Here is a 57,671-nt window from a genome sequence, read left to right as displayed (position 1 = left end):
CGCACCGTCCCACTTTTCCTATACTGTTTCGTACAAAATAGTCCCAGTCTTCGTCAAGTCATAGCCACCAATCGCAGCCAGTTTTTCTTTGAACGAGGCTGAGTTTAGTGTTTCCACTATGAGTCCGCGCAGCTGTTCATTTTCCGGTGTTTTGATCAACACCAAGTCATACTGCTCTTGAATCAATGGAATGAAGTCCACGTTGATTAATCGGGCGGTTTTTTCGATTCCAACTCCTACATCTGCTTGACCAGATGCGATGCGTGTCGCTACGGCCATATGATTTAGTTCCTCGTCGTCATAACCGATGATAGAACGAGTGGTGATTCCTACGAGACGTAGTTGCTCATCCAGCAAAACTCGAGCCCCTGAGCCTTTCTCACGGTTTACAAGGCGGACACCTGACTGTCCAAGGTCTGACCAATCTTGTAGATTCTTCGGGTTATCTTTTTGTACATACAGCCCAGCCTTCCTACCGAGCAAGTTTATTACCATATAAGAGCGTCCAGTAAGTAGACGTTTAATATATGGCACATTATATTCACCAGTTTCTCCGTCAAATAAATGAGTACTGACAATGTCGGCTTGTCCTTGATACATCTTGATCAAACTGTTCAAGCTGCCAGAGAAGGAGCGCAGTGGTCGAAAGAGTCCGGATTCTTCTATGTGACTGGCCATGATGTCTAAGCTCAAATCCTGTCCACTAATGATGATTTGCTTGTCAGTTACAGATTCTGACGCCGTGGCTTGTGGAATCATCGACTTCGAAGACACCGGCGTCGATTCACCGCCGCTTTTCAGTCGTTCTTTATACGCTGTCAAATCTACAGCATCCACACGCATTTGACGTCCCACGCGATAGGCCCGAATTTCTCCTTTTTTAATAATATCATACACTGTTAATTTCGAGACTTTCAATAATTGGGCGATTTCATCGGTGGTATAGGAAATATCATGTTCTAGATTTGTCATGTCTCAACCCTCCAACAATAGTACATCTATCTTCTAACAACTCATCACCAATTGCAAAATTGACAAGTTTTACAATGCATACTATGATAATTTTAAACATAACTAGTTATGTTTAGGTATATCTAGTTATACTTTATAAAGCAGCAGGGGGTAGTATATAATGAGACGATTCTTACTTTCTACATTGTCTATTCTACTCACGATATTTCTGATAGGATGTTCAAATGCGAATGAAACTGAAAAAGCAGGCGCTGTAGATCAGGAAAACCCCGAAGTTGAACTAGTAGTTTCTGCTGCGGCAAGCTTGACAGATGCCTTGGTAGAGTTAAAAGGGCCTTTTGAAGAAGCGCATGATGGTATTACCGTAACATACAATTTTGGAAGCTCAGGAAAATTAGCAACGACTATTGAAAATGGTGCCCCGTCTGACGTATTCTTGTCTGCCAGTTCAAAAGATATGAACGACATGGAAGATAAAGATTTAATCCTCAATGAGTCAAGAAAAAGTTTCGCAAAAAATGCACTCGTATTAATTACACAAAAAGATTCCGATAGTGCGATTTCTTCATTTGAAGACTTGAATACAGCGACCCTTGATCATGTCGCAGTGGGCGAGCCGGGATCGGTTCCGGTTGGTCGCTATACGAAGGAAACATTTGATAGCTTGGGTCTATGGGAACCTTTGCAGGACAAATTAGTTCTTAGCTCAGACGTACGGCAAGTGCTGACACATGTGGAAATGGGTAACGCAGATTATGGTGTCGTGTATTCAAGTGATGCATTCGTTTCAAATGATGTGAAAGTATTGGCAGAAGCTGAAGCCGACTGGCATGAGCCGATTGTATACCCTGGTGCTGTCGTTGCTGAATCTAAATATCAGGAAGCCGCGCAGCAATTCCTTGATTATTTGACTGGTGACGTAGGAAAAGAAACGTTGCAGAAGTTCGGATTTAAGTAAATGAAAGGAGGGGAGAAGTGTGCTAGATATGGATTACTCCCCTTTATTATTATCTTTGAAAGTAGCTGCTATCTCCACTTTCGTTGTGTTTGTAGCAGGTGTATTCATTGCGTACGTGCTTGCGAAGCGTGATTTTTTTGGAAAAAGCATAGTGGAAGCCTTATTTTTATTGCCGCTTGTGTTACCACCGACCGTTGTCGGCTTCGGTTTACTCATTTTATTCGGTAAAAAGGGCTGGATCGGCAGTTGGTTGCTTGAATGGTTCGATTTTCAGATTGTTTTTACATGGATTGGCGCTGTTATCGCTTCAATTGTCGTGTCATTTCCGTTAATGTATCAAAGTGCAGCGGCCGCATTTGAAAGTTTTGATGAACGATTATCAAATGCTGCGCGTACAATGGGTGCTTCTGAATGGCGCGTATTCTGGTCCATTGTATTTCCACTCGCTTGGCCTGGATTACTGGCAGGATTGGTGCTTTCATTCGCAAGAGGTCTTGGTGAATTTGGTGCTACGTTAATGCTTGCGGGATACATACCGGGTAGAACGGACACGATTCCGATGGCGATTTATTTCGCGGTAGAGTCGGGACAAATGGAAAAAGCGACGTTTTGGGTCGTCATGATCAGTATATTCGGCTTTAGTTTGATTTTATGGGTAAATTGGTGGAGCAAGCGCAATATTAGACGGTTTACTAAATCTTGAGTCGAAGGGGGATTTGACATGCTACATGTAGAAATCACTAAACAACTCGCACATTTTGAGATGAACATTCATTTTGAAATGTTCAATGAAATCATGGTGTTAGTCGGTCCATCGGGCTCAGGTAAAACAACAATTTTGGACAATATTGCAGGGCTCGCACATCCAGACCACGGCTTAATTCTTTCGAATGAATGCACATTTTTTACAACCGGTGAAAAACCGGTGCCCGCTCGTGATCGAAAGGTCGGGTATTTATTCCAAGACTATGCGTTATTTCCACATATGACAGTGGAGAAGAATATTTGGTTTGGCGTGAGAAACAGCGAACGAAAAGAAAGTCATGAAATGATTCGCCAATTGCTGGAAGTACTAGGGATTAAGCATTTGTTGCAAAAGTATCCCCACCAGATTTCAGGTGGAGAAAAACAACGTGTAGCATTGGCGAGAGCACTTGCCACACAACCTTCCGTGTTATTGCTGGATGAACCCTTATCGGCCCTTGATAAAGAAACACGGAAACAATGTCAAGATGAGCTTTTACGTTTACATAACATGTGGAAAATTCCGTTCATTATTGTGACGCATGATTACGCCGAAGCAGAACGCCTCGGCGATCGTATTATTTATCTTGAACAAGGACAAATAACGGATGAAAAGCGGAAAAGATCTGTAGTGTCAACGTATTAAAATGTAAAAAGCTTCGATTTCATAATCAGAGCTTTTTTATTTTTGTGTAATCAAAATAGAACAGCTATAATTCATAATAACCGACAGCGACAGAAATGGATGCATCAGTAGATAGGAGCTAAAATCATGGGCAAGCAATTGAATGACCGGAAAGCACAACATATTCAAATCGTGCTGGATGAACATGTGACTGGAGATGCGATCACAACAGGTTTGGAGCAGTATGAATTTCTACATAATGCCTTACCTGAATTAGCATTTGACGAAATTAATACGGAGCAAAACTTTCTACATAAATCATGTAAAACACCTTTTTTAGTTAGCTCGATGACGGGTGGTGCGGATTTTGCGGAAACGATTAACCGGAATCTCGCACTTGCTGCGGAACAAAGAGGCTGGGCACTGGCGTTAGGTTCGACGCGCGCTTTAATAGAAAGTAAAGCATTCCGTCCTTCATTTGCCTTACGAAAATACGCCCCAACAGCACCTATTATCGCGAATTTAGGTGCAGTGCAGTTAAATTATGGATTTTCTGCTGACGAATGTCGGCAAATCATCGAATATACGGATGCGGATGCGTTAGTTTTGCATGTAAATGTTTTACAAGAAGTCATCCAGCCTGAAGGAAATACGAATTTTAGTAATTTAGTATCTAAAATCGAGAAATTATGCAATGAATTATCGGTTCCGGTCGGGATTAAAGAAGTTGGATGGGGAATAGATGGGCAAATTGCCAGGAAACTTCTAGATATCGGTGTGGCATTCATTGACGTAGCCGGGGCAGGAGGGACATCTTGGAGTCAAGTGGAGAAATACCGTACAACCACAATCAAACAGCAAGCAGCGGCGGCATTTAGTGAGTGGGGAATTCGAACGTCAGATTCACTACAGATGGTCGAGCCTTATATGCGTGATAAATTACTGATTGCAAGCGGTGGACTTCATACAGGTGTCGATGCTGCAAAATGTATTGCGCTCGGTGCAGATTTTGTCGGTTTTGGTCGCGCGATTTTAGAAGAAGCTACCGAATCCGCCGAGAGCGTTTTCCAGACAATGGAAGTTCGTGAACTAGAATTACGTATGGCGATGTTTGCAACAGGTTCTGCAAATATTCAGGCGTTACAACAAACGGATCGATTACAAAAAGTGAACTCGTGAATTTACTATTTACGAGTTTCGTTAAATTAGGAGGAATAGCCAATGTGGAAATTAGTGGGCGGAAAAATGATTCAAACTACAGATGAAACGCGGATTAAATTCCGTACGAATATCAGTAAGGAAATTTTGGAGCACTTAGAGGAATTATCTGAAGAACTTGATACATATAGCAACTATTTATTAGAAAACGGCTTACAGAACGTATTAGCTGCAGGAGTTGTTGAATACGATAAGAATTTACGACCGACAGATCGAATCCAATATAAAACGACGTACGATCAAGAGTTATTGGAATCCGTTAAGAAGTTCGCAAAAGATCATAAGTTATTTATTAATGATGTCATTGAGTACAGTGTGGGACATATTGACTTTGATAACATTAAGACTAAAGATCATAAAAATCGCTTAGAAAGCTAGGGCGAGAAGGATACTTGGAGAATAGAATATGTATAGATCGTAGAACGCCCCGAACATAATATAAATTATAGGAAGTAAAGTATCAATGGGAAGTATACTTGTGATATTGAGATATTAACGATTTTTAAGGCGAATTTTACTCATGACTGATTATAATTATTTAGCATGTTCACATCAATCTTTACGTTGTTTTGATGTAAGTTTTTCATCGGTGTATATTATTTTATATGGATTTCTTGCACAAACCTTTGCCGGCCACTTTACGATGTTCACAATGCATTTTACAATCTTAACTCGACATGTCATGTATTCATTGATTGTATACTCTATGCAATGCTGTCCGTTAACTAATACATCATTATAACGTATGATAATTTTATCCATCATCCCGTACTTTTAACGTTAATCAGATTAATATCAAAAACCAATCACCCTTCTCTTCCAATTAAATTAATGCACCCAAGGCTTCCCTGCTTGATTACTATACGTGCAGTAGTTGGTGATGGTTAGATGGTATGGCGCGAGGAATATTGGGTATATAAGGATTATTCGGAACCATGTTCAATAAGAACATATTAAGCATATGGTTTCTTCATTGCTTTAAATTCGAACCCCGCATAATATATCACTTTGTGGCGCTTGTATGTTCGTACTGTAGATTTAATTGTTTGCAGACATTTACTTACTTCAATATTTTGCTTGCATCCTACTGAAATAACATCGCGTTTTGTACAATCATTGGGATGTAAATCTCCTACTTATCCAACCGATCGTTGTGCATCGTTTTTCACGCTCTGAACTCCCCCTTCCTGATTGCTGCTCGTGGGGTTTGTATAGCCTGCCAAATGATATAATGCGACGAATAGTATGATGAAGGAGGGTTATTTGGAACTAGGTTTCCTAAGAATATAAAATGAGATAGTTATTGCAATTGAACATATGAAAATGCAAAGCTCGACAAAAAATGAGCTTTGCTTAGTATAACATGATTTTAGCGTCCGTATGTTCGGTTTTTAATAATTAACTACGTATATTAGTTCAACCGACACATTTCCTTTTTCATTTAACAGTTTTGTTGCTTCAGTTAGACAAACGGCATTCCATACACTTACTGCGTTAATTAGTATGTTTAAAGCACATAATGCATTAAAGACATTAGCAGCAGGAAAGAAATGTTCTAAGAAAAACAATTTATTTCATTATGTTGTCTCCTTCTCTACCTAACTATTAAACACCATTTAACTGGCGATAGCTGCCAGCAAAGTTTGAATACTGTTCCAATCATGTAAAATGAACAGAATTCCCAAAAACTTGAATTCGGTTTAAAGAGAGTCTTTGTAATGTAGAATAATTAACCCCGTGAACCATAAAAATGGATCGCAAACTTATTTGTTTTACGATCCATTTTTTATTTATATTCTTTTTTTTGCATTGTAGCCTATACAAATTTTCAGTCCTTCGTTGTCTTCCATTACTTCATCAATTACTTATTTCAACTTATCTACTATACATTCAAATGCTTTCTAATTATGAATCAACCGAACACGATTTCACGTTCACATATTGAACAACCTTCTCCACCAATGTCTCCGCATCCTCTGCTTCAATAGTTTGCAATTGAATCTGGCAAAACGGTTTAACTCTACAGCGTAGACAGCGTCTGAAGCATCCTGTTTCATAGACCTTCACAAGTTCTGAATACTCCTTCCGCAAGGTTTCCTTTGCCTGTTCAGATGCAGTTCTGCGAAGATTGTTTTCACAAAATTTAACGGCGCGCATCAGGCTTCATCGTAATGCGTGAATTGAATATCGAGTGTGCGCAAATAGGTTTGCAAGCCGGCATCTTGAATGGGTATAATATAAGCCGCTTCGCCCGATTCGTTATGATGGGAATGCCAAAGCCCTGGCGGTGTAACGAATGCCTTGCCAGTCACCCAGTCGATGCGAATTGGATCAATGATTTCATTGGTCTTCGGATCAATTTGGTCGCCAACCAGTGTATATGTGCCAGGTGCCGCGTACGCGACAAAATCGAGCGCAACCGATTTGTGGCTATGGGGAGCCTGATTGGATCCAACCGGTACAATGCCGAGCATTGCCCACAACACATGGGTAATCGTCAAGGTTTGGTCGAACTTTTCATTGTTCAACAAAATGGAGATTCGATTTTTCAAATGCGCATCTGGAGCATTCGCTACTTCATCCAAATGTTTTTTCGCCATTTCCGCTGTGTATACTGTTGGTTTGAAACGGGTCTCTGTCGCCTTCACGCCTAAATAGTCAAGAAGAGGCGTGTCTACAATATAATAAATTGTTGTGTCCTTGGCTGCCGTGTGAAAACTGGTCAATCCGGATGGTAATGTGAGAAAATCCCCTTGTTTCCAGTCAATGGTTTCCCCATTCACTTCCGTGCGTCCGGCACCTGAAATAATATAGTAAAGTTCACTCGTCGCATTCGGTTCCGTTTGAATGGAATCCCCCGCATTGATGCGCATAAATTGCGCAAGCAGGGAAGGACTTGTCGCCAAATAATCGGTTTTCAATTCTCTACTCAGGTCTAATGTGACGATTCTCGTTTCACCAGCATCATAAAGCTCCGGACCAAATTCTTTGGCAGGTATCCGACTGATGAATCCGCTTCCAATCGGATCCGCCGCATTGGTATACTCCAAAAACTGCGCGTCCCCCGCCCAATTTTCCACTGCTTCCCCAATAGCAAATTTTCCCGCCTGTGCATTTGTTGACAATGACATCTCCTCCATTCGTTTGTTGTCTATAAGTTTAGCTTGCTAGTCATCATTCGTGAAGTATATAATTCATATAACAACAATACGTTTTTCGAATAGTTAGAAAGTTGGTGACACTCTAATGGAATTAAGACAGCTCCGCTATTTTATCGCCGTGGCGGAAGAATTAAATTTCAGCCGCGCGGCAAAACGATTACATATTACGCAACCACCATTAAGCATGCAAATTCAAAACTTGGAAAAAGAATTGGATGTTCTACTATTTACTAGAACGAATCGAAGCGTCGAATTAACGGAGGCAGGACAACAATTCTATAAGGACATCGTAAAAATTATTGATTCGCTGGAAGGTTCAATCGAAAATGTAAAACGGATTTATCTCGGAAAACTTGGGTCTTTGCACGTCGGATTCGTTGGTTCCGCAACTTATGATATTCTCCCTGCCGTTTTACGGGAATTCCGACAACAATACCCCAACGTCCAAGTGCATCTATCCGAATTATCGACGCCCGCCCAACTCAAAGCGCTGCGAGAGAATGAAATCGATGTCGGTGTCCTGAGACCGCCTGTCCTAGATGAGACACTCCACACTGAAATCGTTTCCATTGATCCTTGCGTACTCGCGGTCCCAAAACAACATCCCTTACTCGAATTAAAAGCAGTCACCCTGGACGATTTAAAACCATACCCGTTCGTATTATTATCACCCAGAACATGGCCCGGCCTCTACACCGAAATCCTTGGCCTGTGTAATCCCGTCATCCAACAAGAAGCACTCGAATTTCAAACAGTCATCGGTTTAGTTGCTGCGGGGATTGGCATCACTATTGTCCCCCAATCGACCATGAACCTGCATACACAAGAAGTCGTTTACATCGAGTCCATTCAACAGTTGCCTCTCGTCTCGATGGGCATTACGTATCGACGCAGTGACCAATCCATTCTTGTAAAAACTTTTTGTGAGATTGCGGATCGGGTTGCTCGGAATCATTGACTACGACTGAGGATAAAAAAACAACATTTTATAGAAAAGTGAAAGAGTTACAGGAAAATTAATTCTCGATTTTAAGAATCTATTCTCGGGTGGCTTCAGAAAATGTGCTTAGCGTTGTAAATCCGCATTTTCTTGACGCCACCCGAGTGCACAATAAGAAAGCCGATACTTCCTTAGCGTAGGAAACACCGGCTTTCTTTATGTTTAAAATTGCTTTATGTATGTTTTTCGCTTTTTGTTGGTAGGACCCTAATCATTGTGATGTACATTCCCTACTTATCCAATCGATCGTTGTCCATCGTTTTACACGCTTTCGAATCCCCCCCTTAGATTGCTGCTCGTGGGGTATGTATAGCCTGCCAAATAATATGATGCGACGAATAGTATAATGAAGAAGGTTTATTTGGAACCAGGTTTCTCAAGAATATGAAATGAGTTAGTTATTGCGATTGCACATATGAACATGCAAAGCTCGACAAAAAATGAGCTTTGCTTAGTATAACACTATTTTAGCGTCTGTATGTTCGGTTTTAAATAATTAATTACGTATTTTAGTTCATCTGACACGTAGTATGTCATTCTGGCTTACGTTATCCAATCTTTCATCTTTTTATAGATATTTTGTGACGGTAACGCTCCACCGCGTTCAATATTGCTTATATAGGACATTGAAATATTCAATTCTTCAGATACTTGTTTCAGTGTTAATCCACGATTGATGCGGCATTCCTTAAAATCACTACCAATGTTCTTGCAAATTTCTTCTTTAGTTTGCGTTAAGGTAAAATTGTTTGGCGACTGTATTGATTTCTTTCTCTCGATCGGCTCGTAATAGCTAACAATCTCGTCAGGTGGCGCGATGATGATCGTAGCATTCAACCAGACACGTAACCAGCCTTTCTTCGACATGCTGTCTTCATTCCATTGATTGTATTGCCAAAATGTAATTACGCCTTCTTCCTCCAATAAGTCAAGGGCTTTCTCCAGGCGGTCCCGAATACGTGAAGGCGCTTGTGAATCTATTGGGATACCAATTTTCTCGAGTAATGTACTGATTTTATGCGGCTGCAAGTAGCTCGCTTTTCGTGCCTGTGTACGCCAACGCCAGCTTACATAACGGATGAGTTTTTTCTCCCATTTCCGTTGATATGGATTGAATTCAATCGCTTGATTCGGTAATAACTTTACTTGTCTGGCAGCGCCTTGCAAGAAAGGATCAAAAACTTCCCCAATTGTCACATATAGACGTTCGGGTAGTGACTTTTCATTTAATTCGCATGGACTGCCGTCTTCATTCATAAAAATGAACGCACGTCCTTGCATCTTCTTGTTGACAGGTTTGCCTTGTTCATATACTAAAACCGACTCAAGTTCCATCCATAGTGACTGTATGATGGAAAGCGCTTTCAACACTTGGATACGTTGTTGTTTTTCATAGCCACCACGCCTCCCTGTTCCTCCGAGCTTTGGCTTCAGTCCACGGATTGTCAGTAGATCATCGAAGCGAATTTCTACGCGGTCACCTACTTGCGCCAAATACATATGACATATAGAATCCAATACGTCCACATCAACTTCCGATAACGATTCGACATCGTTACGCAGTTGAATCATACGACTTGTTGTTCGCTCCTCTTCACGCGGAAGTAGCTGCAAAGAACCTGCTAATCTTGGGCCTTGTATAGTTGCTCGTGGCCATTGATCGGGTTCGCAGACAAAGTGCTGGTTAGAAATCGCTTCCGTGATGAATTGATAGATGGCATTGCTCATGACGACAAGATTATTTGTTTTTGCTGTTGATTCGATAGGCTGATGTACAGAAATCTGCTCGCTGACTCCGAGTAATTGATTGATTTGCTCCATTGAATTTTTTTCTGATTCAAACACCGCAAGTATTTCGGAAACCATTTTTTCGATGTACACGTTGACGTCAGCGGTGAATGTATTCAGAAAACTATCGTTGGAAACGAAACATATCCTCATTTCTTCGAGAAATAATTCATTCAACGCTTCTCCGTCAAGAGCATTTAAAGTATTATAGCCATGCCTTTTAAGCATCTCACTGACGGTATGGTTCATTAAATACGTCCTGTACCACGTGCTGAATACATTCCAAGAATTCTCATCATTTAGACGAGTATGTGCATGTACCATTTTATCGTATTTAGCATGTAATTTATTTATGATTTCCCATTTGAGTGTTGGCTTATTCATAAGCAACGGTGTCAGATGACCTTCATAGGTGCTAAAAAATTTAGCGATCATGAACTCTGTCGCTTTCGAGAGCACTTCGCGTCTTGCATCCACACGAATCTTGAAAAACAAATCAATATTGTCCTCGTAGTCTTGCTGACGGACAATGAATGTCTCGTTTTTCCCCCTCGGAAAAATACGGTTGGCATCCACTTTTTTTCGTACGTTTTCAGATGGGAAATTAAGTAAGTAGTTATAGTCAAAGAAGTTGGGCTGGCGATCATGTATGATGATCACTTGGAATGGGTCGATTTTATTTGCGATGGCTTGATGATGGGTCAGTTCATAGTTCATGTCATTCAACAGTAAATCGTGATTAATCAAACAGAATCCCCTCCGATAAACCGTAAGTTCAGAATAGTATAACATGGATTTCCAAGATTCACTATTTACTTTTGGTTCAGTAGAAGGGATAGGCAGTAAAGAGTAGAACGAAAAAACAGCTTGAAAAGTTCGTTGATCAAACTTTTCAAGCTGTTTTATGAATGGTTAGTAGTTAAGATACTAACGCGCCTTGTAATTTGAGTTCTTCGATGAATAATGGAAGGACTTCGAACAAGTCGCCGACGATGCCGTAATCTGCCATTTTAAAGATATTCGCTTCTTCGTCACTGTTAATTGCGACAATCACTTTGGAGTTCGACATGCCTGCCATATGCTGGATCGCTCCTGAAATACCTACTGCGATATAGAGATCGGGCGTTACTACTTTTCCGGTTTGACCGATTTGTAGCGAGTAATCGCAGTAATCGGCATCACAAGCTCCCCTAGAAGCCCCTACAGCGCCTCCTAACAAGTCCGCCAGCTCATACAGTGTATTGAACCCTTCAGCGCTCTTAACACCCCGTCCGCCAGCGATAACGATTTTCGCTTCCGATAAATCTACGCCTTCCGTTTTCTTGCGGATCACTTCTTTGACGATCGTACGCAAGTCTTTGACATCTACTTCTTTGGCTGTGATATCGCCTTTTCGGCTAGCGTCAGGCTCCAACGCGGAAATATTATTCGGACGGATCGTGGCGAATAGCAGTCCATCGTTTTTCATCACTTTCTTTTCAAACGCTTTACCGGAGTAGATCGGTCTAGTGAAGATAGCTTGATCATCTTCTTTTTCGATTGCCACCGCATCCGAGATCAATCCAAGTTCCAAACGGCTTGCGATTTTTGGTGTCACATCTTTACCGACTGACGTATGGCCCATGATCATGCCGGATGGCTTTTCGTCTTCCATCACTTCCATGATCACCTGTCCGTAGCCTTCTGATGTATAATTGCTCAAGTTTGCATGTGAGACGGTAATGACACGATCTGCACCATAGTGAATCATTTCTTCAGCCGGTTGCTGCAAGTCTCCATCACCTAGTACCAATGCTAGAATTTCTGCATTGGCATTTAGTTGTTTTGCCGCTGCAATTGTCTCATAACTTACTTTACGAAGAACCCCTTGCTGCAATTCCCCGATTACTAGTATCTTTTCACTCATAGTAAAACTCCTTTCGTTTTGTAGATTGCTTAGATTACTTTCGCTTCACTAGACAATAAGCTGACCAGTTCTTTGACTTTTTCTCCCGTTTCGCCTACCAAAATCCGTCCTGCCTGCTTTTTAGGGGGTAAGAAAATAGAAATCGTAGCCGTCTTCGCTTCCACTTCGTCTTCATCGAGATCTAGATCATCGAGTTCAAGTTGCCCAAGCGGCTTTTTCTTTGCCTTCATGATACCTGGAAGGGACGTGTATCTTGGCTCATTCAGTCCTTGCTGGCACGTTACGAGTACCGGCATGGATACTTCGATTTTCTCGAGATCCCCTTCGACGTCTTTCTCGATTTTGGCCATTTTGTCTTCAATATCCAGCTTGACGATCGTCGTAATGAAAGGCATATTTAAACGCTCCGCAAGACGAGGTCCTACTTGTCCGCTTGCTTCGTCAATTGCCACATTCCCTGCGAGAATCAAATCCACTTCTTTTCCTTCAAAAAATGCTTCAAGAATTTTCGCGGTCGTGAATTGATCTCCTTCATCCAGGTCGTCACTCGTATTGATGAGTACCGCGTCATCTGCACCCATCGCAAGTGCCGTACGCAATTGCTTCTCTGAGTCCTCATCACCAATTGTGACAACCGTTACCGTTCCGCCGTGCTTGTCGCGTTGCTGGATCGCTTTTTCGACTGCGTATTCGTCGTACGGATTAATAATGAACTCCGCCCCGCTTTCATCAATACGACCACCTGACACGGAAATTGCTTCCTCCGTGTCGAATGTTTTTTTCAGTAAGACATAAATATTCATATAAAAGACTCCTCTCTATACTTTGCATCACAATTTATTTGATTTCTTCAGTTTGTAACGCTTTCGGCACAACGTTCGTATCGATCAAATCGTCTTCACTCGTGTGGATGCCAGGAATCGCTCGAGGAATCAACGGCAAGAAGAATAATGCAATGACGATGAAGCCCATTATTACCCACGATGTATTCACTATTGCTCCTACATTATTACCGCTTGCAGAGAAGATCGAGAAAGCAACGAGAGCTAATGATGCACCCATTCTCTGTGCAAGGTTCTCAATTACCGTATTCGTAAATGTCACGACATTCATTCGTTCCGTTGAAGCTTTGGATACGACAAGACCTTTCACTACGGGTGTTTGGAAACCTACACCGATACCGACCAGACTCATAGCAATGAACAAATACGTAAACGATGTAGTAAGTGTCACGAAATTCAACATGATGATTCCGGAAGAAAAGACAAGAATTCCCGATCCTATAATCAATCGTGCTGACAGCTTTTTCATAATTCTTCCGCTTAAATAGGCTGCGACTGATGTGCCAAGGAAAACGGCCATCTGCAGGAAACCTACCGTTGTAGCGGCTTTTCCTTGTACGCTTTGTACAAAGAATGTTAATAAGTACATCACACCCGAGTAACCAAGGAAGATGAACACCGCAATCGTCGTCGGTACCCAGAAGTTTCGATTCGCAACGTACTCTAAATCAAGCAACGGTGCTTTTTGTTTTTTCTCTACAAAGATCAAGATGATCAACGCTGTAAGGAAGACTAGCAATGATGGAATCCACATTCCAGATTTAATTCCGAAGCTGTTGATGAAGGTTGGAATCGTCAGCAAACCGAGCAATAGAGCGATGACGAAAATCAATCCGAGAACATCCAGCCTCTTACGTGCTTGTACTTTGACATGTGGAACAAAAGCAAAGAGTGCAATGCCTAAACCACCGAGAATAGCAGTGAATATAAAGCTTGCCTGCCAGTTCGCTGTATCGACGATCATACCGCTGATGACCGGACCAAATACCGCACCGATTGTAATAAACGCTGCAAACGTTCCAATCGCTTTCGCACGTTGTGTCCCGACCATGAATTTACCGGCATAGGCAATTCCCGATGGTGCAATCGCCGCACCCGAAATACCTTTAAAGAATAAACCGAGAACGAGCACCCAGAAAGAAAACGAGAAGGCTACAAGCAATGATCCGATGACCATGAACATACCGCCAATTAGGATGACGATCTTCAATCCGAACGAATCGCCAATCCATCCAAGTAGTGGCTGGAATCCTGTTAAACCAACAGCCAGACCCAGTTGCATCCAGACTGCGTATCCTGGCGTCAGATTAAATTCCGCCAGCATATGCGGGTATGCGGGAAGATGGGTTGCTAAACTTAACATAATAAAGAATGCTCCGAAACTTATGAATAAAAAACCCCTATTAATCGATTGATCTTTCAATGCCGCTTCATTCATTTAGTGGCCTCCCTTTATCGATAGTGTCATAGTTTTTACAAGCTTTATTCATTATGTCAAATCTAGTTGTGGTTTAAAGTGAAGATCTGCAGAAGGAGATTTCGATATGCTTGGCGCAAAACCGAAGCTCTCCTGCCACAGATCAGACGTTATGGACTGTTTACCGGATATTGATGACACAAGCTTTTTCTACTGTATAATCCAGAATTGAGTCTGTACCGTAACCGCTCTCTTTAACGCCGCTAAACGGGAGATCTGCACCTACTCTAGCGTACGTATTGACCCAGACATTACCTGCTTGGAGCTTATCAATCATACGATGTGCAAGACTGAGATTTTGTGTCCATACGCCCGCTGCCAGACCGAAGTTCGTGTCATTCGCGATTTGAATGGCCTCATCTTCCGTATCAAACGGAATAGCAACCGCCACAGGACCGAAAATTTCTTCACGAGCTAGTTTTGAACTGTTGTCTGCTACCTTAACGAGCGTAGGCTGCACCCAATAACCGTCCGCAAATTCTGGTTGCCCCGGCAAAACAGCTTCTCCACCGTACTTTCCTCCGAAGACCACTTCATACCCTTCTTTTGATGCCTCATCGATAAACCCGCAAACCGACTGAAATTGCGCTTCATTCGCGATAGGCCCCATCGTGTTGTTCGTATCCAGCGTATCACCGTGCTTGACGAATTCATTATTCGTCATCAACTCTTGTAAACGCCCAACCACTTCGTCGTAAATGGAGCGCTGGATCAGCATGCGTGAACCTGCCACACAAATCTGACCGGAGTTCGGTGTGAAGATTCCGTTGATCAATCCATGTACCGCTTGATCGATGTCCGCATCTTCAAAGACGATATTCGGAGATTTCCCCCCGAGTTCAAAGATCAACGACTTCGGTGAATGCGCAGTCGCTTTTGTAATACGCTCCGCCGTTGCTTTGGATCCTGTCAAACTCACTTTATTCACTTCTTTATGAGAGACTAGGTAATCCCCGATTTCACGACCCGCACCCGAAATGACATTCAGTACGCCAGGCGGTAAAATGCGTGAAATCAACTCCCCATATCGCAATGAACCGACCGCCGCACTCTCCGACGGTTTAATGACGACCGTATTGCCTGCTGCTAGCGCATAGGCAGCCTTAATCGTAAAGGTGAATAAGGGTGCGTTCCAAGGTAAAATTCCGACTACTACTCCGTATGGCTTACGTGAAGTGAAACCAAAATCCCCTGTACCCATCTGTACTGTACGACCTTGTGCACCTACTAGAGTTGCTGCTCCCGCTGCGTCGTACCAAACTTGCTTTAGTACTTCTGCCAAATAACCATACTCATCTAGTACCCAGCCGTTATTACGTGTTTCCAGTTCAAGCAATTCTGCAGCATACTCGGGAATCATATCCCCGATCTTGCGCATATAATCGCCTCGTGTACGTGCGGGTAGATTCGCCCAGTCTTCGAATGCTCCGCGTGCCGCCTGGATAACTTGCTCTGCGTCTTCCTTTTTACTCGAAGGAATCAACGCCCATACTTCCGCTGTAGATGGATCAATACTGTTCGATACAGCCCCGTCTTGTGCCTGTACCGACTTGCCGTTCATGATATTGCCGTAAGTCGTCAATTTGGATTTCTCGGATACGTTCGTCATATGTTTTCCTCCTTCAAATTACCAGCCTAGTGAAGCGACTACTTTTTCTTGATAGAAAGGGGTGGAACCCAAATACTGATCATAATAGCGAGCGCGCTTTACAAATAGATGGCAATCGATTTCTTCCGTGAATCCGATTCCACCGTGGATTTGGATATTATGTGCCGAAATTTCGATGAATTTCTCCGTCGCATATGTACGGGCGCTATAAATGGCCGCTTCTCGATCGAACTCGTCTGTATCTACTACCCAGTTGGCATAATGGCTCAGTGAACGGGCAATCTCCAAATGTACTTTCATATTGACGATACTGTGTTTGATCGCCTGGAAACGTCCGATCGCTTGGCCGAACTGCTCCCGAATCTTCGCATATTCCGTCGCCATATGGACAACACTTTCCATTGCGCCGACAATGTATGAACTTAGTGCGGCATTGAAGTACAACAGACCTTCTTGAAGCTGCATCCATCCCTTGTCTACTTCACCTATAATTTGATCTTCTTTGATGACTATATTAGTGAATTCAATTTTCGCTACATGTTTTGATTCGTCAAAGGAAGATAACTTCTCGATGTTCATTCCTACTGTCTTGTCAATCAGCACAAGAGACAATCCGTCTTCTTGATCCTCTTGGTTGGTGCGTACCAATAGGAGGAATGCATCTGCAAGTTCCGCTTCCGGTACAAGCGTCTTCGTGCCGTTTAGCACATACTGTCCGTCCTGTTGTACTAATGCACATTGGATACCTGCTGGGGAGAAGTCGTTGAAAGGCTCCAGTGCTGCGAATGAAACCAGTTTTTCTCCTGAAGCAATCGCTGGTAGATATTGTTGCTTCTGCTCCTCTGTTGCGTATTTCTTAAGCGTCGGTACTACCAACGCGGAAGTTTCCATGAACAAGCCAGGTACTAGTGAACGTCCCATCTCTTCGAACGTCGGAACGAGATCAAGTGCATCCAAATCCATACCGTCGTATTCTTCAGGAATGTTGATACCGCTACATCCAAGTTCAGCTAATGTCGTGTACACTTTCTTTAGGTTTTCTGGATTATTGTCAATCATTTCTCGAGCCAGCTGTGTACCGCCATATTTATCCAACATTTTGCGGATATGTCCACGGAACATTTCCTGCTCTTCTGTTAATGAAAAGTCCATATTTCATCCCTCCAAATCTATTAACGTCCCATGTCTTTCGGCAATCCGAGTACGCGCTCACCAATCGTATTACGCTGTACTTCACTCGTTCCGCCACCAATTGTCTGTCCGAATGAGGCGAGGAATACATGTTGCCACTTCGGATCCGCTACGGCATCTTTATCAAATAGCACGCCTTGATGTCCTTGAATCTCCACGGCAAATGCTGAGAGTGCTTGGTTCAATTCGGTTACTACCAATTTATCGATGGACGTTTCCGCTCCTGGTTGACCGTTCTTAATCGTAGTAGTTAGATTTTTATAGTAATTCAATAGTGATCCACGCACGCGGGCATAAAAATTCGCCAATTTTTGTCTGACTATAGGATTTTCAATCACTGGCTTTCCATTTACTTTATACTGCTGTGCCAGTTCCACGGTATCGTTGAATTGTTTTTCGAGTGTGAAGAGTTCCGCACCGATTCCTGTACGCTCATGGAGCATTAAGGCAATCAATACATGCCAGCCTGCGTCTACTTGTCCAACGATATCTGCATCGCTCGCCACAGCGTCTGTCATATACACTTCGTTAAAGTCTTTATGTCCGTCCATCTGCACGATCGGAACCGTTTCGACTCCCGGTTGGTGCATATCCATCATGAACACGGTAATTCCACGGTGTTTCTTTTCGGGATGCGTACTCGTTCTCGTCAACAGGAAACATTTATCCGCCACGTGGCCAAAACTTGTCCAGACTTTCTGACCATTGATAAGCCAGCGATCGCCGTCTTTTACCGCACGTGTTTTCAAGCCTGTTAAATCAGACCCTGCGCCAGGTTCTGAATAACCTTGGCACCATATTTCTTCGCCTGTTAAGATTTTTTTCAAATATTTCTCTTTTTGTTCATCCGTTCCGATATCGATCAATGTAGGACCTACCATATGGATCCCGATATAGTTGATGAGTGGCGGCGCTTTGACGCGTACCATTTCTTGGTGGTAGATGATTTCTTCCATCAAGGTGGCGTTGCGACCGCCATATTCTTTTGGCCAAGCAATCGCTGCCCATCCGCCTTCATACAATTTATTCTGCCATGCACGTAACACGCGGGAGTATTCATCCAAGTCTTCCGGCAAGTCGCGTTTGCCTTCTAGCCAGCCTTCAGGAAGATTGGCTTCAAGCCATGTTCGTAGTTCGGTTCTAAATTTTTCTTCTTTTTTCGTGAAAGAAAAATCCATACTCGCTCATCCTTTCTATCTCGTCTATCGATCAGTTCGTAACGGGAATCCACTGTGGCAATGCACGGTCTTCCGTAATATCCACCCACGTCATTTGAATCGGCATACCGATTGCCAAATCTTTTTCTTCGCAATTCAAAATATTGCCCATGATTTTCACTTCCGGCACTTTATCAAGCTGTGCGAGAGCGATAATCGTCGGTAACTCCTCTTGGAAGCCTGGTAAGAATGGGCGGTAGGAAACCACATACGAATAGACTGTGGCTTTAATATCGTTGCCTAATTGTTCCCAGGTGACATTTTCACTTCCGCATTTTGCGCACGTAGGGCCTGGCGGTTGTGAGTACGCAGTACAGTCACCACATTTTTGCAGAGCCAGTTGGTGTTGGTCCGCTGCATCCCAGTACGGAGCATTATCTAGATCTTTCAATGGTATAGGTTTTTGGTAAGCAGTCTTTGCTTGTGTCATAGTGATTCCTCCTAGTTTCGTAAGATCATGGCGCCTGCGATATCCGGTCCGGCCCAGCCTGTACAAATACCGATTTTGCAATCTTCTACTTGGCGGTCGGTTCCTTCGTAGTCATGGCGCAACTGTCTGACGATTTCAATCGCATTGTTCATTCCGTGTGTGTACCCTTCGGATAACATGCCGCCCGCTGTATTGGTTGGCAGTTTACCGCCGATCTTCAAGTTACCTTCTGCAACAAAATCTCCCACTTCTCCGCGTTTTGCAAATCCGTATGCTTCAAGCTGACGCATAACAACCCAGCTAAAACAGTCATAGATGGAGGCAACATCGATATCGTCCGGTGTCACACCCGCGTTTTCATAGAGCTCTTCCGCTACGTAATCAGAAGCAACTTGGTCGATATCGTTCCAGTAATGCGCGTGCGGATGACATTGTCTTGCCGCCATTCCCATGATATAGACCGGTTTCGACGCACAGTCTTTCGCTTTTTCAGCAGACGTTACGATGATCGCATTTCCTTCATCGAGTTCTAGGCATGAATCATGAATGTTAAATGGAGAACTAATATCCGGTGTAGCAAGATAGTTTTCCATCGTTAACGGCTTACCATGCAGGAATGCTTTTGGATTTCGTTGCGCATGTTCATAGAAGCTCAAGCACACATGCCCGAGATGTTCTTTCGTAATGCCCGTCTCATGCATATGACGTGTCGCATACATGCCGAACCATTGCGATGGGCTGGCCGATCCGTACGGAATCACGAAGCTTCCGCCTGCGAGTGCTCCTTGTAGCATATCGGGATCATATCCGCGACCTACACGAGTCCCGGAGCTTCCGTTCATCGAACGATAGATTAATACCGTGTTCAGCTGGCCTGCTTCAATGAGCGCCACTGCATCCGCAATAAGCATTTCCGTACTCGCTCCGCCCCCCTGGATATCCTTCACATATTTCGGTCGTACACCGAGATAGGTGGCCAATTGATGGGACGTACAGGAATCCCCTTCGTTATAGTTCATGAATCCGTCGATGTCCGTCGCCTTCAAGCCCGCATCTTTGATTGCTGCGTTGGCCGCTTCAAGCGCCAAGTGCAGAGGCGTGGTTCCCGATTTTCTTGAGCGTTCGCTCTCTCCTACCCCTACGATGGCATAGCGATCTTTAATAGTTCCCATAGCTATATTCCCCCTATTTCACGTCTGTTTATGTCAGTTGTAAGATCGTGCTGCCTGATCCAACCACTTCGCCTGATACTTTCTCGGCCGTTAAATCCAGTGCGATCCATCGCTTGCCCTCTTCTTCATATGTTCGATTGACTACACCCGAGCAGCGTATTTCATCGCCCGGTACCGTCATTTTGCCGAAACGCATCTTGAAATTTGCCACGCGTGCTTTCTTGCCAGCAATTTTCATCACATACTCCCCAAGGAAACCCATGACGAGCATGCCGTGCGCTATGACTCCATCCATTCCGATCTTCTGCGCAAACCCATCGTCCAGATGCAACGGATTAAAATCCCCGGAAGCACCTGCATATTGTGCGAGTTGCACTTTCGTAATCGGTGGCTTCACCATCGGTTCCAGTTTCTGATCCACGGTCCATTCTTCCAACACCCAATCTTTGATCATCTGAAGTCCCTCCCATTAGTTTTTCGCTGCGCGATAGACGATATTCATTCGGCTAATACAGACGAGTTCGCCTGTTTGATCTTTCATTTCCGTATCGAGCTTCAGGAACTGCATCTTGCCGCTCTTTCCTTCTTTGTCATACAGATCACGTACTTTGATCTGGCAACGTAGTTGATCGCCTATGCGGATTGGTTTGTAGTAAAGGAATTCCTGCTCACCGTGTAGCATCCGGCGGTGGTCCAGTTGTAAGGGCATTTTGACTTTGCCGTCGTTCATCGCAATCGGAAATGTCGGTGGGACAATTAGCCCGACGTACGCCGACTCCTTCGCATACTGGTCGTCTGTATAGAGTGGATTGTCGTCTCCGATGGCAGTGGCGAACTGGCCAACATGCCGACTTTCTACTTCAAACACGTATTCGTCACTCGTTAAGCCTATAACGCTTTTATCCAAGTCCATTTTCCATCCTCCTCTCATTTGGTGATGATCAATGCATCTGCCGCTACAATGCCGTCTTCGTAAACGATTAACGGGTTAATGTCTATTTCCTGGATGATATCCGAGTAGTCTTCAATTAATCTAGAAACTTTCAGTAACACGTCGATGATGGCTTCTTGATCGACGGGCTTTTTATTGCGTACGCCATGTAGGATTTGATAGCCCTTCAAGCTTTCCATCATATCGATAGCATCTTGTCTTGTGATCGGTGCGGCACGGAAAGATACATCTTTGAAGACTTCTACAAAGACACCACCGAGACCAAACATGATAACAGGGCCGAATGTCGGATCACTCGTTACACCAACGATGACTTCTACGCCTTCAGGCAACATTTCCTGGACGGATATGCCGTGAAGATCCGCTGTTGGGCAATGTTCTTTTGCGCTGCCGTAGATTTCCTTGAACGCCCGGCGTACTTCCTGCCCGTTCTGGACATTCAGCCGAATGCCGTTGACTTCCGTCTTATGCGGAATATCAGGCGAATCGATTTTCATGACGACCGGATACCCCATGTGATTCGCAGCTTGTACTGCGTCATCCGCCGTTTTAGCAGTGATTCGCTTCGCTGTGCGGATACCGTATGCGGAGAGGATTTCGCTCGACTGTGATTCGCTCAACGTTTGATTGGCGGGTAACAGGTGCCGGATGTTCGATACGTCCAATTCTGTTTTTGTAGGCTCGTCGCTGATTTTGTGCGCTTTTCTGTATGCCTCTGCATACTCCACTAATTTTGCCAACGAGCGGATAGGATTCATATCACCGAGAATGAACGGAATGCCGTTGTCCTCGAGATACTGGACACCTTTTGGAATCGACATGCCTTTTAGCGGGAAGTTCGATATCATGACGAACTTATCCGAGTTCTTGCAGATCTCAACGAATTCCTGAAGAAGCGGTGTGTTTTCATCCCAGTGAATAGGGAACTCGGGAAATATGATGATGTCCGTATCGGGATCCTTGACGAGTACTTTTAATGGAGCGAGATATAATTCCGGATTGGTGATCGATGCGGCTGCCGTTAAATCAACCGGGTTGGAAGCGCTTGCAAAACTGGGAATGTTTTTCTCAATTTCTTTTCGCACTTTATCGCTTAGCGCATGGATGTTTAATCCGTACGATTCACAACGATCCGCTTCGTTGATTCCTCTGCCGCCTGAACTCGTGACGATCACGGTATTTTTGCCTGTCGGGAGTTTATTGGCCAAGAATAATTTAGAGAATGAAAGAATGTCATCGTAATCGTCTGCACGCACAATGCCCGCTTGCTTGAAGAATCCGTCATACACTTGATCAGCACCCGCCAATGAGCCAGTATGTGATGCCGCTGCACGACTGCCCGCGCTGCTTCGTCCGGACTTCATGATGACGATCGGTTTATTGATTTGAAGTGCGAATTTCGCTAGTTTCCGTAACTTCGCTGCGTTTTTCTCGCCTTCCAAATAGCCGCTTGCTACTTTTGTTTTGGGGTCATGCAACATGTATTCAATGACGTCAGAGAAGCTTACATCGACTTCATTGCCGACACTGACGAAGTAATTAAATGTCAATCCATGTTGAGCTGCCGCAATATACGTCAACACGCCAAACGCGCCACTTTGCGTAACAAACCCCACTTCACGTTTCTTGCCAAGCGGCACATTCGTGAGTCCTGGAGAGAATGTCCCCATCAAGCCATTTGTTGTATTGAGAAGACCTACACAGTTTGGGCCGATCAATCGCATATCGTATTGATCAGCGATTTCTTTCAGGCGGTTTTGTGCAATCATTCCTTCTTCGCCGATCTCCGAGTAGCCGGATGCAAAGACAATCGCCGCCTTGACACCGCTTTCACCGCAATCGATCAAACATTTCTCCACCTGATGAATGCCGACACAGAGAATAGCCAAATCGACTGGTTTAGGTGTATCGCCTACGCTTGCGTAACAAGGTAATTCCCCAATCTCTTTCGATGTAGGATGGATGGGGTAGATCTCGCCTTCAAAGCCTGCGTCTAGTAGCGCTTTCAATTGCAAGTAACCAATTTTATTCGTGTTTTCCGAAGCACCTAGTACGGCTACTCTTTTCGGGTTGAATAAGGGATCCAGATCCATATTCGATGGTAGTACTTCATTCATCATTTTCATCATCTTTTCACCTCTACGCTTTCTTATGATCTATTTACTGGCTTGAGTAGAATCATAGCAAAGGGGGTTTTCCATTATCTTTTCTTTTTTGCGTTAAATAATTAATGTTATTAGGAGTGAAATGAGTAAACGAACAGACGGCCATCGCTTGATGTGTAAGCACTTTTATTATGTATTATTTTCTAATTAGTCTAGATAGACCCGACTTTTGTGCAAGATGGCCTCGACTATCGAGAGGGATGGGCGCTTTTTCTATGGAATTTCGAGGTTATTATGCATGGTTTGTGAAATGTATATTATGATGTTGAATACAAAACAAAGCAAAAAAGCATCCCATGAAGTGATGTAACTTCATAGGACGCTCCCGTTATGCTTACTTACTATCCTTCTTCACCGTCACCACTTGCACAATCTGTCCGTCTTTCGCTTCGTCCACTACAGAACTTCCTGTAGACTGGCGATTAGTATTTTTTATCGACATCGGCTCAACCTCTATCTTTAGACCTTTAGACGTGTGAATCACGAACTCTTCATCGTCTTTCACAAGCTTCATATCTACCACTCGATATGGATTGGATTTGAGTTCTTTAATGATTGTGACACCTCGTAGTGCTCTAGAGCTCGTCTCGAATTCTGAAATGTTCATTCTTTTTACAGTTCCACGCTGTGTCGCTACAAATACATTACGTGCTTGCTCTGTAATCACTTCAAATGCCACCAACTCGTCCTCGGCTTTGAGATTAATGCCCTTGACGCCGCCTGTACGTATACCAGTAATGGCGAGCTCTGACAAGGCAAATCGTAGTGAATAAGCTTGTTTACTTACCAATAATACGTCTTCTTTACCCGTTATAACCCGTGCACCCACCAATCGATCGTCTTTTTTGACGTTCATTGCTTTGAATGTACGGTTAAAACGTTGCACTTGGAAGTCAGTCAGTTTCGATATTTTCACATTCCCATTGGATGAAGCAGTTAAAATACTGCTATTTTCATCAAATTTTTCAAGGGCGATCACGTCTACCAGCTCTTCACCTGGTTCAAGTCCGCAAATACTGGATAGATGCTGCCCTAAATCACGCCAGCGGATCTCTGGCAGCTCGTGGACTGGTTGGTAGATGTAATTACCGAATGATGTGAACAACAGCAAGTGATGCTGTGTATTCAGTGCAGATTCGATTAGATTATAATCATGTTCTCTCATTTCTTGACCTTTTCCACCCGAAGCGGAGTACGAACGCATACTGGTACGTTTGACATAGCCGCCTTTTGTGACGGATACCATGACTTCTTCGCTAGGGATCAGAATATCGAGATCCACTCTCAGTTCCTCAATTTTTTCTTCAATCACGGAACGGCGTGGTTCGGAAAATTGCTTGCGGATGGCTTTGATTTCTTTCATCAAAACAGATTTCAATTTAGCTTCGCTTGCAAGAACCGCTTCTAACTCTTGGATTAAATCACGTAGTTCTTGTTCCTCACGTTTTAATTCTGTTATGTCTGTATTCGTCAATCGGTATAATTGCAATGAAACGATGGCTTCTGCTTGAACTTCAGTGAATTCATAGGCATTGACCAAGTTCAACTTCGCATCTTTCTTATCTTTTGACGCGCGAATGGTCTTAATGACTTCATCGAGGATCGATAGGGCTTTTATTAAGCCGTCTACGATATGTAATCGTTCTTTCGCTTTACGGATATCGAAGGTAGAACGTCGTGTAATGACCTCTTTTTGATGATCAATATACGCGTCCAGAAGCATCGGGAGAGACATTAACATCGGACGCCTACCCGCAATAGCAATCATATTGAAGTTGTACGTGATTTGTAAATCCGTATGCTTCAACAAATACTGCATGATGGCTGTGCCGTCCATTTCTTTCTTCAGCTCGACGACGATACGCATTCCTGTACGGTCAGATTCATCACGAATTTCCGCAATACCGTCTAAACGACGGTCATGGCGCAGTTCATCCATCTTCTTCACTAAATTGGCTTTATTGACGTCATAGGGGATTTCCGTAATGACAATTTGAGATTTACCTGCTTTTAACTGCTCAATTTCCCACAACGCGCGGATAATGAAACGCCCTTTACCTGTCTTATAGGCAGTACGGATTCCATCTGTCCCTTGAATAATCGCACCTGTCGGGAAATCGGGCCCAGGAATGACTGTCATTAGCTCATCCACGCTGACATTCGGCTTTTTCAAGCGCATCAACACGGCATCGATCACTTCATGCAGTGCGTGAGGCGGAATATCGGTCGCGTACCCTGCAGAGATACCTGTAGAACCATTCACTAGCAAATTCGGGAAACGTCCAGGTAAAACGGTTGGTTCAAGTTCTGTATCGTCAAAGTTGAATGCAAAATCGACTGTTTCTTTGCGGATATCGCGCAACATCTCACTCGCGATAGCAGACAGTCGTGCTTCGGTGTAACGCATTGCGGCCGCGGAGTCTCCATCGACCGAACCATTATTTCCTTGCATATCTATCATTTCATGACGCAGTTTCCATGATTGACTCATACGGACCATCGCATCGTAGACGGACGTATCACCGTGCGGGTGATAGTTACCGATTACGTTACCGACTGTTTTTGCGGATTTACGGAACGCTTTTTCATGTGTATTGCCTTCATGGAACATCGCATACAAAATACGACGTTGTACCGGCTTTAATCCGTCCCGTGCATCTGGAATTGCACGGTCTTGGATAATATATTTACTATAACGCCCAAAACGGTCACCAATTACTTCTTCCAAGGGCAGATCTTGAAACGTTTCTGACTGTGTCATTCCGTATCCCCCTCAACATGTATATATGCATTATCCAAAATATTATGTTCTTCAATCAAGCCGAAATCGACATTCTCTTCAATCCATTTACGACGTGGTTCGACTTTATCACCCATCAACGTGGTCACGCGACGCTCAGATTTCGCTCCATCTTCAATCGTCACACGAATCAACGTTCGTGTCGATGGATCCATCGTCGTTTCCCATAATTGATCCGCGTTCATCTCCCCAAGACCTTTGTAGCGTTGAAGCATATAGCCTTTTCCAACTTTTTCGATAGCTTCCTCTAGATCATCATCCGTCCACGCATAAGCCAGCTTCTCATTTTTACCGGCCCCTTTAAATACTTTGAATAAAGGCGGCAGTGCGATATACACTTTACCTGCTTCAATTAACGGCTTCATATAGCGATAGAAGAACGTCAACAGTAGCACTTGAATGTGCGCACCATCGGTATCGGCATCGGTCATAATAATCACTTTGTCGTACGCAGCATCTTCGATTTGGAAATCAGCACCTACTCCACCACCGACTGCATGGATGATCGTGTTGATTTCTTCATTTTTCATAATGTCTTCGAGTTTCGCTTTTTCGGTATTGATGACTTTACCACGAAGCGGCAAAATTGCTTGGAACGTACGATCACGTCCCTGCTTTGCTGAACCGCCAGCGGAATCACCTTCAACTAGATACAACTCATTCTTCGCAGCATTACGTGATTGTGCCGGGGATAATTTACCGGATAACAATGTATCGGATTTTTTGCGTTTTTTACCTGAACGCGCATCTTCACGCGCTTTTCGTGCGGCTTCACGTGCTTGATGTGCACGGATTGCCTTACGGACAAGATTTGCGCTCAGTTCCGCATTTTCTTCAAGGAAATACAGCATTTTTTGCGAAATGACGGCATCTGTCACCGTTCGTGCTTCACTCGTGCCGAGTTTACCTTTCGTTTGGCCTTCAAACTGCAAGATTTCTTCCGGGATTCGTACGGAAACGATCGCCGCAATCCCTTCACGGATATCCGAGCCATCGAGATTTTTATCTTTTTCTTTCAATAAACCCGCTTTACGTGCATATTCATTCACCACACGTGTCATCGCAGCTTTCGCACCGGTTTCGTGCGTCCCTCCGTCTTTAGTTCGGACGTTGTTAACGAAGGAAAGAATCGTTTCAGCATAACCGTCGCTGAACTGGAACGCAAATTCGACTTCAATGCCGTCGACTTCACCTTCGAGATACGCTACGTCATGTAAAACTTCTTTTTCTTCATTCAAATAGGCGACAAACGCTTCAATACCTGATTCGTAATGAAAGATATCTTGCTTATCTGTAGTTTCTTCTGTTAGCGTAATCTTTAAACCTTTCAATAGAAAAGCGGACTCACGCAATCTTTCTGCCAGTGTGTCATATTGATATTTAATTGTCGAGAAGATCGTCGTATCCGGTTTAAAATGGATCATGGTTCCTGTCTCTCGAGTTTTACCGATTTCTTCAAGTGTTGTAGTCGGTTTACCGCCATGCTCAAAGCGTTGGTGAAATTTCTTGCCTTCTCGATGGATCGTCACTTCTAGCCACTCGGACAATGCATTGACAACGGATGCTCCTACACCGTGTAAGCCACCACTCGTTTTGTAGCCGCCTTGCCCAAACTTTCCGCCCGCATGCAAGACTGTCATAATTACTTCAGCAGTTGGTTTCCCTGACTCATGCTTCCCGGTCGGCATACCACGTCCGTAGTCTCGTACGCTGACACTGCCGTCTTTATGGATTGTGACGTCAATTTCATGACCGAAGCCAGCTAGTGCTTCATCAACCGAGTTATCCACTATTTCGTAGACTAAGTGATGCAGACCTCTTGTGTCGGTCGAACCGATGTACATTCCCGGCCTTTTTCGTACCGCTTCCAAGCCTTCTAAAATTTGAATGGAACTATCATCATACGTATTTTGTATTTTCTGTTTCGTCAAAATGAAACCCCCGTCAAACAAATGTTCTATTATTTTAATCATACATCTTCTGATAAACCTTGTCAAATCAACGTTTTGTTTCAGCTCAACCTATTGTATAGAAGAAATGTACGGAATGCAACGAGCAAACCATGACAACACACCGAACGATTTATGCGGAAATTCCTTTTTTCGGCTGTTCTTCATCTTCCTCTAGAATTCTATTATTGTCCAGAACTTATGCATCTGCTACACTAATAATAAAATAGTTTATCATGCATAAAGGGGTTCACTATGGAAAATTACGTTATCATTCTGGCAGCTTATTTGCTTGGCTCCATCCCTTCCGCTCTGTGGATCGGCAAACTTTTTTATGGAACCGATGTTAGACAACATGGCAGTGGAAACATGGGTGCGACGAATACATTTCGGGTACTCGGAAAAAAAGCTGGCATCGTCGTCACACTGCTAGACATCTTCAAAGGAACGGCGGCTGTCTTATTGCCGTTATGGCCAGTATTCCACGATACAGCGATTCATCCATTGATTCTTGGAGTCGTCGCCGTACTTGGACACATCTTCCCTATTTTTGCAGGACTAAGAGGCGGAAAAGCCGTTGCGACTTCTGGTGGAGTATTACTCGGTTATAATTGGCCCATTTTCTTATTAGTCGTCATTACGTTTTTAATTGCGTTAAAATTGACAAAGATGGTATCGTTAACATCCATCATCGTGTCTGTCATGGGACCACTATACTGTCTCATTTATTACTTTATGGGTGGCGATCTGTATTTATTTTTAGTCGTCGCACTGATGGGCCTTTTCATTTTTTATCGCCATCGTGACAATATTAGTCGGATTAAGAATGGATCTGAACCGAAAGTGAAATGGCTATAGATTTTTCACGGGAAAGGATGTATGGAGCATGAATATTCACCTATCCGAACAAGCCATTCATTGGTTTGAAGAAGAAATGGAAGTCGCTACAGGCGATTATGTCAAGTTTTTTGCGCGTTATGGCGGATCCAGTCCATTGCATGAAGGTTTTTCCATAGGTATTACAAAAGAAGAACCAGACGAGCTGGCAGTCGAAAACGTCGTGAACGGCGTGCATTATTACATAGAAGAACGAGATCTTTGGTTCTTCGATGGACATGACTTGCATATTGATGCCGATTCGGCAACGGAAGAATTATCTTTTGACTATGAAGTAGCGTAAATTACAAGAAAAATGGTAAGCATCACTGCTATAAAGAGTGATGCTTACCATTTTTTAATCGGTGTAATTGATGTAATTGCCCTTCTTGCCTCAAAATTTCTACTTGACGTTCCCCAAGTAAATCGAAATGCGGATATTTTTCGCGTGCGTGGATCCATTCCGGCTGTAAACCGTATGTATTTCCCCACTTTATGAGCTTTTCGACATCACTGCACCCCGCTTTTGTGACAGTATTGACTGTCGGAAACCGGTCATCTAACCAATAATGTGTCAAAAACGCAATTTCCTCACGCTGTACCGCATTTTTCCACTCCTTTAATTGCTGTCGATCGATTCCAAATGCCATCAGCCTTCGCCTCGCTGAATTTTTGTGTATGTTGCATCCCAATCCGGATGAATTTTGCGCAAGGATACTGGTCGGAAGTTTTCTTTTTTCACTACTACGTGCTCAGAAACACCGGTGGCGGCAATCGATCCGTCTGCATGCAGGATTTCATAGCCATAGACCGTACGTAGCTTGCCGTGCGACTCGACCCACGTTTTGACAGTAATGGTCTCACCGTATGTAATCGACGTCTTATACTTCACTGACAGCTCGGTTACAGGCGCCAAGTAGCCGTCGCGCTCAAGCTGTGCATATTCGTATCCGAGATCTTTGATCAGTGTAGTCCGGCCAATTTCCATCCAAATTAAGTAGTTGGCATGGTAAACGACGCCCATCTGATCGGTTTCTGCGTATCGCACTTCGATTTCTTTTTCACTCGTAAACATGTGATCACCTCATGTTCTAGTATAGCGAACGAGAAAGTGAATTGCTTGTGATAGACATTATGGGAGTGGAAAATGTAGGTAGAGACGTGGAGCTATGAGCGGATATAGCTTAAGTGTGAGCGGATACGGACCGTGCTAGAGCGATGGTCTCGTATCATAGAGCGCTTGGCGGTATCCATAGAGCGGACACACATGAGCTATGAGCGCTTATTCGAATGAATGAGCGCCGACGCGATGGTTTTCACAATATCCCCACTTGTCAAACTGTAAAACGCGAAAAAAGATGCCCGGCATAGCCGAGCATCTTTACTTATTTCTATATTACTTTGCTGCTAATTTATTACGTAGAACCATTTGAAGGATTCCGCCGTGACGGTAGTAGTCCACTTCAACTTCAGAGTCGAAACGAGCTAGTACTTCAAATTCAGTTTCCTTGCCGTCTGGAGCTTTCGCTGTAACTTTAAGGATTGAACGTGGTTTTACGCCTTCAGCGATATTCACACAGATTTCTTCTTCACCAGTTAAACCTAGAGATTCAACGTTTTCACCATTGATGAATTGAAGTGGAAGTACACCCATCATCACTAGGTTAGAACGGTGAATACGCTCGAAGCTTTCTACGATAACTGTTTTGATGCCAAGCAAGTTTGTACCTTTTGCTGCCCAGTCACGTGAAGAACCCATTCCGTAGTCTTTACCACCAAGGATAGCTAGACCTGTACCGTCTTCTTGATACTTCATAGCTGCATCATAGATCGGCATAACTTCTTTGTTTGGCCAGTACGTAGTGAATCCACCTTCAGTGCCAGCTGCGATTTGGTTACGAATACGAATGTTCGCAAACGTTCCGCGCATCATGACTTCGTGGTTACCACGACGTGAACCGTAAGAGTTGAAGTTACGTGGCTCTACGCCATTTTCACGCAAGTACAGACCAGCAGGTGTATTCAAACCGATAGCTCCTGCAGGTGAAATATGGTCAGTCGTGATAGAATCACCGAACTTACCGATTACACGCAAGCCGTTAAGCGGTTCGATATCACCTGGTTCTTTCGAAAGGTTTTCGAAGAACGGTGGGTTTTGGATATACGTTGAAGACTCATCGAAATCGTATAGTGAATCGTCAGTCGTTTCAATTGCATTCCATGCTTCGTTTTCAGTGAATACGCGAGCATATTCTTTACGGAACAATTCAGGTGTAACTGTAGCGTTCAATACATCGTTAACTTCTTGTGTAGAAGGCCAGATGTCTTTGAAGAATACGTCGTTGCCGTCTTTATCTGTTCCGATTGGGTCTTTCGCAAAGTCAATGTTCACTGTTCCAGCTAGTGCATATGCTACAACTAGTGGAGGTGAAGCCAAGTAGTTCGCTTTCACAAATGGGTGCACGCGGCCTTCAAAGTTACGGTTACCTGATAGGACAGATGTAACTAGAAGATCTTCGTCACCAATTGTTTTTTCGATTTCCGGAAGCAATGGACCGGAGTTACCGATACATGTAGTACATCCGTAACCTACAGTGTTGAATCCGATTTGATCCAAGTAATCAGTTAGACCTGATTCGTTCAAGTAGCCTGTTACGACTTTTGAACCCGGTGCCAATGAAGTTTTAACGTATGCAGGAGGTGTAAGTCCTTTTTCAACAGCCTTCTTCGCAACCAATCCAGCCGCTAACATAACGTAAGGGTTAGATGTGTTTGTACAAGAAGTGATAGCTGCGATCGCAACGTCACCTGTTTTCAGCTCAACTTTACGTCCGTCATCGAACTTAATTGTGCCTTTTTTCTTAAGCTCTTTTGGTGTTAAACCATAGCCTTGTGTTCCTTCTGGAGCTACAACTGCGTCTTTGAACGACTGTTGCATTTCAGTCAATGGAATCAAGTCTTGTGGACGTTTAGGACCTGAAAGGTTTGCAGCGATGTCACCAAGGTTAATTTCTACAACTTTAGTGAATGTCGGCTCTTCCTTTTCAGGAGTGAAGAACATATCGTTTTCGATCAAGTATTGCTTAACTACTGCAATATGCTCTTCGTCGCGGCCTGTTAAGCGCATATAGTTAAGTGACTCTTCGTCAACTGGGAAGAATCCACAAGTAGCACCATATTCAGGCGCCATGTTTGCGATTGTCGCACGGTCAGCAAGTGGCAATTTAGAAACGCCAGGGCCGAAGAACTCAACGAATTTACCTACAACGCCTTGTGCACGAAGGATTTGCGTTACTTTAAGCGCTAAGTCCGTTGCAGTTGTACCGTCTGGAAGATCGCCAACTAATTTTACACCGATAACTTCTGGAATCGGGAAATATGAAGGTTGTCCAAGCATTCCTGCTTCTGCTTCGATACCACCAACACCCCATCCAAGTACGCCGATACCGTTGATCATGGTTGTATGGGAGTCCGTTCCAACTAATGTATCCGGGTATGTTTCGAATGATCCATCTTCGTTTTCAACCGCGTGAACAACGTTTGCTAGATATTCAAGGTTTACTTGGTGAACGATACCTGTTGCAGGTGGTACTGCACGGTAGTTATCGTATGCTTTTTGTGCCCAGCTCAAGAACTGGTAACGCTCAGCATTACGTTCGAATTCAAGTTCCATGTTTAGTTGTAGAGCTTCTGGCGTACCATAGCTATCTACTTGTACAGAGTGGTCAATTACTAGATCCACTGGAATTTCAGGATTGATCTCGTTTGGATCTCCACCTAGTTCGTTCATTGCAGAACGCAATGAAGCCAAGTCTACTACAACAGGAACTCCTGTGAAGTCTTGTAGAATTACACGTGAAGGTTTGAATGGAACTTCAGCGTCTGCGTTTTGTACAGTGCCCCATTTAGCCAAATCTTCTACATGGTCGTCCTTGATCACGTATCCGTCGTGTTGACGAAGTACGGATTCTAGTAATACTCTTACAGAATAAGGAAGTTTTGATACTTTTGTTAGTCCTGCTTCTTCTAAAGCTTTCAAACGGTAGTAGTTATACGTCTTGTCGTTTACTTTGAAAGACTGACGGCTATTATGCAAGTTGCTTTTTGCCATTTTATGTTTCCTCCCTTTATGTACTGAAAGACGAAAAGTGCACATCTTTCCTCTACTCCATCTTAGTATAGCAAAGAACAATAGTAAAATACATATAAATTATAGGTATACATAAGAAAAGCTTATGACTAATCGAAATATCATTAAGAATTCTCAATTAGTCGTTTCTATTCTCAAATAGCGTCACATTCTCTCGTAAAAATGCCGTTTATGCCATTTACTGTATATCTATTTTTAGAAAATAATACATAACTATTTTAAATATTTTATGTTTTATTACGAAATTATGTATGGTAATGAAGTCTTTAGTGTCTTTACATATGTTTAGACATCATGCCGCCACTATGAGAAAATAATGAAAAGGAGAGGTTTTGTATGAAGAAAGCATTACTCGTTATCGATTATACAGTAGATTTTGTAGCAAGGGACGGTGCATTGACTTGCGGTGATCCAGGTATCGCGCTTGAGCAGTATATTGTGGAGCAAACAACGGAGTATGTACAACACCAATTGCCAGTATTCGTCATTAATGACGTGCATGAAAAAAATGATCCGTACCATCCGGAAAGCAAACTATTCCCTCCTCACAACATTCGAGGCACAGTAGGCAGAAATCTTTATGGGAAACTGCAGGATCTCTATACCGAACATAAACAAGAAATTAGTTGGATGGATAAAACACGCTACAGTGCATTTGCCGGAACAGATCTCGATATCCAATTGCGCGCACGCGGTATTACGGAAATCCATCTTATGGGTGTATGCACGGATATTTGCATCTTACATACTGCAGTCGATGCGTACAACCTTGGCTACACGATTGTTGTTCATGAAGGCGGTGTCGCAAGTTTCAACGCTGCAGGCCACGACTGGGCTCTCTCTCACTTCCAAAACACATTGGGCGCAACTGTGATAGCGAAATAAAGTCAGACAAAAGTTCAGCAGGCATTTGACCTGTCTGAACTTTTTTATCGAAAAATGTTTGAGGTATTAAAAAGATGGTAATACCAATACTAAGCAAGAGCTACATAACATAATGAAAAGGAGATGAGCAACATGAGCTTTTTATGGTTCTTAATTATCGGAGGTATCATTGGTTGGCTAGCTGGACTTATTGTAGGTAGAGATATTCCCGGCGGTATCATTGGTAACATCATTGCAGGTATTGTAGGTGCATGGATTGGTGGTGCACTATTAGGCGAATGGGGTCCACAGATCTCTAGTTTCTATTTCTTACCCGCGTTAATCGGTGCGATTGTACTTGTATTCATTGTTAGCTTGATTATGAAGAGTATGCGCAGAGCTTCATAATACTAAACGTCAAAACGTGAAGTGGCCCATTCGAGGCGCTTCACGTTTTTTGTAGACTGAATTTTGCTTATTCATTCGTCTACACGCTCATAGTTCATGCGTAACCGCTCTATAGTCACCGTAAAGCGCTCTATAATACGAAACCAACGCTCTATCATGTTCCGTAACCGCTCTATAGTCAGTGCGAAGTGCTCTATGATAGGTGACAACCGCTCTATACGCCCGCCTCTTGAACGTTCCCTTCCACTTTACATCAATCAAAAAAAACGCAGAGCCACCAGATTCGGTGGACTCCACGTTTCATTTCTTCACTTGCTTCTCTGTTGCCTTGCGTTGCTCCTCAAACTCATTGTAATACCACAATACATCTTCTACATATTGATCGCTGTGATTATAAGTGAAAACAGCTTTCGGTATATCCCCGTCTGCGGCACCGCTATCCGATAGATAGTGGGCGGCGCTGAAGATGGCATCTTCTATATCAAATGGGTCCGCTATTCCGTCACCGTTTGCATCGACACCGTAACCACCGTATTGCTTAATCACCGCTGGATCAATCTTATCACGTTCAGGAATATCTCCTTTGCCCAATTCCTTGCAACCAGGATAATCCCAGCCGACGAACGTACATGGCATGAACTGCATCGGTCCTTCTGCACCAACTGGTGAGACGTCGGCTTTCATTGTAGAGAACCTTGTCTCAATGCGGTGATGCGCTGCAAGCAATGTCCACGGAATATTGTATTCTTTTGCTGCTTCGATATAGATTGGAATAAATTCCTGTGGGACGGATTCTCCAGTTTTTCGGTCTTGAATATGAAATAACGCCGTAGCCGTTTCTTTAATTGTGTCGTGTTTTCCGAAATTCACCCAAAGAATGGCGGAAATCGTAAAGAGCGTGACAGCAACAGGTACTAATAAAACCAAAAAAGCGACCATAACTCGTCCCGATCGACTGAGCCTCTTTTTCTTTAATTTCTTCATTGCCTCATCCCTTCAGTTGATTACTTGCCTTCTTTGATGAGTGCTTTCATATCTTTTACGATTGTATCATATTGCACGTCTTCGTTCCCACCATATAATTTTACGACTTCATTGTTCTGATTCACCAAGCCGAATGAAACGCCATGGATGACTTGATCATCATTCGGGATTTGCTTCACTAACTGTTTAAACGATGAAGCAGCTAATTTTTCAATGGTCTTCATATCGTAACCTGTCAGCATCTGCCATTTACTTTCATCGGGCGCGCTAAACAAGTCGAGATACTTCCCGAGTTCTTCTGGTGTATCCACATCCGGGTCTACACTGAATGACACGATATGGTAATCCTCGATGTTATTGTCAATCAATTTTTCCTGCAACGTGACCATATTGCTCATCATTGGCGGACAAACGGTTGTACATTTCGTAAATACAAATTGCGCTAGCCATACAGAGCCTTTCAAGTCTTCATCGGTTACGGTTTCATTGTGTTGGTTGGTAGCTTTAAATGAATCCACTTTATATTTATGATCGGGCTTAAAACTGCCACCACACGCACTCAATATCAGCACAAAAATAAGTGTTAACGGTACCAAAAGCTTTTTATACATTTTCGATTCCTCCACCTTTTAATAGTCACTTTATCATAACGAAAGTTCACCAGTCATACAAGGTGAAGGCAGCCTCCATTTTGGCTAAATCTTGTCGGAATCATGAAGTTCCTATGAAGTCATCTGTTTTTGATGTCTGAGAGAACGCCATGAATCGCCTCTAGCTTCACTTCCAAACGATGCAGTAGATAAAACGATACGAAAATCGGAAATCCGACATCTTGTATGAGCTGTAGCCAGTGCTCCATTGTTCACTCCTCCTCTCTGTCATTCGATGAAAAAGCCGGCTTCCAGTACGTGACTGAAAACCGGCTGTAACTTATCGACTGACGATGTTTCGTGTATCACGTGCAACGATTCGTGCACCTTTAATCGTGGCGAGTGGAGATTCTTCGATAAGGAAAATATTGCTTTGGATCACTTGCTGCATAACAGCTTCGACTTGACCTTGCGTAATGTCTTCATCGGGTTCATCCACCGTTAATGTGACCGGCTTATTCGCCGCGGTTAAAAATGTTAATTCCAATACTTTTGCCATGTGCGCTCTCCTCCTGTACGATTTTAGTTATGAAGATCTTCTGTCACGACTTTCTCGAGCTGAATGAGTGGGTAGCTTGATAATGAAGCAAGTTGTGTCAAAGCGGTGTACATATTTGCTGGTGTTGCGTCGTCATTGATGAATTTGTACGTTTTAATCTTGCGGATGAAGTGACCTTTCTCGTTAACACCTGCATTAAAGTGGATCTTCGCCGTAGCCTGATTGAATTCTAGTGTTGCTGCCATGTGTATCACCTCCTTTCATCCGCTATATAGACGAAAAAAGTGAAAAGGATACTTTGTTAGTGAAATATTTCTCAATTGCTTTTATAATGAAGGGTAGAATGGAAGAGGTGAAAAAACCGTGCCAGACCTATTTATGTGGTTTATTATATTTTGGGGTATTGTGATGATCGGCTTATTCGCTATCGGTGGATTCTTCATGTTCCGGAAGTTCCTGAAAGTATTGCCGAAAGAAGACGGAAAATCGACGCTGGATTGGGAAGAGCATTACGTCAATGAGTCGTTGCATTTATGGAATGACGAGGCGAAAAGCATGCTCAACGAACTCGTTACGCCGGTGCCGGAGTTGTTCCGCGACGTGGCGAAGCAGAAGATCGGTGCCAAGATCGGTGAGATTGCGTTAGAAGACCGTGCCAAAACTATTGAATTTGATCATATTATCAAGGGGTATATTCTTGCTACGCCAAAGCGCGACCATAACTTCTTGCGTAAGAAACTCAAGCAGATGGAAATTGATGTTCAGCCATATGAGCATTTGTTTACGTGAATATAGAAACAGGATGTCCCTATTGATGGGGCGTCCTGTTTTTGTGTGGTTTTGAGTTCATACGGTACGAGCAGTGAAAGGCAAGAGTGACGTCACGGGATTTCCACTCCAGCTGGGGGACGCTTTCTGGAGGGCGCGGCCCGAGCCTCCTCGTTCGCTACGCTACCTGCGGGGGTCTCGAACTCGCGCTGATCCTCCCAGAGTCGCCCCCAGCTTCCGTGGAAATCCTACGTAGAAAGTGAAATGAGGTGGATCATTCACTAGCGATAGTATGTGAATGATTGTGATCTTTGAACGTAGTGAAGTTCAAGTTCAATTCTAGTTGTAACTACTAGATTGATTACAACAATAGCTTCAATGCACAACAAGAATGTCTCTCACTCGCATTGCAAAGGATTGGAGCGGCAGGCGACCCCTCCAGAACGCGTCCGCCTAGAGCGCAAATCCCTACCCTAAACTAATGCCAGCCTTCTACTTTCATTTCCATGCATAAAAAAAGAAGCCGTCACAAGGACGACTCCTTCCCTACCCTACTCTTCTCAAGCATCTTATACTTCACTAACATTCCGACCCGCCACGGCAAGATCATCGAAAACGCGAGGATGAAAAACATGCCGCCAAGCTCACCGACGTCGATTGTGTTACTGAGCACGATCTTTCCGACCAGGCGAATCACCAATAACCCGAACAGGATCAGTAAAAACACCTTTGACTTCTTCAAATAAATCCCGTCATCTTTAATCTCAAACTTCGTCGTATAAATCAAAAACGTGGAAAATATCAAGCCGACCAAACCGGCTTCTACCACTTGCGTCCATGGCACTTGGAACTCGTCGAACAAGAACATCAACATCCCAGACGACATGAACAATGGCGGTAAGATAATCTTCTTCGCCTGAATCGGCCTATTCGACGCCTTCGCCCGCATCGTATAGACAAATGTCGTCATCACGACGAAAACTACCGTCGAAGCGATGATCAAGTAAATGGATGGAATACTTGTGAAGACGTAATCTATCAGTTCTTGTATCTTATGCATCTATGTTCCCCCACTGCACGAGCTCATCGAGGCGTTTTTTCAGATCATTCATTAGAACGATTCGTGCAAAACGCGTCAACTCTTTCTGTTCATTAAATAATAAGACGACTGGTGCAGTAAAGAGTGACAACTGTCCAGCTATTTCTGGAACTTCCGCCGCGTTCACACGGTAGAAGTCGAATGGATAATTGCTTTCGAGTGCCGCCACCTGCGGATACAATCCTTCGCAGACGGAGCAATTATTTGTTTTCACGAACAACAAGAACTGCGGTGTCTCATTCAATACATGCTGCCACTCGTCAAAAGAAGTAATTTCTTTCATCCTACACCTCCTTTCTGCTTACCCACTTACATTAAAAGCCTTGGAAGTCGCCAAAGATTGGGCTAAGCCAACTTGTGAAATAGACCATTCCGTTAAAGAACAGTATGATACCGAATGCAATCATCAAGTAGCCGCCTACTTTCGTAATCGTCATACTGTGCTTGCGGATCCAACCAATTCGAGTGATGAAGAAAGACAAGAAGAAGAATGGAATCGCGAAACCAAGTACATAAAGCATCATATACAACATACTAGATGCCGGATTCGTCGCAGCCAGATAGATGATGGCACCGATGATCGGCCCCATACATGGCTGCCATCCAGCGGAAAACGCTAGACCGATCAGCGCCGTACCGAAGTAACCTGCGGGACGATTTTTAAATTGCAGCTTCTTCTCTTTCATTAGAAATTCTGGTTTAAATAATCCAATCGTCATCAGTCCGAAGATGATGATGAAAATCGCGCCTAGCTGACGAATCAAATCTTGATATTGCAAGAAGATCGATCCAATTAAGGATGTACTGAATCCTAAAATAATAAATACGATCGAGAATCCGAGTAAGAAGAACAGCGTGTGCAACATGCCAGCACGGTTCATTCCTTTTTTCTTATCTCCGAGTTCATCCAGTGACATGCCGGTAATATACGATATAAAGGCCGGGTATAGTGGTAATACGCATGGAGAAATAAAACTCAGGAAACCTGCTCCAAACGCAAAGAAAATATTAACATCCGTCCCCAACAAAATTCCTCCTTTAACAGTAGAACAAGTAGAATGCCGGCAAGCGCCAACATTCCCACTCTATCGTACCAAACAAGAGGCTCGATTACGCTTCATTTGATTGTGAAATCTTTTTGACAATCACGCAATCTTACTCTTGTGTCCCGTTTTGCAATTCATACATCGTGTAGTACAAGCCCTTTTGCGCAAGCAACTCTGCGTGTGTCCCACGTTCGACGATTTCGCCGTGGTGGAGTACGAGAATTAATTCGGCATCAGCGATCGTACTTAGACGGTGCGCAATCGCAATCGTTGTACGGCCTTCGCGCATCTTCTCTAAACTCTTCTGGATCGCCACTTCCGTTTCCGTGTCAATATTTGCTGTTGCTTCGTCGAGCACGAGCACTTTCGGATTCATCGCAATGGTCCGTGCGAAAGCGATCAATTGACGCTGTCCACTGGATAACGTCGAACCGCGTTCTGTCACTTTCTGTTCATAACCGTTTGGCAACTCTTCAATAAATTGATCGGCTTGAACGAACTCTGCAGCTTCCCGCACATCTTCATCCGTCAACTTTTCATTATGGAGACGGATGTTGCTTGCGATATCACCGTAAAACATGAACGGATCTTGCAAGACGAGTCCTACTTTTTTCCGCAATTCTTCTATTGGATACTCTTTTAGCGATACCCCGTCAATGAAAATGTCGCCGCGCTCGTATTCATAAAAACGCATGAATAGATTGATAATCGAACTCTTTCCGCTTCCTGTATGACCGACCAGTGCGACCGTTTCACCTGCATTCGCGGTAAAGGAAATATTTTTGAGCACATCCTGTTTACCGTCATAACTGAACGTCACATTACGGAATTCGATCGTGCCTTCTGTAATATGCTGAGTAGATACTGCTGTTTGCTTTGGTTCAATTTCCGGATTATCGATTAGCGCGAATACTCGCGACGCGGATACGATCGCTTGCTGGAACATCGATAAACGTTGCATCACTTGGTTGATCGGTTGGAATAGACGTCTTAGCAACGTAGTGAACGCATAAATAATCCCGACATCCACGACCGATGTAAACGATGCCGTTCCGAAATAGCTAAGTACTGCAACGATGGATCCGGCATACAGCAAGTCGATAAATGGTCCAAGCATCAAGCTATCAAAACGAATATTTCGCAGTCCGACGCGGTAATGTCCTTCATTGACTTCAATAAATTCGTCAGACAAGCGCTTCTCTTGGCGGAACGCTTGAATCATGTCCATACCAGATAATGACTCGGAGATTTTCGCGTTCAGCTGACTGAGCCGTTCCCGAATATCTTGATAGAAGTCTGCACTGTAATAGCGATAGACCGATACGAGAATTAGGAATAGCGGCAATAGGATCAATGTATAAAGCGCGAGTTTGCCGTCAAGCGTAAAGAGCGCAATATAGACGCCGACAATTCCGAAGATCGCCTGCATGAACGTAACCGCCACACTGACGAACATTTCTTTGATGGATTCCGTATCATTCGTTACACGTGAAACGATTCCGCCAGCAGGTGTCTGATCGAAATACCGTAGTCCAAGCTTCTGGACTTTCGAGAACGCATCGATCCGAATTTGCTGGATGATTGCGAGTGCAAATTCCTGGAACCGCAATGTTTGGAAATATGACCCGATAATGTTGACGAGTTGTAGTCCGATGTAAATTAGTGCAATGGTCCATACTTCTTTCGCCGGGAAGTTTAGTGGTACGACATAGTCATCGAGGAATCGCTGGATTACTAGTGGCCCAAGAATCGTCGATGTCACCGTCAACAGCAATAATAAAATCGCAATCAATGCACTTTTTTTCATTGGTAAGACGTATTTCGCTAGCCGCATGAACGTTTTGAACTGATCTCTGGCGGACATCTTCTGTTTGTTATTCATCTGCGCCGCCTCCTTGCTCTACGATCGACTCTAGCTGTTGCAAATCATACATTTCTTTATACATCCCGTTTTGTGCCATTAAGCTATCGTGATCGCCAATTTCAACGACTTCGCCTTCATCAAGAACAATAATTTGATGCGCGTGCTGAATGGCACTTAAGCGGTGCGACGTAATAATGGTCGTCTTACCCGTTCTTTCTTCTTTCAATGAACGAAGAATCGCTTCTTCTGTCCGGGCATCTACTGCGGACAATGAATCATCCAGCAACAATAGCTCCGGATCCATTAGCAACGCACGTGCAATGGACACACGCTGACGCTGTCCACCGGATAACGATACGCCACGTTCTCCAACCAGCGTTTCATACCCTTTTTCAAACGTCAGAATATCTTCGTGAATATGCGCGGATTTCGCAGCCGCCACAATTTTCGCGGGATCAATTTTCGGGTTCGTAAAAGCAATATTTTCACCGAGTGTCGTCGAGAACAAGAAATGGTCTTGCGGCACATAACCGATTGCCTGGCGCAAACATTCCTTCTTATAGCGCGTAATCGGAATGCCTCCATACGTAATCGTTCCCGTATAACCTTCGAATTCTCGCATCAATAGCTTGAGAATCGCTGTTTTCCCTGCACCGGTCTTGCCGATCACGCCAAGTGTTTCACCTTGCTTGATCGTAAAGTGTAAATTACGCAGCGATGCCCGTTTATCGTCTGGGAACTTGAACGTGTCGATATCAAAGACGATATCTCCGTGCGGCAATTGACTCACCGCATTCGGACGATCTTGAATTCCCGGTTCAACCGAAAGTAAATCCTGAATTCGGCTGTAGGATGCATTTCCCCGTTCGACAATGTTGAATAGGAAACCAATAGCTAGCATCGGCCATGTTAACAGTCCTAAATAGGAAGTGAACGCCACCAAATCCCCGATCGACAACTCCCCTGATAAAATAAAGCGTGTACCGAAATAAAAGGATAGAATATAGGAGATCGCAAAAACTCCCGCAATCGTCGGATCAAACAACGCATCCACTTTCGCAACACGCATATTCTCCTTGACGACTTGTTCTGAACGTTTCGTGAACGACTCGACATCTTCTTTTTGCTGACCAAACGTCTTCAGCACTTTAATTCCTGAAATACTCTCCTGTGCTTTGTCGTTCAAATCGGAGAATGCTTCCTGCGCTACACGGAATCGATTACGTAATAATCGTCCGTAATAACTCGTCAGGAAAATCATCACCGGAATCGGCACAAGGGCGATCAGCGTTAACTTCCAACTAATCGAAAACGCCATCATCAAGATGACGAAACCACCTGTTGAAATCGAATCGAAGAGTGTCAGAATTCCTGATCCCGCCGTTTGTTGCACCGCATTGATGTCATTCGTTGCATGCGCCATTAAATCTCCGACACGTCGTCGCTGATAAAATGAAGGCGACATGCGTGTGAAGTGCGTAAACAGACGCTCTCTCATGACGCGTGCAAGGTATACCGATGAGCCAAAAATCATCACGCGCCAAATATAGCGCAAGACATACATCAATACGCCCGTCACCACGAGAATAATCATCCAGCGCATCAGCATCTCCGCGGTCAATTCATCTTTCGCCACCGCATCGACAATATAGCCGATAATTTTCGGCGGTGCCAGTTGCAGTAACGCGACAATCATCAGGGCCGTGATCCCTATGCTGTATTGTTTTTTTCTCTCAGAAAAAAACCAGCGTAAATCCAGTAATACTTTCACTGGCTTTCCTCCTTTGTTCTGCACCACTTCTCTTGCAGTATTTTTTATAGTGCTGGCTATTTGATTCTAGCAAAACTTCTAGGTTATCGAAAGTTACGGAACTGGGATATTTCAGTATTTGAAATACATCCTCTCTATACTAGCAGGATCGTCCGACTGGATTCGACTTGTTTTCATTTATAATGTCCACCGATTAATTGATTTCGTCTATACGCCGTACCACCTGGCGTAACGGACACTGCGCGAAGAATAGCAGCCGATCCATACTTCATGCGAATTTCATCCATCACATGACCGATTTTTTGTTGCTTCCAATTCATTGGTTCAAATAAACTGAGCTGGAAGCTACTATCTTCTTCGAGATTCGACAAGTTGACAGAAATATGGCGTAACGGACGTCCGTCATGGAACGTTTCAAACAACTCTAAACAGACGCGATAAATCGCCATCGTTTCATTCGTCGCTTCCGGCAACGTTTTTTGACGATTGAATCCACCACCGAGTACGTGCTTTGAATAACCAAACGACAATGTGATGGTGCGCCCTTTCTTTTTCGCAAGCCGCGCACGCATTGCGGTATCTTCACACATCTCAAGCATGACGGCTAATACTTCGTCAGTCTTCGTATAATCGCGCAACAGCGTCTGGCCTTTGCCGTAACTCACTTGCCCGTCGATCAACACAGAGCCAAGATCCGAATAATCGATACCATGCGCATGATAATAGAGTTGATTGCCCATCACACCGAACTTCTTCTCCAAACTCTCAAGCGGTGTGTGCGCGAGATCACCAACTGAATAAATGCCCATGTCTTCAAGCGTTCGCTCCACTCGCTTGCCGATTCCCCACATTTTACGAAGCGGGGCAACAGGCCATAATTTCTTCGGCACATCTTCATACGTCCAGTGCGCAATCCCTGTTTTTTTCGCCTCGAGATCTAGCGCGAGCTTCGACAACAACATATTCGGCCCGACTCCGCACGCTGAACGCAACTCGAATTGCCGGTACAACTCATCCTGAATGCGGAAAATCAACGTCTCAAGAGGACCCCATAGTCTTTCCGTGCCCGTAAAGTCGACGAAACTTTCATCGATACTGTATACATGGATCGCTTCTTTTGGTACATAGCGGTTCAACAATTTCGTCAATTCCATCGACACATCGATATAAAATTGCATTTTCGGTTCAATTAAACGAATGCTTGGGTCGTCTGGCACCTCATACAGACGCATGCCTGTCGTAACTCCAAAGCGTTTTTTCAGTGGCGGTGAGGCAGCCAGTACGACACCGCCTTTTCTCTCAATATTGCCGACAATCGCAATCGGCACTTCCATTACGTCGAGTCCTTCCATGGCTGCAGCACAGCTCGCGTAGAAGCTACGCATATCAAGACACGCAATTTTTCTATTCGGTAATGGTTTCATATGGCATTCACCTCTCAAAAGAACAAGTGTTCCTATGAGTAGTATACCCCCATTTATCGTGTTCAAGCAATGGAAATTCGCGGGTACCATGGATAGTTGTGGTGAATATATCGACTAGACGAAAATATCCCGAAAATCAGAGTGTGACCTCTCACTTTCGGGATATACTATTTCGGTATATCATTATAATATAGTAATTATTTACAGGGAAATATCTTCAGGTGGTTGGCCCGATTTATTCATCAAGCGAATCGCTTCAGGTTCAATTTTCAAAATAACCAAATTCGGATCTTCAGGACCATCAAACCACGCTTTCATATGATCATTCCAAATTTTCTTTTTCAAGCTTTCGTCATCAGAAATTGTTACACGGCCGGAATACTCAACGTATGCGTCGCCGAATCCTTCCCCGTCATACCCAAGAAGAATATGCGTGTACGGATTATCTTCAAGTTCATCCACTTTTTCCGTTTTTCTATTAGTAGGCGTATACAAAGTCAACCCGTCACTCATGAATGTCATATACCGGCTATACGGTTTGTTGTTATCCACCGTTGCCATCGTTCCTACCATACTTTCATCCAGAATTTTCTGTACTGTACCTTTTGCAGTCATGTACTTCCGCTCCTTTCGCGATTACTCCTAGTCTTCCCACCGCCACCATTTCTAAACCTAAAACGATTCGAGCAAGTCGCTCACTTCAGCCAATACTGACTACCGTTACGGGTCTGACCGAAATAACCGTATTCAATTAAATAATTTCGAAGTGTAATGAAATCTTCATGAATTTCCGAAAGCCGATCATTCATCTCATGTTTACTGTACGAAATATCTCCGTCAAAGCGCTTACTAATTTCCTGGACAATAATTCGTCGCTGTTTTTCCGTCGCCGGCATCTCTTTTAACTGGCCATCGGTTCCGTCAGGGAAAAATGTTTGCAGTATTGCTTGCTGTTCTTCCTCCGCCACTGAATACTCATCGTGAAATAATTGAGACGCTTTATGCGGCGGGATAAACGCCTGCGCGTACGACTCACGTTCTTTCAATAACTCCATCATCGCAAGAAACACTTTCGCCTGACGTTCTTTTTCTTTTAACGCAAAGCGATGATGCCGGACGGTCGTCGCACTGCCAATCTCCAGTTCTTCCTGGACATCCTTATCACTTTTCCCTTGATAGAATAAACGCAACAGATCACCTTGATGATCCGTAATCCCTGACCATTTCTTATCGAGTTCAAGCAAATACGCAAACACTGACTGATGCGAATGTTCGATATGTACATGCATAAATCGCTCCGCTTCATACAACGCATTTTCGTACGGATAAATCACACCTTTTTCGATTTGTTTACCGCATAGTAAACAATCATACGATGTGGAATCTTCTATATACCCTTGCTTTAATTCCGTTAGTGAAGCATCCCAGAACGTTTTCGTAAACTCCATATGTCCCACACTCCTATTACGTTTTTAGCTACAACAAACAAATCCATCATTCGTTTGTCCGTTATGTTCTATGATACCCCGTACACTTTCCGCATTCAATAGCATAACAAACAATATCTCACTTTGTTTGTTTGTTCGTTCATTTGCAATACGTTTCATACAGTCGCCAAACAAAATCGCACATGATACACTCATTTCATACCTATACAAACGGGGTGACATAATGTGTTTACTGGCGTTTCAATTGCAAAGCCATCCGAAGTATCAGCTCGTCATGATGGCGAACCGAGATGAAGCTTACGCACGTCCGACAGCACGAGCAAACTTTTGGAGCGATCATCCAGATATTTTAGCAGGACGTGATCTCGAACAAATGGGCACGTGGCTCGGTATCAATACACAAGGGAAAGTCGCTGCACTAACCAATTATCGTGACTTCACGCTACCGCAAACCGGCAAACTCTCACGCGGTCATATTGTATCTTCCTATCTACAATCCAGTCTGTCTGCACAAGATTTCATGGAGCAACTGCATACAAATCGAGAAGATTATGCAGGCTGTAATGTACTGGCTGGATCCGCCAAGGAAATGTTTTATTACTCAAACATCGAGCAATCCATCCGACATCTACCGAACGGCACACATGGACTGAGTAACGCCTTGCTCAATACACCGTGGCCGAAAGTGGATAAAACGAAAGCTTTGCTGGCAGATTACTTGCAACAAACGGAGACGATAGATCGGGATAGATTATTTGGCATGATGCAACGAGCAGAACCATTTCCGATTGAACAACTACCTGATACCGGCGTAGGTGAAGATCTCGAGCGCTTACTGTCTTCGATATTTATCGCATCAAAAGACTACGGCACACGTTGCACAACTGTACTGACCATAGACAGAGAAGATCGTGTAGAATTCGAAGAGCGCACATACAAAAAAGGCGTCTTTACCGCTACTCAAAAATTCTCTTTTCGCATCGAAAAACCGGCTCACTCCTAAAAGAGTACAGCCGGTTTTATTCTGTTTTTCATGCATTATTTTCATATAACTATTACAACATGTCCATAAATTTTTTAAATTCGGCCAAAGCTTTTTCGCGGTCTCCCGTACTGAATAAACGCCTTTGATCAGCACCGATAATACGATAATGTCCACCTGCGGTATGCTGTTGCAATTGATATTGTTGCCATTGTCCGATCTCCGTCCACCAATTAATCGACGCACTCGCGGCTGTTTGTCGTGAATGAATCTCTTCATGCACTGCCATTTCAGCTAACTCAATCGGATCTTCTCCCATGACCGAGCGCAACAAAGCACTCTCGCGAAATAGCGCACAAACTACTACCGCTGTTGCCCAACCAATTTCTTGGCGGCCTTTCTCTAGCTGTACTAAAGTCTTCTTTGAAATGCCTATAATCTCCGCCATTTGATCTTGCGTATACTCCATTTCTGTTCGGATTAACTTCAAGCGAGGTGACACTAAGTCAATGACCGTCTGCTTATTCAATGTTTTATTCCACCTTTACATTTAAAGTGTATATTTACACATTTAATCACTTTAGTTATTTTATATGTAATACAACTACCTTTTGTGTCTTTTGTCTTCATTTGTGTAAAACAGCTTTTATCTCTATAAGCAGTGTATCACAACTAGAATAACTAGTTACATTTCCATAGAAAAAACCTGCTGAACCGAAGCTCAACAGGTGGTGTTTATCGTATTAAATAGTTCGGGTAGATTCCCAGTTTGTAATATCTTCCTCTAGCGGAATTTGTGCAGCTCGAGCTTTTACCGCAGCGTTGAAGAACAAGGCCACTAGGAAGATCGAGATGACAGTCGCTCCGATTATGGACACATTCATCGGTAAGCCGAATCCAATGGCGGCATTCAATATATACGTCGTCGTAGCCATCAGCATGAATGTTCCGGGTATGAGTGCGACCCAGTAGTTCTTACCGGCAATGAAGAGATACATTGCGCCTACGAATAACGCAATGACCGCCGTAGACTGATTCGCCCAGGAGAAGTAGCGCCATAGGATGTTGAAATCTACTTGAGTCAGTGCAATCGAAATAGCGAACATCGGAATCGCGATCCATAGACGGCTCATGATTTTCGCTTGCGGATACTTGATATAGTCCGCAACAATCATGCGTGCACTACGGAATGCCGTGTCGCCTGATGTGATCGGTAAGATGATGACACCAATCACTGCAAGTGTTCCACCGATAGCACCTAGCATCGTGACAGATACTTCACTAACAATAACTGCCGGTCCACCAGCCGCAAGCAATTCACTCAATGTCACACCGTTAAACAACGCCATACCAGCTGCTGCCCAAATCATCGCGATAATTGCTTCTGCAATCATCATGCCGTAGAAAATTTTGCGACCTTGGTTTTCATTCTTCGTTGTCCGGGAAATAATTGGAGACTGTGTCGCATGGAAACCAGAAAGCGCTCCACATGATATCGTTAAGAATAATAACGGGAAGATCGGAATATTATCAGGATGTAAGTTCGCAAATGTCAATTCAGGAATCGGAACACCTTTGATGACCATCATGCCGCCGATACCGACTGCACTGATCACAAGTAGCGCACCGAAGATGGGATAGAAACGACCGATGATTTTATCGATCGGTAATAGTGTCGCCAAAATATAATAAAGGAAAATAAGAGCAACGATGATTCCCATTGCCATCCAACCATTCATGAGGTTGTATAGCAATCCTGCTGGTGCGGAAACGAATACCGTACCGACCAAGACGAGTAATAATAACGCAAACGCATTGACAATATGTTTCATCGCTTTGCCGAGGAATTTTCCTGCCAGTTCAGGCAAGTGTGCACCGCGGTTTCGGATTGAAATCATACCTGTCAGATAATCATGTACAGCGCCTGCGAAAATCGCACCGACGACGATCCAAACAAATGCGACTGGGCCATATAACGCGCCCATAATCGGTCCGAAAATCGGGCCAACTCCTGCAATATTTAGTAATTGAATCAATGAGTTCTTGTTTGTGCTCATCGGCACGTAATCGACTCCGTCCGCGCTCGTATACGCCGGCGTAGGACGTTCTTCTTTAACGCCAAACATTTTGACGATATACTTACCATACGTAAAGTAACCAACTATTAATAATACGATAGAAAATAAAAATGTAATCATTGCTTTTTTCCCTCCCTAGTATTGATAACGCTTACATCAACTATAATAGAAAGATGTCCGAACTATGACAAAATCTCGTAACATGTCAAAATCGCGAGGTAAGATGCACTCCGAGAGATTAACATGTTACGAGATTTTTTTATCCTTCGAGGCGTTGCCGTAATTCTTTGACATAATTTCGGCTAACTGACAATTTCTCCGGGCGCTGATCTACTTCTAACTGATACGCTCCATTGAACCAAGGCGTCAAGCTACTGACGTGTACGAGATTCACGAGAATACTTTTATGGATGCGGAAGAACGATGAATAGGTCAATTTGTTCTCGAGATCTTTCAATGTCATGCGCGTTTCATACTCACGCGTAGGCGTAACGATCTTCGTCCAGTTTTCTTCTCGGTGGACATAGAGAATATCGCTGATCGGGATATAGTGGATTTCGCCTTCCGTTTCAACGGGCAATCGATCGATTCGTTTCGGTGATGTGTCGAGTTGCGTCCGCTGCAGCAACTCTTTTACACGCGCAATCGTCTGCCACAATTGCTCTTCATCATACGGCTTCAGTAAATAATCCATTGCATGGACACGAAACGCTTCTGCCGCGAATTGCGGATAAGCCGTCGCGAAGACGATCAGCGGTACTTTTTTCAATGCGCCTAGCGTCTTGGCGACTTCCATTCCATCCACTTTTGGCATCTCGATATCAAGGAATACGACGTCAGGCTGTAGCTGCATCGCCTTGATAATCGCCGACTCCCCTGAATCCGCTTCTCCGACAACCTTTACTCCATCAAATCGTCCAAGCAAGTACAGCATTTCTTCGCGCGCGTACCTTTCATCATCTACGACTAATACGCGAATCGTTTCCGTCATATCCGTTCACCTCCGATTTCGGAATGTGGAATGAAATCTTCGTCCCTTCATTCGGTGTACTTTCTATTGTGAGTCCTGAATTTTTATCGAACGTCATCTGTAGGCGTCGGTTGACATTAAAGAGGCCGAGCCCGGTACCTTTTTCGGATTGGATTTGCTCTCGTCCAAGTATAGCGAGCCGCTCTGGAACAATTCCCTCACCGTTGTCTTCTACCATAATATGAATGGCATCGCCTATTTCATGTATTGAAATGTGGACCATTGCATTTGCTTCCAATTCCTTAATCCCGTGTGTCATCGCATTTTCGACGATCGGTTGCAACGTCAATGGCGGAATCTTCTCCCGCAGAACGTTCGGATCCACGTCGATACAAATCTTCAATTTATCAATGAAACGTGCTTCTTCTATCATCAAATACGCTTTGACGTGCGCAAGTTCTTGCTGTAACGTCACCATCTTCACCGTCGTACCTTCAAGATTTTGACGCAAGAAGAATGACAGCGATGACAGCAGTTTACGCGCTTCATCCGGATTCGTTCGGATCAAGGAAAGGATAATATTCATCGAATTGAACAAGAAGTGCGGACTAATTTGCGCCTGCAGCGCCTGGATTTCTGCTTCTTTCGCTAGTTGGTAGGCATGATCCGCTTCGGCAATTTCAAGTTGATTGCTAAGTAATTCAGCGAGTCCAGCAATTAATTCAATCGTAACATCGGTAATCGCAGTACGGGAAGGATAAAACAACTTCAACGTTCCAATCGTTTCCCCGCGCGTTTTAAGTGGCGCAATGACGATGGCTCCTGATGCAGAACCACTCGGATGATCATGGGTGACGGAATCCGTGACAGTGAGCCGACCTTCCTGGATCACTTGACGCGTTATATCAGTCTGGATCGGGCCTTGCATTATCGTACCTTCGGATCCGACATACGCGAGAATATCCGTTTTATCCGTCATCGCGACAGCACCTGGCTTCAACTCATCTAAGAGAATACCGCACACCGCTTGAGCTGTTTCCTTCCGCATACCTGTCCGTAAATAGCCGAGCGTCTGATCCGCGATACGCAATGTTTTCTGCGCTTGCAACGCGGTCACTTTTTCCTGATCACTGATGACGTTATACGCAATGAGCATGAATAACGCGGCACCCATACCGTTTGCCAAAATCATCGGCACGCCAATCGTTTGAACCAATGCGAACGCTTTCTCAAACGGCTCTGCCAATACAACGATAAGCACCATTTGCAACGCTTCCGCAGCTGCACCAATCGTGAATGCCACAAGTGGACGAATAGGCTTGCCCTTTTTATAGAAGTAACCTGCCAGAACACCTGAAATTATAGTGGATATTCCGCACGAAAAAGCCGTGAATCCACCTAAAAACATCCGGTGTATCCCAGCGATAAGTCCGGCGCCAATCCCAAGTCGATATCCACCAAGCAATCCTGCGACGACTACCCCGATCACACGGGAATTCGCAATCGCCTCATCGGTAGTGAGTTGCCATGACATATTTTCAAAATGAAACGTCTGCATATCCAGCGCCACACCGAAATACGTTCCGAAAATCCCAAACAATCCAAAAAAGAGTATCGCCGTCAGCTCTTGCCGACGGTCCAATACATCTTGATGGATCATATGTTGAAAAAACCGAAAACGAGTCAGAAGGAAAGCGACCGCCACAATCATTCCGACCCGTTCGAACATAATGATCAGTAAATCGAGCATCGCCATCCTCCATTCATTTGATTAACGAAAATTACTTTTGAATCGCCTTGTTCACGACCGCTACGACTTCCATACGTGACATCTTCTCGCGTCCTTCTTTAAGTGCATCGAGCGTACTATGCGCGAGTGCCAACGGAATATTACAGAAGTTCAAAATGGTCTTCGTATGGATGTCTTCAATATACGCGTCAGCGAGTGCCAAATTCTCTTCAGCATACGCAAACATTTCCGGCAACTTCCAATCATTCGGGAAGAAGTTCACATCACGCACCGCGTCTTCCTTGTAGTTACGAAGAATATTAACAGACTGCAAGCCACGGCCAAAGCCAATGGCTAAGTCACGATCCGTCTCCGTGCCATCATACCAGCGCCAAATATCCGCAAGCATAACGCCAACGAGTCCCGCAACATAGTACGTATAATCATCAAGATCTTCACGCGTCTCAATCACCCAATCCTTGCCTGCCCACTTCGCCATGCCACGACCCATGATCGCAGTCGACTCGAGCACTTTAGTACGTGCCGTTTCTGGACAGAACTCTACCCAGTCAGCTAAACGCAACGTCACTTCAGGCAACTGATCGCGGTACGGTGCGAATAACGCGTCCAGTGCAGACGCCATCGATTCGCCAGTCGCAATCGTGCGGTCTAGTATGTCACTTACTTTGTTTAGTAAGTCCATGACAATATCTACGTCCAGTTGTTCATGGTCTTCAATTTCATCGATTGCGCGCATACACAAGTATGCAGATGCGACGGCTTCTCTAACGTTTGGTTCAAGTAATTTAATTGGTATATAGAATGTACGGCTTGTCTCTTTTAGGACTTTCATTGCTTCTTTTTGTAGTTTCGCTTCAGTTTTCATGTAAGGTTCCCTCCATCAATCTTCGCACAGGTAATAATTATAAAGAATGTGTTTATTATAGCATTGATTGTATTGGGGGTGCGACTGGAAAGGTGTTCGGGGAGGAAAACTGGTGTAAATCGGAAGAAGTTTTAGACCGTTTTGCTGCGTTCTAGCAAGACGTGTTTCAGAAGTCTAACGCTAAGGAAACTAGTCACGGCGCGTTCTTTAATCGTCTCACCTGATCAAGCTAATCTTCCATGAGTCGCCTTGCACTTCGCTTCACTGGATTGGATTTCTAATTTAGTGTAGATGGATTTTTAGCTAGGGAGACGTTTACTAAGAATATTCGATAATGATACATTTAAAGAAATACATATATAGATAGTACTGGGGTAGAGTCCATGGATATCGTAGTGATTCTTCCTTAAGAGTAGGAAAACCAAGAGATATGGACTTTGCAAAGAAGTTCGTTACGGTTGACTTTTCCAAAGAGCATACTCATCAAACGGTCTTTTTATCTTCTGTCAATTTCACTGGAGATGGCCAAGGAGTTCTAGTTCATCATGATGGTGTACCTTAGACGGTTTGTGTGTATCCGTTCGAGCATAATAGCTACCCGGAACGCACGTTGGAAAGATCACTTCCATCTGGCGTATTCGGTGAAAACTTGGTGATTGCAGGTATGACTAGAATCAGAAGCTGCGATTAGACAATTCATAGCGAAAGTAAAAAGGTTATAAGGCCGTTTAAAATTATACAAATCGTAAAAACAAACCATATTCTATCTTTAAATAAGCCTACAAATATATTTGCCGCAATGAAATACATTGATAATGTCAAAGCCATAGAAAACAAACTAAACCCTTTCAGTCCGGGGATTACAAAGGTAAATGATATTCCCGAATAGAAAAGAATGGTTATAATCGCAAATATCAAAAATGTATTTCGTGATTTGCCTACCCGCTTATAGAACTGTTCTCCTAACAAGAGTTTCCCCTCCAATTTGTTCATTTCATTTTTTTATAATGAACAATATGTTTTCAGGCTATTAACAAACGTTTAGATATTGTTCCGTTAAATGGACCTTTAACTGTATAATCCTTATTTCAGAATTGCACCCGTTACTATAAGTACAGCATTTCATAAACTTGATTTCCAATCTTTACAAGATTACATTGGGTAATCGGCTATGATTTTTAATATAGATAAGGTTACATTTTAAATAATTGTTTTAGTTTCTAACCATTTTTTAAAATTCTGTCGTTCATTTTTATCTCTAAGCAGCTTTCTTACCTTTTTTCTAGATGAAAGATAATCCTTAAGTTCTTTATCTTCCTCTATCACTAAGTAAATATTCAGATTCCTTTCCGATAACTTCCTAAACCAATATTTTTCTTTCACCAAACTTATATTGGATGAAAGTCTTCTTTCTCTTGAAAGGAAGATATAATTAATATAAGTAAAAATATCCTTTATTATTTCCCATATAGCCCTATCGTTTGTCTTCATTTATATCTCCTTTAAAGTAAAGTGTATATCGAAACTAGCCTGCCATTTAATTCAACAAGTCTTACTCAATATGGCCCGATTGTGGAAGATAGCTATTACTGCATATTTACTACTTCACATAAATAATTATAGCATAATCAATTGTATATCCCAGTATTTCCCACCACTGTATTTCACATAAAAATGCAATTGAAATAACCATGTTCGTAAAAGTACACTTTAACGAACGGTTTGAAATGGATGATAAAACAACGGAAATAATGTTCATAAATGTACGAAAACACTTTGCGCACGTTCATTAATTTACACATACTTATACGAACGATTTTCAGGTATAATATAAGGAAAGAATCTTTCACGAGGTGAATTATGGAACAACGCAAATTTGGTTACATACGCGTCAGCAGCCAAGATCAAAATGAAGGTCGGCAATTGGATGCTATGAAAAAGTTAGATATTAATGAACGCGATATTTATTTAGATAAGCAAAGCGGAAAGAACTTTGAACGTGTAAACTATCAATTGCTTAAACGGGTTATCCGAAAAGGCGACATATTGTATATCCATTCGCTGGATCGGTTTGGTCGGAACAAAGAAGAAATTCTACAGGAATGGAATGACCTGACGAAGAACATCGAAGCTGATATTGTTGTAATGGATATGCCGTTACTCGATACGACACAATACAAAGATAGTATGGGGACATTTATTGCAGATCTGGTTCTGCAGATTCTTTCATGGATGGCTGAAGAGGAACGAGAACGCATCCGGAAACGGCAGCGCGAAGGAATCGATTTGGCATTGCAAAATGGGGTTCAGTTTGGAAGACCCAAGGTTCTGCTTTCAGAAGAGTTTAAAGAAGTTTATAAAAAATGGAAAGCTAGAGAATTAACAGCTGTGCAAGCAATGCAGGAAGCTGGGGTTAAGAAAACTAGTTTTTATAAATTAGTGAAAGCACTCGAAGATGAAACTTCGAGCACATTATAATAGAAGAAACTCTTAAAACCTCCTTTACCAAAAATGGCAAAAGAGGTTTTTTTATATACTTACAACGACTGCTTTAAAGTTTCGGAATTCAACAGTTTTATAATAACCAAGTTTATATCTCTTATATACCTATAAATATTTGTCCAAAGTTGTATCGGATATCGTTAGATAATGCTGAACTAAAGTTTCAAGTGATTTATGTCCTGTTTGTTGCGCGATAGTTGGTAAATCTGCACCTGCTGTGTGCATCGCTACCACCTGGCTTTTTCTGAAATTGTATCCGGTAAGTCCCCCAGTCCACCGCTTCAGAGCTTTACAATAGCCTATTTCACTAATAACTGTGCTCTCATAGCGTTCATTCTTATATACTCTTCCTACAAAGTAATCGTCTGTTTTAAGATTGTATTCACGTATATATTTTTCAATTGCAATAATAACTTCTGGTGTGAGCCGTTTAGTATGCCATCTTTTTTGTTTCTTCAAATAAACATGAACGGATCTGTTTTTTAAATCAAAGTCTGATATTTTTAAACGAACCATTTCATTAGGTCGGTTAGCGGTTACAAGATTAACTAAACAAATTGCTTTTGCTCTTATCGGTAGCTTATTAAGAGTATCCATCAATTCTCTCTTATCAATGGCTGATTTTCCTCGAACCTGAATTAAATGGGCATATTCATCTTCACGATACATTTTCCGCATCGCTGAAAGCTCGTATGCAACTCTAGCCTCTCCTTTGAATTCTATACTATGAATTACACTTAAGTATTTTCTAGTAGCTGCCAGTCTACGTTCCCATGTCGTTTTTTTTATTCTTTGTATGGTCAACGATATATATATATATAATCAAGCAGCGCCTCTGTTCCAATTAGTTGGCTAGTATCGGTGCAATATTCTTTGAACCTACGAATATCCCCCTCATATTGTCTTGGGATCTCCCCCATCTTATTTTCAATATCAACTTTTCTGTCGTAGTGACGTTTTTGGGTCTCAAATGTATCTTGGTGCTTTGCTAATTTAAAATCTGACATCCCTTTTCCTCCCCACTTCTTTTAAAATCAATCTTAGCCAACATTCTGACAGATTGATTATGAAAATAATTATGAGGCAATACATAAGAGGCAGTGAAGTAAAATAGATAATACCAGTGGGTGACAATACCTTTACTACTTCATACCTTACGGATAGTAAATGTACTTTTCAGAAATGGAAATGTTATACTTGTTATACAAACTCGGCTATTTGTAATAAAGTCGGTATACCGTTAACGGGCCATTTTATGTAGGAAGAACAGAATGTTTTACGAGGAAGGAATGAAGTGGAATCAGATGTTATCAAGAAAATTATAAAAGGATTGTGTAAAGTAAACGATATTTCTCCTAGAAGAGTTAGATTCGAAAGTATTGAAGGTGTCGTAATTATAAGCGTTAAAAATCATTTAAAAGATGGTGTGGATTTAGAATGTTTCCATATTTTGAATCTGATTTATCAAGTGATTACTCCGTTTGGGGTTAAGTTTAATCAGCAACTATATTTATATCCAAATTCAAAAAGAGTAGCCAGGATAACTGTATTGTTCCAAAAAGAGGAATATGATTCTTTAAATATGAAAATGGAAAATTGTGACATAGATAATTAATCAACATTCGGGTGCTAAGATTCTTTAACAAGGATTTGCACCCTACAATAATAACCCGATTTGTGGGCTGTATTTTAAAATTGGTTGTGCAAAAGAATGCTTAAAACATGCGCAAATTACTTGAATTGACAGGATTGTGTCGATTCAACAAAAGGATTAAATTATAGAACAAATAGGTAACTTATTTAATTTTTATCCGTCTAACAGTATGAGGAGGGACAGAATGGAAAAGAAAATTTTACTAATCTTGATAGGAATGATAATGATTTTAGCTGCTTGTTCAGAAGAAAAGGTCATTAAAGAGAGAGAAAATCAAAGTAAAATGAATAATATTGATTCAATTTATAAAGATGGAGATATTTCCATTTCTATATCAGTTAGCCAAGAGAGATACGATCAGGGAGAGACACCGGTTGTTATTATAAGAAATGATGGGGAAACACCGGTGGATTACACAGGGCTAGGAACTAGCTTGGAATACTTACAAGATAACGTTTGGGTTGCGGCAGATGATGCAGTAACAGAGGATAAATTAAATGTATTAGAACCCGGCAAAAAAATGGATCAGAAATTTCCGCAATCCTATATACAGCAGAAAGGCGTTTATAGAATTGTCTTTAAATTCCATGCTGACAGGAATAAGGAGAGTAAAAAAATAGCTGTTTCGTTTTATGTGGATTAATTAATGACCTGGAAAAGGTCATTAAAAAAGAAGATTGTCTACTAATATGGTACCTGTGGTTAGGGCATGATTATTGCATATGAATTGAGCCACCTCTGCGGAGTTTTGAGCCACTCAGTGCGGACGATTGAGCCAGTGAATGCGGACGTGAGAGCCACCCTACTAATTAAATCACCTTCTGTATAATTGAAATCGCATGC

At 43.1% G+C, this 57,671-nt stretch carries 57 protein-coding genes; 16 read left to right on the top strand and 41 right to left on the bottom strand.

Annotated features, from left to right (window positions below; all coding sequences use genetic code 11):
* Nucleotides 1-18 precede the first annotated feature (18 nt).
* Nucleotides 19-972 (bottom strand): substrate-binding domain-containing protein, encoded by a 954-nt coding sequence (locus tag CSV77_RS14080; protein WP_099673887.1) that lies wholly within the window; start codon nucleotides 970-972, stop codon nucleotides 19-21.
* A 160-nt stretch (nucleotides 973-1,132) separates the two neighbouring features.
* Here CSV77_RS14080 and modA point away from each other — a divergent pair, with 160 nt between their 5' ends.
* The 5 genes from modA to CSV77_RS14055 all read left to right on the top strand — a co-directional run bounded on the left by modA (nucleotide 1,133) and on the right by CSV77_RS14055 (nucleotide 4,895).
* Nucleotides 1,133-1,930: a molybdate ABC transporter substrate-binding protein gene (gene modA / locus CSV77_RS14075; RefSeq protein WP_099673886.1), complete on the top strand. Its 798-nt coding sequence runs from the start codon at nucleotides 1,133-1,135 to the stop codon at nucleotides 1,928-1,930.
* Nucleotides 1,931-1,958: 28 nt separating this feature from the next.
* Entirely contained in the window at nucleotides 1,959-2,633 is a 675-nt protein-coding gene (modB, locus tag CSV77_RS14070) for a molybdate ABC transporter permease subunit (protein WP_199203758.1), read from the top strand.
* A gap of 18 nt (nucleotides 2,634-2,651) precedes the next feature.
* Nucleotides 2,652-3,320 carry a sulfate/molybdate ABC transporter ATP-binding protein gene (locus CSV77_RS14065; RefSeq protein ID WP_099673884.1) on the top strand — a complete coding sequence of 223 codons (669 nt, stop codon included), beginning with the start codon at nucleotides 2,652-2,654 and terminating at the stop codon, nucleotides 3,318-3,320.
* 126 nt (nucleotides 3,321-3,446) lie between these two features.
* Nucleotides 3,447-4,478, top strand: a complete 1,032-nt coding sequence (gene fni / locus CSV77_RS14060; RefSeq protein ID WP_099673883.1) for a type 2 isopentenyl-diphosphate Delta-isomerase — start codon at nucleotides 3,447-3,449, stop codon at nucleotides 4,476-4,478.
* Between the two features lie 42 nt (nucleotides 4,479-4,520).
* Entirely contained in the window at nucleotides 4,521-4,895 is a 375-nt protein-coding gene (locus CSV77_RS14055; protein WP_099673882.1) for an rRNA methyltransferase, read from the top strand.
* 1,527 nt (nucleotides 4,896-6,422) lie between these two features.
* Here CSV77_RS14055 and CSV77_RS17405 read toward each other — a convergent pair.
* Both CSV77_RS17405 and CSV77_RS14045 read right to left on the bottom strand, forming a co-directional pair.
* Nucleotides 6,423-6,674: a DUF1450 domain-containing protein gene (locus tag CSV77_RS17405; protein WP_099673881.1), complete on the bottom strand. Its 252-nt coding sequence runs from the start codon at nucleotides 6,672-6,674 to the stop codon at nucleotides 6,423-6,425.
* Nucleotides 6,674-7,648: a cupin domain-containing protein gene (locus CSV77_RS14045; RefSeq protein ID WP_233212260.1), complete on the bottom strand. Its 975-nt coding sequence runs from the start codon at nucleotides 7,646-7,648 to the stop codon at nucleotides 6,674-6,676. Before CSV77_RS14045 ends, CSV77_RS17405 begins: the two co-directional genes overlap by 1 nt.
* 115 nt (nucleotides 7,649-7,763) lie before the next feature.
* Here CSV77_RS14045 and CSV77_RS14040 point away from each other — a divergent pair, with 115 nt between their 5' ends.
* The gene (locus tag CSV77_RS14040; RefSeq protein WP_099673880.1) at nucleotides 7,764-8,636 is read left to right on the top strand and encodes a LysR family transcriptional regulator; all 873 of its coding nucleotides are present in this window, start codon (nucleotides 7,764-7,766) and stop codon (nucleotides 8,634-8,636) included.
* Between the two features lie 585 nt (nucleotides 8,637-9,221).
* Here the strand turns inward: CSV77_RS14040 and CSV77_RS14035 are convergent.
* The 14 genes from CSV77_RS14035 to parE form a co-directional block, all read right to left on the bottom strand.
* Entirely contained in the window at nucleotides 9,222-11,213 is a 1,992-nt protein-coding gene (locus CSV77_RS14035) for a helix-turn-helix domain-containing protein (RefSeq protein WP_158232080.1), read from the bottom strand.
* A 172-nt stretch (nucleotides 11,214-11,385) separates the two neighbouring features.
* A complete protein-coding gene (locus tag CSV77_RS14030) occupies nucleotides 11,386-12,372 on the bottom strand; it encodes an electron transfer flavoprotein subunit alpha/FixB family protein (RefSeq protein ID WP_099673878.1) in 987 nt (328 codons plus the stop codon).
* A gap of 29 nt (nucleotides 12,373-12,401) precedes the next feature.
* Nucleotides 12,402-13,175: an electron transfer flavoprotein subunit beta/FixA family protein gene (locus CSV77_RS14025; protein WP_099673877.1), complete on the bottom strand. Its 774-nt coding sequence runs from the start codon at nucleotides 13,173-13,175 to the stop codon at nucleotides 12,402-12,404.
* A gap of 34 nt (nucleotides 13,176-13,209) precedes the next feature.
* Nucleotides 13,210-14,652, bottom strand: coding sequence for an MFS transporter (locus tag CSV77_RS14020; protein ID WP_099673876.1), 1,443 nt, complete (start codon nucleotides 14,650-14,652; stop codon nucleotides 13,210-13,212).
* Nucleotides 14,653-14,812: 160 nt separating this feature from the next.
* The gene (locus CSV77_RS14015) at nucleotides 14,813-16,300 is read right to left on the bottom strand and encodes an aldehyde dehydrogenase family protein (RefSeq protein WP_099673875.1); all 1,488 of its coding nucleotides are present in this window, start codon (nucleotides 16,298-16,300) and stop codon (nucleotides 14,813-14,815) included.
* Nucleotides 16,301-16,318: 18 nt separating this feature from the next.
* Complete coding sequence (locus CSV77_RS14010) at nucleotides 16,319-17,452, bottom strand: acyl-CoA dehydrogenase family protein (protein WP_099673874.1); 1,134 nt, start codon at nucleotides 17,450-17,452, stop codon at nucleotides 16,319-16,321.
* 20 nt (nucleotides 17,453-17,472) lie between these two features.
* A complete protein-coding gene (locus tag CSV77_RS14005) occupies nucleotides 17,473-18,669 on the bottom strand; it encodes an acyl-CoA dehydrogenase family protein (protein WP_099673873.1) in 1,197 nt (398 codons plus the stop codon).
* Between the two features lie 31 nt (nucleotides 18,670-18,700).
* Complete coding sequence (locus tag CSV77_RS14000) at nucleotides 18,701-19,138, bottom strand: Zn-ribbon domain-containing OB-fold protein (protein ID WP_099673872.1); 438 nt, start codon at nucleotides 19,136-19,138, stop codon at nucleotides 18,701-18,703.
* A gap of 11 nt (nucleotides 19,139-19,149) precedes the next feature.
* Nucleotides 19,150-20,310: a thiolase C-terminal domain-containing protein gene (locus CSV77_RS13995; RefSeq protein ID WP_099673871.1), complete on the bottom strand. Its 1,161-nt coding sequence runs from the start codon at nucleotides 20,308-20,310 to the stop codon at nucleotides 19,150-19,152.
* Nucleotides 20,311-20,338: 28 nt separating this feature from the next.
* Nucleotides 20,339-20,764 carry a MaoC/PaaZ C-terminal domain-containing protein gene (locus CSV77_RS13990; RefSeq protein ID WP_099673870.1) on the bottom strand — a complete coding sequence of 142 codons (426 nt, stop codon included), beginning with the start codon at nucleotides 20,762-20,764 and terminating at the stop codon, nucleotides 20,339-20,341.
* 15 nt (nucleotides 20,765-20,779) lie between these two features.
* Nucleotides 20,780-21,223, bottom strand: a complete 444-nt coding sequence (locus tag CSV77_RS13985) for an FAS1-like dehydratase domain-containing protein (protein WP_099673869.1) — start codon at nucleotides 21,221-21,223, stop codon at nucleotides 20,780-20,782.
* Nucleotides 21,224-21,237: 14 nt separating this feature from the next.
* A complete protein-coding gene (locus CSV77_RS13980; RefSeq protein WP_233212259.1) occupies nucleotides 21,238-23,391 on the bottom strand; it encodes an acetate--CoA ligase family protein in 2,154 nt (717 codons plus the stop codon).
* A gap of 370 nt (nucleotides 23,392-23,761) precedes the next feature.
* Nucleotides 23,762-26,188, bottom strand: coding sequence for a DNA topoisomerase IV subunit A (parC, locus tag CSV77_RS13975; protein WP_099673868.1), 2,427 nt, complete (start codon nucleotides 26,186-26,188; stop codon nucleotides 23,762-23,764).
* Nucleotides 26,185-28,200, bottom strand: a complete 2,016-nt coding sequence (parE, locus tag CSV77_RS13970; protein WP_233212258.1) for a DNA topoisomerase IV subunit B — start codon at nucleotides 28,198-28,200, stop codon at nucleotides 26,185-26,187. The genes parC and parE overlap by 4 nt, the downstream gene beginning before the upstream one ends.
* A gap of 231 nt (nucleotides 28,201-28,431) precedes the next feature.
* Between parE and plsY the strand changes: the two genes are divergently transcribed.
* On the top strand, nucleotides 28,432-29,034 hold the full coding sequence (gene plsY, locus CSV77_RS13965; protein ID WP_099632303.1) for a glycerol-3-phosphate 1-O-acyltransferase PlsY: 603 nt from the start codon (nucleotides 28,432-28,434) through the stop codon (nucleotides 29,032-29,034).
* A gap of 28 nt (nucleotides 29,035-29,062) precedes the next feature.
* Nucleotides 29,063-29,356, top strand: a complete 294-nt coding sequence (locus CSV77_RS13960) for a HesB/YadR/YfhF family protein (RefSeq protein ID WP_099673866.1) — start codon at nucleotides 29,063-29,065, stop codon at nucleotides 29,354-29,356.
* 28 nt (nucleotides 29,357-29,384) lie between these two features.
* On the opposite strand, the gene CSV77_RS13955 is transcribed toward CSV77_RS13960, so the two are convergent.
* From CSV77_RS13955 to acnA, 3 genes are all read right to left on the bottom strand, one after another.
* A complete protein-coding gene (locus tag CSV77_RS13955) occupies nucleotides 29,385-29,702 on the bottom strand; it encodes a hypothetical protein (RefSeq protein WP_099632301.1) in 318 nt (105 codons plus the stop codon).
* Nucleotides 29,702-30,127, bottom strand: coding sequence for an acyl-CoA thioesterase (locus CSV77_RS13950; protein WP_099673865.1), 426 nt, complete (start codon nucleotides 30,125-30,127; stop codon nucleotides 29,702-29,704). Before CSV77_RS13950 ends, CSV77_RS13955 begins: the two co-directional genes overlap by 1 nt.
* 321 nt (nucleotides 30,128-30,448) lie before the next feature.
* The gene (gene acnA / locus CSV77_RS13945; protein ID WP_099673864.1) at nucleotides 30,449-33,163 is read right to left on the bottom strand and encodes an aconitate hydratase AcnA; all 2,715 of its coding nucleotides are present in this window, start codon (nucleotides 33,161-33,163) and stop codon (nucleotides 30,449-30,451) included.
* Nucleotides 33,164-33,538: 375 nt separating this feature from the next.
* On the opposite strand from acnA, the gene CSV77_RS13940 reads away from it, so the two are divergent.
* Both CSV77_RS13940 and CSV77_RS13935 read left to right on the top strand, forming a co-directional pair.
* On the top strand, nucleotides 33,539-34,087 hold the full coding sequence (locus tag CSV77_RS13940) for a cysteine hydrolase family protein (RefSeq protein WP_099673863.1): 549 nt from the start codon (nucleotides 33,539-33,541) through the stop codon (nucleotides 34,085-34,087).
* A 132-nt stretch (nucleotides 34,088-34,219) separates the two neighbouring features.
* Complete coding sequence (locus tag CSV77_RS13935) at nucleotides 34,220-34,474, top strand: GlsB/YeaQ/YmgE family stress response membrane protein (protein WP_099632297.1); 255 nt, start codon at nucleotides 34,220-34,222, stop codon at nucleotides 34,472-34,474.
* Between the two features lie 300 nt (nucleotides 34,475-34,774).
* On the opposite strand, the gene CSV77_RS13930 is transcribed toward CSV77_RS13935, so the two are convergent.
* The 5 genes from CSV77_RS13930 to CSV77_RS13910 all read right to left on the bottom strand — a co-directional run bounded on the left by CSV77_RS13930 (nucleotide 34,775) and on the right by CSV77_RS13910 (nucleotide 36,852).
* Nucleotides 34,775-35,458, bottom strand: coding sequence for a lytic transglycosylase domain-containing protein (locus CSV77_RS13930; RefSeq protein WP_099673862.1), 684 nt, complete (start codon nucleotides 35,456-35,458; stop codon nucleotides 34,775-34,777).
* A gap of 20 nt (nucleotides 35,459-35,478) precedes the next feature.
* Entirely contained in the window at nucleotides 35,479-36,069 is a 591-nt protein-coding gene (locus CSV77_RS13925; RefSeq protein ID WP_099632294.1) for an SCO family protein, read from the bottom strand.
* 119 nt (nucleotides 36,070-36,188) lie between these two features.
* Nucleotides 36,189-36,317, bottom strand: coding sequence for a YvrJ family protein (locus CSV77_RS13920; RefSeq protein ID WP_081241957.1), 129 nt, complete (start codon nucleotides 36,315-36,317; stop codon nucleotides 36,189-36,191).
* A gap of 71 nt (nucleotides 36,318-36,388) precedes the next feature.
* Nucleotides 36,389-36,607 (bottom strand): DUF2922 domain-containing protein, encoded by a 219-nt coding sequence (locus CSV77_RS13915; protein WP_099632293.1) that lies wholly within the window; start codon nucleotides 36,605-36,607, stop codon nucleotides 36,389-36,391.
* 23 nt (nucleotides 36,608-36,630) lie between these two features.
* Complete coding sequence (locus tag CSV77_RS13910) at nucleotides 36,631-36,852, bottom strand: DUF1659 domain-containing protein (RefSeq protein ID WP_099632292.1); 222 nt, start codon at nucleotides 36,850-36,852, stop codon at nucleotides 36,631-36,633.
* 133 nt (nucleotides 36,853-36,985) lie between these two features.
* Here CSV77_RS13910 and CSV77_RS13905 point away from each other — a divergent pair, with 133 nt between their 5' ends.
* Nucleotides 36,986-37,396 carry a DUF2621 domain-containing protein gene (locus CSV77_RS13905; RefSeq protein ID WP_099632342.1) on the top strand — a complete coding sequence of 137 codons (411 nt, stop codon included), beginning with the start codon at nucleotides 36,986-36,988 and terminating at the stop codon, nucleotides 37,394-37,396.
* A 505-nt stretch (nucleotides 37,397-37,901) separates the two neighbouring features.
* On the opposite strand, the gene CSV77_RS13900 is transcribed toward CSV77_RS13905, so the two are convergent.
* From CSV77_RS13900 to CSV77_RS13865, 8 genes are all read right to left on the bottom strand, one after another.
* Nucleotides 37,902-38,435 carry a CcdC family protein gene (locus CSV77_RS13900; protein WP_099632291.1) on the bottom strand — a complete coding sequence of 178 codons (534 nt, stop codon included), beginning with the start codon at nucleotides 38,433-38,435 and terminating at the stop codon, nucleotides 37,902-37,904.
* Nucleotides 38,428-38,757 (bottom strand): thioredoxin family protein, encoded by a 330-nt coding sequence (locus CSV77_RS13895; protein ID WP_099673861.1) that lies wholly within the window; start codon nucleotides 38,755-38,757, stop codon nucleotides 38,428-38,430. The genes CSV77_RS13900 and CSV77_RS13895 overlap by 8 nt, the downstream gene beginning before the upstream one ends.
* A gap of 31 nt (nucleotides 38,758-38,788) precedes the next feature.
* Nucleotides 38,789-39,499 carry a cytochrome c biogenesis CcdA family protein gene (locus CSV77_RS13890; RefSeq protein WP_099673860.1) on the bottom strand — a complete coding sequence of 237 codons (711 nt, stop codon included), beginning with the start codon at nucleotides 39,497-39,499 and terminating at the stop codon, nucleotides 38,789-38,791.
* 130 nt (nucleotides 39,500-39,629) lie between these two features.
* Nucleotides 39,630-41,402, bottom strand: coding sequence for an ABC transporter ATP-binding protein (locus tag CSV77_RS13885; RefSeq protein WP_099673859.1), 1,773 nt, complete (start codon nucleotides 41,400-41,402; stop codon nucleotides 39,630-39,632).
* Nucleotides 41,395-43,155, bottom strand: a complete 1,761-nt coding sequence (locus CSV77_RS13880; protein ID WP_099632287.1) for an ABC transporter ATP-binding protein — start codon at nucleotides 43,153-43,155, stop codon at nucleotides 41,395-41,397. The genes CSV77_RS13885 and CSV77_RS13880 overlap by 8 nt, the downstream gene beginning before the upstream one ends.
* 173 nt (nucleotides 43,156-43,328) lie before the next feature.
* Nucleotides 43,329-44,579 (bottom strand): Y-family DNA polymerase, encoded by a 1,251-nt coding sequence (locus tag CSV77_RS13875; protein ID WP_099673858.1) that lies wholly within the window; start codon nucleotides 44,577-44,579, stop codon nucleotides 43,329-43,331.
* A gap of 201 nt (nucleotides 44,580-44,780) precedes the next feature.
* Complete coding sequence (locus CSV77_RS13870) at nucleotides 44,781-45,194, bottom strand: pyridoxamine 5'-phosphate oxidase family protein (RefSeq protein WP_099673857.1); 414 nt, start codon at nucleotides 45,192-45,194, stop codon at nucleotides 44,781-44,783.
* An 80-nt stretch (nucleotides 45,195-45,274) separates the two neighbouring features.
* The gene (locus CSV77_RS13865; RefSeq protein ID WP_099673856.1) at nucleotides 45,275-46,027 is read right to left on the bottom strand and encodes a DUF2087 domain-containing protein; all 753 of its coding nucleotides are present in this window, start codon (nucleotides 46,025-46,027) and stop codon (nucleotides 45,275-45,277) included.
* 223 nt (nucleotides 46,028-46,250) lie between these two features.
* On the opposite strand from CSV77_RS13865, the gene CSV77_RS13860 reads away from it, so the two are divergent.
* A complete protein-coding gene (locus tag CSV77_RS13860; RefSeq protein ID WP_099673855.1) occupies nucleotides 46,251-47,030 on the top strand; it encodes an NRDE family protein in 780 nt (259 codons plus the stop codon).
* Between the two features lie 52 nt (nucleotides 47,031-47,082).
* Here the strand turns inward: CSV77_RS13860 and CSV77_RS13855 are convergent, their stop codons facing one another.
* From CSV77_RS13855 to CSV77_RS13835, 5 genes are all read right to left on the bottom strand, one after another.
* Nucleotides 47,083-47,538 carry a helix-turn-helix transcriptional regulator gene (locus tag CSV77_RS13855; protein WP_099673854.1) on the bottom strand — a complete coding sequence of 152 codons (456 nt, stop codon included), beginning with the start codon at nucleotides 47,536-47,538 and terminating at the stop codon, nucleotides 47,083-47,085.
* A gap of 214 nt (nucleotides 47,539-47,752) precedes the next feature.
* Nucleotides 47,753-49,207 carry a carbon starvation CstA family protein gene (locus CSV77_RS13850; RefSeq protein ID WP_099673853.1) on the bottom strand — a complete coding sequence of 485 codons (1,455 nt, stop codon included), beginning with the start codon at nucleotides 49,205-49,207 and terminating at the stop codon, nucleotides 47,753-47,755.
* A gap of 139 nt (nucleotides 49,208-49,346) precedes the next feature.
* Nucleotides 49,347-50,078, bottom strand: a complete 732-nt coding sequence (locus CSV77_RS13845) for a LytR/AlgR family response regulator transcription factor (RefSeq protein WP_099673852.1) — start codon at nucleotides 50,076-50,078, stop codon at nucleotides 49,347-49,349.
* On the bottom strand, nucleotides 50,044-51,807 hold the full coding sequence (locus CSV77_RS13840) for a sensor histidine kinase (protein WP_099673851.1): 1,764 nt from the start codon (nucleotides 51,805-51,807) through the stop codon (nucleotides 50,044-50,046). The genes CSV77_RS13845 and CSV77_RS13840 overlap by 35 nt, the downstream gene beginning before the upstream one ends.
* A 31-nt stretch (nucleotides 51,808-51,838) precedes the next feature.
* Nucleotides 51,839-52,672 carry a squalene/phytoene synthase family protein gene (locus tag CSV77_RS13835; protein WP_099673850.1) on the bottom strand — a complete coding sequence of 278 codons (834 nt, stop codon included), beginning with the start codon at nucleotides 52,670-52,672 and terminating at the stop codon, nucleotides 51,839-51,841.
* 571 nt (nucleotides 52,673-53,243) lie between these two features.
* On the opposite strand from CSV77_RS13835, the gene CSV77_RS17400 reads away from it, so the two are divergent.
* A complete protein-coding gene (locus CSV77_RS17400; RefSeq protein ID WP_369802779.1) occupies nucleotides 53,244-53,363 on the top strand; it encodes a hypothetical protein in 120 nt (39 codons plus the stop codon).
* Nucleotides 53,364-53,872: 509 nt separating this feature from the next.
* Here the strand turns inward: CSV77_RS17400 and CSV77_RS13825 are convergent.
* Entirely contained in the window at nucleotides 53,873-54,163 is a 291-nt protein-coding gene (locus tag CSV77_RS13825) for a hypothetical protein (RefSeq protein WP_099673848.1), read from the bottom strand.
* A gap of 369 nt (nucleotides 54,164-54,532) precedes the next feature.
* On the opposite strand from CSV77_RS13825, the gene CSV77_RS13820 reads away from it, so the two are divergent.
* A complete protein-coding gene (locus tag CSV77_RS13820; RefSeq protein WP_099673847.1) occupies nucleotides 54,533-55,150 on the top strand; it encodes a recombinase family protein in 618 nt (205 codons plus the stop codon).
* Between the two features lie 129 nt (nucleotides 55,151-55,279).
* Here the strand turns inward: CSV77_RS13820 and CSV77_RS17160 are convergent, their stop codons facing one another.
* Together CSV77_RS17160 and CSV77_RS17155 are read right to left on the bottom strand one after the other, a co-directional pair.
* Nucleotides 55,280-55,843, bottom strand: a complete 564-nt coding sequence (locus tag CSV77_RS17160; protein WP_233212257.1) for a tyrosine-type recombinase/integrase — start codon at nucleotides 55,841-55,843, stop codon at nucleotides 55,280-55,282.
* 131 nt (nucleotides 55,844-55,974) lie between these two features.
* On the bottom strand, nucleotides 55,975-56,181 hold the full coding sequence (locus CSV77_RS17155) for a hypothetical protein (protein ID WP_233212256.1): 207 nt from the start codon (nucleotides 56,179-56,181) through the stop codon (nucleotides 55,975-55,977).
* A 287-nt stretch (nucleotides 56,182-56,468) separates the two neighbouring features.
* Between CSV77_RS17155 and CSV77_RS13810 the strand changes: the two genes are divergently transcribed.
* Nucleotides 56,469-56,789 (top strand): hypothetical protein, encoded by a 321-nt coding sequence (locus CSV77_RS13810; protein ID WP_099673846.1) that lies wholly within the window; start codon nucleotides 56,469-56,471, stop codon nucleotides 56,787-56,789.
* 223 nt (nucleotides 56,790-57,012) lie between these two features.
* The gene (locus tag CSV77_RS13805) at nucleotides 57,013-57,471 is read left to right on the top strand and encodes an immunoglobulin-like domain-containing protein (RefSeq protein WP_099673845.1); all 459 of its coding nucleotides are present in this window, start codon (nucleotides 57,013-57,015) and stop codon (nucleotides 57,469-57,471) included.
* Nucleotides 57,472-57,671 lie beyond the last annotated feature (200 nt).

It is taken from the genome of Sporosarcina sp. P16b, assembly GCF_002743065.1.
Taxonomy (GTDB): domain Bacteria; phylum Bacillota; class Bacilli; order Bacillales_A; family Planococcaceae; genus Sporosarcina.
The sequence above is the reverse complement of the archived record's forward strand: the minus strand, read 5'-3'. Positions and strand labels throughout refer to the sequence as shown.

Excerpts from the sequence above, each read along its gene's own strand:
- CSV77_RS14080 (WP_099673887.1), bottom strand. The coding sequence starts at position 972 with ATGACAAATCTAGAACATGATATTTCCTATACCACCGATGAAATCGCC.
- modA (WP_099673886.1), top strand. The coding sequence starts at position 1,133 with ATGAGACGATTCTTACTTTCTACATTGTCTATTCTACTCACGATATTT.
- modB (WP_199203758.1), top strand. The coding sequence starts at position 1,959 with ATGGATTACTCCCCTTTATTATTATCTTTGAAAGTAGCTGCTATCTCC.
- CSV77_RS14065 (WP_099673884.1), top strand. The coding sequence starts at position 2,652 with ATGCTACATGTAGAAATCACTAAACAACTCGCACATTTTGAGATGAAC.
- fni (WP_099673883.1), top strand. The coding sequence starts at position 3,447 with ATGGGCAAGCAATTGAATGACCGGAAAGCACAACATATTCAAATCGTG.
- CSV77_RS14055 (WP_099673882.1), top strand. The coding sequence starts at position 4,521 with ATGTGGAAATTAGTGGGCGGAAAAATGATTCAAACTACAGATGAAACG.
- CSV77_RS17405 (WP_099673881.1), bottom strand. The coding sequence starts at position 6,674 with ATGCGCGCCGTTAAATTTTGTGAAAACAATCTTCGCAGAACTGCATCT.
- CSV77_RS14045 (WP_233212260.1), bottom strand. The coding sequence starts at position 7,648 with ATGTCATTGTCAACAAATGCACAGGCGGGAAAATTTGCTATTGGGGAA.
- CSV77_RS14040 (WP_099673880.1), top strand. The coding sequence starts at position 7,764 with ATGGAATTAAGACAGCTCCGCTATTTTATCGCCGTGGCGGAAGAATTA.
- CSV77_RS14030 (WP_099673878.1), bottom strand. The coding sequence starts at position 12,372 with ATGAGTGAAAAGATACTAGTAATCGGGGAATTGCAGCAAGGGGTTCTT.
- CSV77_RS14025 (WP_099673877.1), bottom strand. The coding sequence starts at position 13,175 with ATGAATATTTATGTCTTACTGAAAAAAACATTCGACACGGAGGAAGCA.
- CSV77_RS14020 (WP_099673876.1), bottom strand. The coding sequence starts at position 14,652 with ATGAATGAAGCGGCATTGAAAGATCAATCGATTAATAGGGGTTTTTTA.
- CSV77_RS14015 (WP_099673875.1), bottom strand. The coding sequence starts at position 16,300 with ATGACGAACGTATCCGAGAAATCCAAATTGACGACTTACGGCAATATC.
- CSV77_RS14010 (WP_099673874.1), bottom strand. The coding sequence starts at position 17,452 with ATGGACTTTTCATTAACAGAAGAGCAGGAAATGTTCCGTGGACATATC.
- CSV77_RS14005 (WP_099673873.1), bottom strand. The coding sequence starts at position 18,669 with ATGGATTTTTCTTTCACGAAAAAAGAAGAAAAATTTAGAACCGAACTA.
- CSV77_RS14000 (WP_099673872.1), bottom strand. The coding sequence starts at position 19,138 with ATGACACAAGCAAAGACTGCTTACCAAAAACCTATACCATTGAAAGAT.
- CSV77_RS13995 (WP_099673871.1), bottom strand. The coding sequence starts at position 20,310 with ATGGGAACTATTAAAGATCGCTATGCCATCGTAGGGGTAGGAGAGAGC.
- CSV77_RS13990 (WP_099673870.1), bottom strand. The coding sequence starts at position 20,764 with ATGATCAAAGATTGGGTGTTGGAAGAATGGACCGTGGATCAGAAACTG.
- CSV77_RS13985 (WP_099673869.1), bottom strand. The coding sequence starts at position 21,223 with ATGGACTTGGATAAAAGCGTTATAGGCTTAACGAGTGACGAATACGTG.
- CSV77_RS13980 (WP_233212259.1), bottom strand. The coding sequence starts at position 23,391 with ATGATGAAAATGATGAATGAAGTACTACCATCGAATATGGATCTGGAT.
- parC (WP_099673868.1), bottom strand. The coding sequence starts at position 26,188 with ATGACACAGTCAGAAACGTTTCAAGATCTGCCCTTGGAAGAAGTAATT.
- parE (WP_233212258.1), bottom strand. The coding sequence starts at position 28,200 with ATGATTAAAATAATAGAACATTTGTTTGACGGGGGTTTCATTTTGACG.
- plsY (WP_099632303.1), top strand. The coding sequence starts at position 28,432 with ATGGAAAATTACGTTATCATTCTGGCAGCTTATTTGCTTGGCTCCATC.
- CSV77_RS13960 (WP_099673866.1), top strand. The coding sequence starts at position 29,063 with ATGAATATTCACCTATCCGAACAAGCCATTCATTGGTTTGAAGAAGAA.
- CSV77_RS13955 (WP_099632301.1), bottom strand. The coding sequence starts at position 29,702 with ATGGCATTTGGAATCGATCGACAGCAATTAAAGGAGTGGAAAAATGCG.
- CSV77_RS13950 (WP_099673865.1), bottom strand. The coding sequence starts at position 30,127 with ATGTTTACGAGTGAAAAAGAAATCGAAGTGCGATACGCAGAAACCGAT.
- acnA (WP_099673864.1), bottom strand. The coding sequence starts at position 33,163 with ATGGCAAAAAGCAACTTGCATAATAGCCGTCAGTCTTTCAAAGTAAAC.
- CSV77_RS13940 (WP_099673863.1), top strand. The coding sequence starts at position 33,539 with ATGAAGAAAGCATTACTCGTTATCGATTATACAGTAGATTTTGTAGCA.
- CSV77_RS13935 (WP_099632297.1), top strand. The coding sequence starts at position 34,220 with ATGAGCTTTTTATGGTTCTTAATTATCGGAGGTATCATTGGTTGGCTA.
- CSV77_RS13930 (WP_099673862.1), bottom strand. The coding sequence starts at position 35,458 with ATGAAGAAATTAAAGAAAAAGAGGCTCAGTCGATCGGGACGAGTTATG.
- CSV77_RS13925 (WP_099632294.1), bottom strand. The coding sequence starts at position 36,069 with ATGTATAAAAAGCTTTTGGTACCGTTAACACTTATTTTTGTGCTGATA.
- CSV77_RS13920 (WP_081241957.1), bottom strand. The coding sequence starts at position 36,317 with ATGGAGCACTGGCTACAGCTCATACAAGATGTCGGATTTCCGATTTTC.
- CSV77_RS13915 (WP_099632293.1), bottom strand. The coding sequence starts at position 36,607 with ATGGCAAAAGTATTGGAATTAACATTTTTAACCGCGGCGAATAAGCCG.
- CSV77_RS13910 (WP_099632292.1), bottom strand. The coding sequence starts at position 36,852 with ATGGCAGCAACACTAGAATTCAATCAGGCTACGGCGAAGATCCACTTT.
- CSV77_RS13905 (WP_099632342.1), top strand. The coding sequence starts at position 36,986 with ATGTGGTTTATTATATTTTGGGGTATTGTGATGATCGGCTTATTCGCT.
- CSV77_RS13900 (WP_099632291.1), bottom strand. The coding sequence starts at position 38,435 with ATGCATAAGATACAAGAACTGATAGATTACGTCTTCACAAGTATTCCA.
- CSV77_RS13895 (WP_099673861.1), bottom strand. The coding sequence starts at position 38,757 with ATGAAAGAAATTACTTCTTTTGACGAGTGGCAGCATGTATTGAATGAG.
- CSV77_RS13885 (WP_099673859.1), bottom strand. The coding sequence starts at position 41,402 with ATGAATAACAAACAGAAGATGTCCGCCAGAGATCAGTTCAAAACGTTC.
- CSV77_RS13875 (WP_099673858.1), bottom strand. The coding sequence starts at position 44,579 with ATGAAACCATTACCGAATAGAAAAATTGCGTGTCTTGATATGCGTAGC.
- CSV77_RS13870 (WP_099673857.1), bottom strand. The coding sequence starts at position 45,194 with ATGACTGCAAAAGGTACAGTACAGAAAATTCTGGATGAAAGTATGGTA.
- CSV77_RS13865 (WP_099673856.1), bottom strand. The coding sequence starts at position 46,027 with ATGGAGTTTACGAAAACGTTCTGGGATGCTTCACTAACGGAATTAAAG.
- CSV77_RS13860 (WP_099673855.1), top strand. The coding sequence starts at position 46,251 with ATGTGTTTACTGGCGTTTCAATTGCAAAGCCATCCGAAGTATCAGCTC.
- CSV77_RS13850 (WP_099673853.1), bottom strand. The coding sequence starts at position 49,207 with ATGATTACATTTTTATTTTCTATCGTATTATTAATAGTTGGTTACTTT.
- CSV77_RS13845 (WP_099673852.1), bottom strand. The coding sequence starts at position 50,078 with ATGACGGAAACGATTCGCGTATTAGTCGTAGATGATGAAAGGTACGCG.
- CSV77_RS13840 (WP_099673851.1), bottom strand. The coding sequence starts at position 51,807 with ATGCTCGATTTACTGATCATTATGTTCGAACGGGTCGGAATGATTGTG.
- CSV77_RS13835 (WP_099673850.1), bottom strand. The coding sequence starts at position 52,672 with ATGAAAACTGAAGCGAAACTACAAAAAGAAGCAATGAAAGTCCTAAAA.
- CSV77_RS13825 (WP_099673848.1), bottom strand. The coding sequence starts at position 54,163 with ATGAAGACAAACGATAGGGCTATATGGGAAATAATAAAGGATATTTTT.
- CSV77_RS13820 (WP_099673847.1), top strand. The coding sequence starts at position 54,533 with ATGGAACAACGCAAATTTGGTTACATACGCGTCAGCAGCCAAGATCAA.
- CSV77_RS17160 (WP_233212257.1), bottom strand. The coding sequence starts at position 55,843 with ATGTATCGTGAAGATGAATATGCCCATTTAATTCAGGTTCGAGGAAAA.
- CSV77_RS17155 (WP_233212256.1), bottom strand. The coding sequence starts at position 56,181 with ATGTCAGATTTTAAATTAGCAAAGCACCAAGATACATTTGAGACCCAA.
- CSV77_RS13805 (WP_099673845.1), top strand. The coding sequence starts at position 57,013 with ATGGAAAAGAAAATTTTACTAATCTTGATAGGAATGATAATGATTTTA.